The sequence below is a fragment of the Niveibacterium sp. genome (genome assembly GCF_041909475.1).
Lineage (GTDB): Bacteria > Pseudomonadota > Gammaproteobacteria > Burkholderiales > Rhodocyclaceae > Niveibacterium.
Genome location: NZ_JAYRDJ010000001.1, coordinates 57,672 through 113,202 on the forward strand (window position 1 = coordinate 57,672; position 55,531 = coordinate 113,202).

At 64.4% G+C, this 55,531-nt stretch carries 56 protein-coding genes (2 of these 56 only partly in view); 15 read left to right on the forward strand and 41 right to left on the reverse strand.

Annotated elements, in window-relative coordinates; genetic code table 11:
* Positions 1-538: the 3' portion of a galactose-1-epimerase gene (locus ACE3P0_RS00235; RefSeq protein ID WP_374398681.1), read on the forward strand. It extends 494 nt beyond the left edge of the window; 538 of the gene's 1,032 nt are visible here — the last part of the coding sequence; its start codon lies off the left edge, out of view; its stop codon occupies positions 536-538.
* A 307-nt stretch (positions 539-845) separates the two neighbouring features.
* On the opposite strand, the gene ACE3P0_RS00240 is transcribed toward ACE3P0_RS00235, so the two are convergent.
* Positions 846-1,322, reverse strand: a complete 477-nt coding sequence (locus ACE3P0_RS00240) for a transposase (RefSeq protein ID WP_374398683.1) — start codon at positions 1,320-1,322, stop codon at positions 846-848.
* Between the two features lie 90 nt (positions 1,323-1,412).
* Positions 1,413-1,775 (reverse strand): hypothetical protein, encoded by a 363-nt coding sequence (locus ACE3P0_RS00245; protein WP_374398684.1) that lies wholly within the window; start codon positions 1,773-1,775, stop codon positions 1,413-1,415.
* Positions 1,776-2,118: 343 nt separating this feature from the next.
* On the opposite strand from ACE3P0_RS00245, the gene ACE3P0_RS00250 reads away from it, so the two are divergent.
* Positions 2,119-2,997 (forward strand): hypothetical protein, encoded by an 879-nt coding sequence (locus ACE3P0_RS00250; RefSeq protein WP_374398686.1) that lies wholly within the window; start codon positions 2,119-2,121, stop codon positions 2,995-2,997.
* A 514-nt stretch (positions 2,998-3,511) separates the two neighbouring features.
* On the opposite strand, the gene ACE3P0_RS00255 is transcribed toward ACE3P0_RS00250, so the two are convergent.
* From ACE3P0_RS00255 to ACE3P0_RS00330, 16 genes are all read right to left on the reverse strand, one after another.
* Positions 3,512-3,793, reverse strand: a complete 282-nt coding sequence (locus ACE3P0_RS00255; protein WP_374398688.1) for a DUF2164 domain-containing protein — start codon at positions 3,791-3,793, stop codon at positions 3,512-3,514.
* 116 nt (positions 3,794-3,909) lie between these two features.
* Positions 3,910-4,563, reverse strand: coding sequence for a DUF2059 domain-containing protein (locus ACE3P0_RS00260; protein WP_374398689.1), 654 nt, complete (start codon positions 4,561-4,563; stop codon positions 3,910-3,912).
* Entirely contained in the window at positions 4,560-5,219 is a 660-nt protein-coding gene (locus tag ACE3P0_RS00265; RefSeq protein WP_374398691.1) for a dihydrofolate reductase family protein, read from the reverse strand. Before ACE3P0_RS00265 ends, ACE3P0_RS00260 begins: the two co-directional genes overlap by 4 nt.
* Positions 5,220-5,310: 91 nt before the next feature.
* Complete coding sequence (locus tag ACE3P0_RS00270) at positions 5,311-5,598, reverse strand: hypothetical protein (RefSeq protein ID WP_374398693.1); 288 nt, start codon at positions 5,596-5,598, stop codon at positions 5,311-5,313.
* Positions 5,599-5,826: 228 nt separating this feature from the next.
* Positions 5,827-6,429 carry a YdeI family protein gene (locus tag ACE3P0_RS00275; protein WP_374398695.1) on the reverse strand — a complete coding sequence of 201 codons (603 nt, stop codon included), beginning with the start codon at positions 6,427-6,429 and terminating at the stop codon, positions 5,827-5,829.
* A 404-nt stretch (positions 6,430-6,833) separates the two neighbouring features.
* A complete protein-coding gene (locus ACE3P0_RS00280) occupies positions 6,834-7,292 on the reverse strand; it encodes a hypothetical protein (protein ID WP_374398696.1) in 459 nt (152 codons plus the stop codon).
* A 184-nt stretch (positions 7,293-7,476) separates the two neighbouring features.
* Positions 7,477-8,985 (reverse strand): subtype B tannase, encoded by a 1,509-nt coding sequence (locus ACE3P0_RS00285; protein ID WP_374398698.1) that lies wholly within the window; start codon positions 8,983-8,985, stop codon positions 7,477-7,479.
* A gap of 147 nt (positions 8,986-9,132) precedes the next feature.
* On the reverse strand, positions 9,133-9,582 hold the full coding sequence (locus ACE3P0_RS00290; protein ID WP_374398700.1) for a DMT family transporter: 450 nt from the start codon (positions 9,580-9,582) through the stop codon (positions 9,133-9,135).
* A gap of 22 nt (positions 9,583-9,604) precedes the next feature.
* Positions 9,605-10,135, reverse strand: a complete 531-nt coding sequence (locus tag ACE3P0_RS00295) for an N-acetyltransferase family protein (protein ID WP_374398702.1) — start codon at positions 10,133-10,135, stop codon at positions 9,605-9,607.
* A complete protein-coding gene (locus ACE3P0_RS00300) occupies positions 10,132-10,719 on the reverse strand; it encodes a helix-turn-helix domain-containing protein (protein WP_374398704.1) in 588 nt (195 codons plus the stop codon). The genes ACE3P0_RS00295 and ACE3P0_RS00300 overlap by 4 nt, the downstream gene beginning before the upstream one ends.
* Before the next feature lie 64 nt (positions 10,720-10,783).
* A complete protein-coding gene (locus ACE3P0_RS00305; RefSeq protein WP_374398706.1) occupies positions 10,784-11,290 on the reverse strand; it encodes an ASCH domain-containing protein in 507 nt (168 codons plus the stop codon).
* A 58-nt stretch (positions 11,291-11,348) separates the two neighbouring features.
* The gene (locus tag ACE3P0_RS00310) at positions 11,349-12,479 is read right to left on the reverse strand and encodes an acyltransferase family protein (RefSeq protein WP_374398708.1); all 1,131 of its coding nucleotides are present in this window, start codon (positions 12,477-12,479) and stop codon (positions 11,349-11,351) included.
* A 7-nt stretch (positions 12,480-12,486) separates the two neighbouring features.
* Positions 12,487-12,969, reverse strand: a complete 483-nt coding sequence (locus ACE3P0_RS00315) for a GNAT family N-acetyltransferase (RefSeq protein ID WP_374398710.1) — start codon at positions 12,967-12,969, stop codon at positions 12,487-12,489.
* 73 nt (positions 12,970-13,042) lie between these two features.
* Complete coding sequence (locus ACE3P0_RS00320) at positions 13,043-13,999, reverse strand: hypothetical protein (RefSeq protein WP_374398712.1); 957 nt, start codon at positions 13,997-13,999, stop codon at positions 13,043-13,045.
* A gap of 88 nt (positions 14,000-14,087) precedes the next feature.
* Entirely contained in the window at positions 14,088-14,498 is a 411-nt protein-coding gene (locus ACE3P0_RS00325; protein ID WP_374398713.1) for a DUF1801 domain-containing protein, read from the reverse strand.
* A 66-nt stretch (positions 14,499-14,564) separates the two neighbouring features.
* A complete protein-coding gene (locus ACE3P0_RS00330; RefSeq protein WP_374398715.1) occupies positions 14,565-14,948 on the reverse strand; it encodes a VOC family protein in 384 nt (127 codons plus the stop codon).
* Between the two features lie 230 nt (positions 14,949-15,178).
* On the opposite strand from ACE3P0_RS00330, the gene ACE3P0_RS00335 reads away from it, so the two are divergent.
* The 3 genes from ACE3P0_RS00335 to ACE3P0_RS00345 are packed head-to-tail and all read left to right on the forward strand — an operon-like array spanning position 15,179 to position 16,589.
* Complete coding sequence (locus ACE3P0_RS00335; RefSeq protein WP_172203118.1) at positions 15,179-15,595, forward strand: organic hydroperoxide resistance protein; 417 nt, start codon at positions 15,179-15,181, stop codon at positions 15,593-15,595.
* A gap of 18 nt (positions 15,596-15,613) precedes the next feature.
* A complete protein-coding gene (locus tag ACE3P0_RS00340; protein ID WP_374398717.1) occupies positions 15,614-16,096 on the forward strand; it encodes a glutathione peroxidase in 483 nt (160 codons plus the stop codon).
* A 1-nt stretch (position 16,097) separates the two neighbouring features.
* The gene (locus ACE3P0_RS00345) at positions 16,098-16,589 is read left to right on the forward strand and encodes a MarR family winged helix-turn-helix transcriptional regulator (RefSeq protein WP_374398719.1); all 492 of its coding nucleotides are present in this window, start codon (positions 16,098-16,100) and stop codon (positions 16,587-16,589) included.
* Between the two features lie 39 nt (positions 16,590-16,628).
* On the opposite strand, the gene ACE3P0_RS00350 is transcribed toward ACE3P0_RS00345, so the two are convergent.
* From ACE3P0_RS00350 to ACE3P0_RS00405, 12 genes are all read right to left on the reverse strand, one after another.
* Positions 16,629-17,342: a hypothetical protein gene (locus ACE3P0_RS00350; RefSeq protein ID WP_374398721.1), complete on the reverse strand. Its 714-nt coding sequence runs from the start codon at positions 17,340-17,342 to the stop codon at positions 16,629-16,631.
* A 125-nt stretch (positions 17,343-17,467) separates the two neighbouring features.
* On the reverse strand, positions 17,468-17,842 hold the full coding sequence (locus tag ACE3P0_RS00355; protein ID WP_374398723.1) for a hypothetical protein: 375 nt from the start codon (positions 17,840-17,842) through the stop codon (positions 17,468-17,470).
* 109 nt (positions 17,843-17,951) lie between these two features.
* Positions 17,952-18,476, reverse strand: a complete 525-nt coding sequence (locus tag ACE3P0_RS00360; RefSeq protein ID WP_374398725.1) for a GNAT family N-acetyltransferase — start codon at positions 18,474-18,476, stop codon at positions 17,952-17,954.
* 130 nt (positions 18,477-18,606) lie between these two features.
* Entirely contained in the window at positions 18,607-19,155 is a 549-nt protein-coding gene (locus tag ACE3P0_RS00365) for a cold shock domain-containing protein (RefSeq protein ID WP_374398727.1), read from the reverse strand.
* A gap of 336 nt (positions 19,156-19,491) precedes the next feature.
* A complete protein-coding gene (locus ACE3P0_RS00370) occupies positions 19,492-20,106 on the reverse strand; it encodes a hypothetical protein (protein ID WP_374398729.1) in 615 nt (204 codons plus the stop codon).
* A gap of 416 nt (positions 20,107-20,522) precedes the next feature.
* Complete coding sequence (yjfF, locus tag ACE3P0_RS00375) at positions 20,523-21,509, reverse strand: galactofuranose ABC transporter, permease protein YjfF (RefSeq protein WP_206255937.1); 987 nt, start codon at positions 21,507-21,509, stop codon at positions 20,523-20,525.
* Positions 21,509-22,588, reverse strand: coding sequence for an ABC transporter permease (locus ACE3P0_RS00380; RefSeq protein WP_374398731.1), 1,080 nt, complete (start codon positions 22,586-22,588; stop codon positions 21,509-21,511). Before ACE3P0_RS00380 ends, yjfF begins: the two co-directional genes overlap by 1 nt.
* On the reverse strand, positions 22,585-24,117 hold the full coding sequence (locus ACE3P0_RS00385) for a sugar ABC transporter ATP-binding protein (RefSeq protein ID WP_374398733.1): 1,533 nt from the start codon (positions 24,115-24,117) through the stop codon (positions 22,585-22,587). The genes ACE3P0_RS00380 and ACE3P0_RS00385 overlap by 4 nt, the downstream gene beginning before the upstream one ends.
* A gap of 128 nt (positions 24,118-24,245) precedes the next feature.
* Positions 24,246-25,205 carry an ABC transporter substrate-binding protein gene (locus tag ACE3P0_RS00390; RefSeq protein ID WP_374398734.1) on the reverse strand — a complete coding sequence of 320 codons (960 nt, stop codon included), beginning with the start codon at positions 25,203-25,205 and terminating at the stop codon, positions 24,246-24,248.
* Between the two features lie 159 nt (positions 25,206-25,364).
* The gene (araA, locus tag ACE3P0_RS00395; protein WP_374398736.1) at positions 25,365-26,867 is read right to left on the reverse strand and encodes an L-arabinose isomerase; all 1,503 of its coding nucleotides are present in this window, start codon (positions 26,865-26,867) and stop codon (positions 25,365-25,367) included.
* 30 nt (positions 26,868-26,897) lie between these two features.
* Entirely contained in the window at positions 26,898-27,596 is a 699-nt protein-coding gene (locus ACE3P0_RS00400) for an L-ribulose-5-phosphate 4-epimerase (RefSeq protein WP_374398738.1), read from the reverse strand.
* Complete coding sequence (locus tag ACE3P0_RS00405) at positions 27,596-29,281, reverse strand: ribulokinase (protein WP_374398740.1); 1,686 nt, start codon at positions 29,279-29,281, stop codon at positions 27,596-27,598. Before ACE3P0_RS00405 ends, ACE3P0_RS00400 begins: the two co-directional genes overlap by 1 nt.
* Before the next feature lie 644 nt (positions 29,282-29,925).
* Between ACE3P0_RS00405 and chvE the strand changes: the two genes are divergently transcribed.
* The 6 genes from chvE to ACE3P0_RS00435 all read left to right on the forward strand — a co-directional run bounded on the left by chvE (position 29,926) and on the right by ACE3P0_RS00435 (position 36,263).
* Positions 29,926-30,990 carry a multiple monosaccharide ABC transporter substrate-binding protein gene (chvE, locus tag ACE3P0_RS00410; RefSeq protein ID WP_374398742.1) on the forward strand — a complete coding sequence of 355 codons (1,065 nt, stop codon included), beginning with the start codon at positions 29,926-29,928 and terminating at the stop codon, positions 30,988-30,990.
* An 87-nt stretch (positions 30,991-31,077) separates the two neighbouring features.
* Entirely contained in the window at positions 31,078-32,610 is a 1,533-nt protein-coding gene (gene mmsA, locus ACE3P0_RS00415) for a multiple monosaccharide ABC transporter ATP-binding protein (RefSeq protein WP_374398744.1), read from the forward strand.
* 9 nt (positions 32,611-32,619) lie between these two features.
* Positions 32,620-33,828 (forward strand): multiple monosaccharide ABC transporter permease, encoded by a 1,209-nt coding sequence (gene mmsB / locus ACE3P0_RS00420; protein ID WP_305847228.1) that lies wholly within the window; start codon positions 32,620-32,622, stop codon positions 33,826-33,828.
* A 9-nt stretch (positions 33,829-33,837) separates the two neighbouring features.
* A complete protein-coding gene (araC, locus tag ACE3P0_RS00425; protein WP_374398747.1) occupies positions 33,838-34,812 on the forward strand; it encodes an arabinose operon transcriptional regulator AraC in 975 nt (324 codons plus the stop codon).
* On the forward strand, positions 34,809-35,630 hold the full coding sequence (locus ACE3P0_RS00430; RefSeq protein ID WP_374398749.1) for a pyridoxal phosphatase: 822 nt from the start codon (positions 34,809-34,811) through the stop codon (positions 35,628-35,630). The genes araC and ACE3P0_RS00430 overlap by 4 nt, the downstream gene beginning before the upstream one ends.
* 138 nt (positions 35,631-35,768) lie before the next feature.
* The gene (locus tag ACE3P0_RS00435; protein WP_374398750.1) at positions 35,769-36,263 is read left to right on the forward strand and encodes a GAF domain-containing protein; all 495 of its coding nucleotides are present in this window, start codon (positions 35,769-35,771) and stop codon (positions 36,261-36,263) included.
* Positions 36,264-36,290: 27 nt separating this feature from the next.
* On the opposite strand, the gene ACE3P0_RS00440 is transcribed toward ACE3P0_RS00435, so the two are convergent.
* The 7 genes from ACE3P0_RS00440 to radC all read right to left on the reverse strand — a co-directional run bounded on the left by ACE3P0_RS00440 (position 36,291) and on the right by radC (position 44,201).
* Positions 36,291-36,953 carry a hypothetical protein gene (locus ACE3P0_RS00440; protein ID WP_374398752.1) on the reverse strand — a complete coding sequence of 221 codons (663 nt, stop codon included), beginning with the start codon at positions 36,951-36,953 and terminating at the stop codon, positions 36,291-36,293.
* A 74-nt stretch (positions 36,954-37,027) separates the two neighbouring features.
* Positions 37,028-37,642: an HD family hydrolase gene (locus ACE3P0_RS00445; protein ID WP_374398754.1), complete on the reverse strand. Its 615-nt coding sequence runs from the start codon at positions 37,640-37,642 to the stop codon at positions 37,028-37,030.
* Between the two features lie 62 nt (positions 37,643-37,704).
* The gene (ptsG, locus tag ACE3P0_RS00450) at positions 37,705-39,474 is read right to left on the reverse strand and encodes a PTS glucose transporter subunit IIBC (protein ID WP_374398756.1); all 1,770 of its coding nucleotides are present in this window, start codon (positions 39,472-39,474) and stop codon (positions 37,705-37,707) included.
* A 29-nt stretch (positions 39,475-39,503) separates the two neighbouring features.
* Positions 39,504-42,503 carry a phosphoenolpyruvate--protein phosphotransferase gene (gene ptsP, locus ACE3P0_RS00455; RefSeq protein ID WP_374398758.1) on the reverse strand — a complete coding sequence of 1,000 codons (3,000 nt, stop codon included), beginning with the start codon at positions 42,501-42,503 and terminating at the stop codon, positions 39,504-39,506.
* 454 nt (positions 42,504-42,957) lie between these two features.
* Positions 42,958-43,125 (reverse strand): 50S ribosomal protein L33, encoded by a 168-nt coding sequence (rpmG, locus tag ACE3P0_RS00460; protein ID WP_172198374.1) that lies wholly within the window; start codon positions 43,123-43,125, stop codon positions 42,958-42,960.
* 24 nt (positions 43,126-43,149) lie between these two features.
* On the reverse strand, positions 43,150-43,383 hold the full coding sequence (rpmB, locus tag ACE3P0_RS00465) for a 50S ribosomal protein L28 (protein WP_172198377.1): 234 nt from the start codon (positions 43,381-43,383) through the stop codon (positions 43,150-43,152).
* A 140-nt stretch (positions 43,384-43,523) separates the two neighbouring features.
* Positions 43,524-44,201 carry a DNA repair protein RadC gene (gene radC / locus ACE3P0_RS00470; protein WP_374398761.1) on the reverse strand — a complete coding sequence of 226 codons (678 nt, stop codon included), beginning with the start codon at positions 44,199-44,201 and terminating at the stop codon, positions 43,524-43,526.
* Positions 44,202-44,268: 67 nt separating this feature from the next.
* On the opposite strand from radC, the gene coaBC reads away from it, so the two are divergent.
* Genes coaBC through ACE3P0_RS00485 form a run of 3 tightly spaced genes read left to right on the forward strand, consistent with a single transcriptional unit; the run spans position 44,269 to position 46,717 of the window.
* A complete protein-coding gene (coaBC, locus tag ACE3P0_RS00475) occupies positions 44,269-45,456 on the forward strand; it encodes a bifunctional phosphopantothenoylcysteine decarboxylase/phosphopantothenate--cysteine ligase CoaBC (RefSeq protein WP_374398763.1) in 1,188 nt (395 codons plus the stop codon).
* A 36-nt stretch (positions 45,457-45,492) separates the two neighbouring features.
* Positions 45,493-45,942 (forward strand): dUTP diphosphatase, encoded by a 450-nt coding sequence (gene dut, locus ACE3P0_RS00480; protein ID WP_374398765.1) that lies wholly within the window; start codon positions 45,493-45,495, stop codon positions 45,940-45,942.
* Positions 45,943-45,952: 10 nt separating this feature from the next.
* Positions 45,953-46,717 (forward strand): substrate-binding periplasmic protein, encoded by a 765-nt coding sequence (locus ACE3P0_RS00485; protein ID WP_374398767.1) that lies wholly within the window; start codon positions 45,953-45,955, stop codon positions 46,715-46,717.
* A gap of 25 nt (positions 46,718-46,742) precedes the next feature.
* Here ACE3P0_RS00485 and ACE3P0_RS00490 read toward each other — a convergent pair whose 3' ends face one another.
* The 3 genes from ACE3P0_RS00490 to ACE3P0_RS00500 all read right to left on the reverse strand — a co-directional run bounded on the left by ACE3P0_RS00490 (position 46,743) and on the right by ACE3P0_RS00500 (position 53,630).
* Positions 46,743-47,696 (reverse strand): transglutaminase domain-containing protein, encoded by a 954-nt coding sequence (locus ACE3P0_RS00490; protein WP_374398769.1) that lies wholly within the window; start codon positions 47,694-47,696, stop codon positions 46,743-46,745.
* Positions 47,693-50,206 (reverse strand): circularly permuted type 2 ATP-grasp protein, encoded by a 2,514-nt coding sequence (locus tag ACE3P0_RS00495; protein WP_374398771.1) that lies wholly within the window; start codon positions 50,204-50,206, stop codon positions 47,693-47,695. Before ACE3P0_RS00495 ends, ACE3P0_RS00490 begins: the two co-directional genes overlap by 4 nt.
* Positions 50,207-50,288: 82 nt before the next feature.
* Positions 50,289-53,630, reverse strand: coding sequence for a DUF2126 domain-containing protein (locus ACE3P0_RS00500; protein WP_374398773.1), 3,342 nt, complete (start codon positions 53,628-53,630; stop codon positions 50,289-50,291).
* A gap of 269 nt (positions 53,631-53,899) precedes the next feature.
* On the opposite strand from ACE3P0_RS00500, the gene ACE3P0_RS00505 reads away from it, so the two are divergent.
* Positions 53,900-54,802 (forward strand): hypothetical protein, encoded by a 903-nt coding sequence (locus ACE3P0_RS00505; RefSeq protein ID WP_374398775.1) that lies wholly within the window; start codon positions 53,900-53,902, stop codon positions 54,800-54,802.
* 16 nt (positions 54,803-54,818) lie between these two features.
* On the opposite strand, the gene ACE3P0_RS00510 is transcribed toward ACE3P0_RS00505, so the two are convergent.
* Positions 54,819-55,531, reverse strand: the 3' portion of a protein-coding gene (locus ACE3P0_RS00510) for a hypothetical protein (protein WP_374398777.1). The gene runs 52 nt beyond the window's last position; the window shows 713 of its 765 coding nt (coding positions 53-765); the start codon falls outside the window, past its right edge; its stop codon occupies positions 54,819-54,821.

Genomic DNA, 55,531 nt, shown 5'->3' on the forward strand with positions numbered 1-55,531 from the left:
CAGCCACGCCTACTTCAACCTCGACGGCGTCACGCCGGACGGTGACATCCGCGCGCAGACGCTGAAGATCGCCGCCGAGCGCTATGTGCCGGTCGACGCCACACTCGCCCCGCTGGGCGAGCCGGCCGAGGTCGCGGGCACACCCTTCGACTTCCGCAAACCCTGCCGCATCGGCAGCGCCTGGCCCGACGCGGTGCGCGACAACGAACAACTGCGCAACGGTGCCGGCTACGACCACAGCTTCCTGCTCGACGAGGCCTGCCGCCACGCCACCGTGCCCGCCGCCGAACTCGCCGCCGCCGACTGGAAGCTCACGATGCGCGTCTACACCGACCAGCCCGCCATACAGTGCTACAGCGGTAACTTCCTCACCGGCATCCCCGCCCGCGGCGGCCGGCACTACACCGCCCACGCCGGCATCGCGCTGGAACCCGGCTACCCCCCCGACAGCCCCAACCAGCGCGCCTGGTCCGGCTGCATCCTGCGGCCGGGGCAAGTTGGGAAGGGGACGATTCGGTTTGTGTTTGAGGCGTCGTAGTCGAGCCAAACCCGATGTGAAAGCCCCGCGCCGAAATGCAAAAGCCGCCCTCGTAGGCGGCTTTGCTTTTCTTGCGCAGGCTTTGTCTTTTGCGTCATGACATCGGTCCGGACGGAGTTCCAGCCGTCTCACGAAACCGAGGCTAGCGTCCGACTTCTCAAGTTCAGCCCACACTACCGGGCGCCCCTAATCTCAACACCGTAGGGCGGAAAAGCGCAGCGCCTTCCGCCGCATGGAGCCGCACCCCTCAGCCCCCACGTTCCCCACCAGCAATATCGGGCACCTCGTCGACGGTCCAGTCAGGCGCCTAGACGCCTCGTGCAACACAGTGGAGAAACGAGGAGTAGGGCCAGTCCCGAACACTGGTCACCAGCCCATGCTTGACCGGATTGATGTGCACGTAGTCGAGGTGCGCGGCATAGTCGCGCTCGTCGCGAATCGTGTGCTCCCAGAACCGCCGCTGCCAGATGCCCCGTTCGCCCCTCGCGGCGCGCGCCGCGGAGATGCGTTCGCTCTTCGGTAGGGCTTTCGCGAAGGCGACCTTGATCGCCCGCCAGCGGCCGGAGTAATCGCTGTCGCCCGGCGGTAGCGTCCAGACCGCATGCATGTGGTCCGGCAGCACCACCCACGCATCGATGTGGAAGGGGCGACGGGCACGAACCGTTCTCACCGCGTCACGCAGAGCGTCGATCTGCGTGACGAGCGTGCTGGCCTTGCGTTCGAGCAGGTTTACCGTGAAGAAGAAGGTCCCGCCAGGAACCCGGTTGCGGCGATAGTCGGGCATGGTGGGATTGTGCCGAGGGCGGGCATGCGGCGGAAGGCGCTTCGCTCTTCCGCCCTACGCGCTACAGATTCAGCCCGACCTACCGGTTCGTTATCGCTTGTGGCGCGTATCAACGAAAATCATGGCGTCCTGGGCCAGTTGCGCGCAGAACGAGGTCATGCCGCTTCGTTCAAGTTCATTTGCCTTGCTTGCTTCGAACTTCTTAAGACCTTCGATCTTGTACGCGTAATAGTCGGAGACCCCCTTGCTGTTATCAACCAGCATAGCTGCCTTCTTCAGGTAGTCAGAAACCGTTGAATAAAAACTCGGTGATGAGTTCGTGTGCTCCTTGCCAGACAACGCGCCTTCTAGCACGCCGTCACATCTCGCATACACCATGAACAGGCCTTCATCGCCAGCGGCGCACGGACTCACAAGCACTAGACTACTTAGAACGACTAAAAGGATCTTCATACAGGATCGCACTTGAACTACTCCGGAAACGTTGAGTCCAGCACTTCTTGACCCGTCGAGTTGTTTAACAGTCGGCTCCAACATCAGTGCCTTCCTTTCCGAGACCGCATACGCCGCCAATCACTCGGGCAAGCTCGAAGACGTCGTACCGAGGTCGCTCTAGAAAGCCGTATCCCGCGCGGCAAAGCGTCTCGAACTGACTGACATTACCTCGCAACGCCTTGCACGAAGCATCCCAATCCGGTCAGAGGTTGTCAGTCGAGACGGCAAGACGATGAGGGCCTTTGTCGGGACGTCCATGCTCGCGATAGGATAGCTGTACTTCCGTCGTCAGGGTCTCCTCATGGAATTTTCTCTGCATGCCCTGAGACGCTGCGTTGCTTGCGCAGTGCTCTTGACTGCTATTGCGAACCCAATGGCCATAGCTGGGCAGCCGCCATTAGCCGCCGGCTCTTTCATCCTTCAAAGCATGGTGAACAATGAGGATCAACACCCGGGACTCGGTACCACTTGGAGTTACCGCGGGGATGGGAGATATCACGGCGCAGACCGGATCAAAGCGACGGTCTATCTGTACTCCCGCGAGAATGCTGGCGTGCCGACGGGCGTGGACTCTGATGCTGTAAAGGTTGAGTTTGCGACCGCCCTGTCAAACGTCCGCGAGTTGAACGATCGGGTGCAGCGCACGGTGGCGCCTGAGGTTGCCGAGATCCGAGGCTATTCTGTGAGATACGCGCAATTCCTCATCGGCGATACGGACGATGGCGGCGGGTCAATTTCACACCTTGTACTGATGGGCCTTGGGGGGCAGTTCGTCAAGATTCGCATCACCCATCCGCGCACGGAGGCGGAAGTCTACATGGGCCGTATCACGGACTTTCTTGGCGACGTTGTTTTGGCAATCGGCGAAAAGAATATGGGCGTCGGAATTGGCCGCGTCGAGCAATGCAAAGATCTGGCTGAGATTGCGTTTTGGGCGGCTCAGAGCCATCTGGATCGTGGAGCGAAGCGCGAACTTGAGTCTGTTTCAAAAGATACATTGAAGGCAAATGCGCGGAGGGATGCAATCGCTCAATCTGAAATTGATCGTGCCGCCATCGTGGGCGGGGCCTCACACGGGAATCGCGGTGAGGGCCTGACGAGCATTGGTGCCGCGAGGAAGGATGCGATACTTACGGCTATTCATTTGAATAGTCAGTGCATGCAGGGCGAATCATTTTGACTAGTGTATTGCTGCGCGGAACCCACGCTTGCCAAGTGGTCGCGCGGTGAAAGGGGGGTACGCCGTCGGCTAACCCGCCCTACGTCGGTGATTCTCTTTCGGGCGTCCTTAGTGCCGTAGGTTGGGTTGAGCGCAGCGAAGCCCAACGCCTTTGCAAGCGCCACCGCATGGCGACGGTGCGTCGGCCGGGGGCCCGCCCCCGGCGGGCGTCTTACTTTCTGGCAACAGCACCAGAAAGTAAGCAAAGAGTGCCGCCCGGCGTTCGCGGTCAGGCGCCTTGCGCCTGACTTCCCTCGCGTGCTCGCGAAGTCGGGCAGCTGTGGAACTCGGCCCTGCGGGCCTCAAACAGTCCTCGCCGTCGGCGCTGCGCGCCGATCCCCCGACCCCGCTGCGCCACTCGGCGCTCTCGACGGGAACCAAAGTCAAAACCATCGCAGCTCGTTAGCTTGGGCCGCATGAAGTGAAGCCCAACGCGCAGAGCGCCCGAGAAACCCACGCATGCGCTTCGCCCCGTTCATCCCTGGCCCTTCTTGCTGCGCGCCTTGTCGAACTTCCGCCAGTAAGTGAAGACGTCTTCCTGCACTTCGAATTCGAGGTCGTCGAGCCGCGCTTGCATTCGTGCGCGCGCGTCCGCGACGGCCTTGTTGTAGATGCTGGGGCCGATCTCTTCGAGGAAGAAGTTCAACAGCGCGCCCGCCGTCATGTTCCCGATCGGCGCGTCCATGTTTTCGGAGAAATATCGCTGGATGGACTCGATGGCCTGCTGGCGGTCGAGTTTGTCGAGTTCGATGGACATGGCGGGGCCTTGCTGAACGGTCGGGTTGAGGGCGCGGCGTCGATGCGGCACCACGCCGTTGCAGATAATGCCGCAAGGCGTGTGGGCTGCCTACCGCATTGCCCGCCGACGAGGCATCAACTCTTCGGCGGCGCCGACACGGCCTTCATCTTCTCGGCCCCTTCATCGCTGATTTGCTGAATCTTCGGCAGGAGCTTCGACATGCGCTCCTGCATGATCTGCATCGAGGTCTGCATCACCTGCGGCATCTTCTTGATCACAGCCTGGCCCGCCGGCGATTTGTAGAACGAAAGCATTCCATCCACCTCTTTCTGCGTGAACGTCTTCTGGTAGATCTCGAGGAACATCGGCTCGAGCGCTTCCCATTTCAGTTCCTCTTTCACCAGGCCCGTCAGCTTCTCCTGCGTCTCAAGCATCACCTTCTCTTGCTCCGCAGTGAGCGCCTGATCTGCCGACGCCTGCTTCATGGATGCCTTCATCATCGAATCCATTTGCAGCATCACGCTATCGATCAGCTTCTTCGAATCGGTGACCTCGATCAGGCGTTTGACCGACGCCTCGCTTGCCGGACGGTCAGCCGCCGTGGCGGGCAGCATGGTGGCGCTAAGAAATAGGGCGAGGGCGAGTTGTGCAATTCTCACGGGTGCATTCCTTGGTGGATCAGTGTTGGATTGATTGGGCGCGAGCGCGCCGGGGGACAAAAGCCTAGCAGCTTGGTGCGGCGCTCGTTGGCCGGTATTGCGTGGTGTGTGATTAAAAGCGGCGTTCAATTGCCTGCGGTGTCGCGCCGAAGCACAACATGCGTCGCCTTCTCGCTCGCCACATGCTGCACGCACTTGAACCCACCGGCGCGCAGATCAACGCCTTCCAGCAGGCGTTCGCCGCTGCCCAGCAGCACCGGCGCAATCGCCAGATGCATTTCATCGATCAGCCCCGCGCGCAGATATTGCTGAATGGTGTTGGCGCCGCCGCCGATCCGCACGTCCCTTTCGCCAGCAGCCTCGCGCGCACGATCCAGCGCTTCGACAATGCCGCCGGTGACGAAATGAAACGTCGTGTTGCCCGCCATCTCGATCGAAGGGCGGGCATGGTGCGTGAGGATGAAAACCGGCACGTGGTAGGGCGGTTCATCGCCCCACCAGCCTTTCCAGCTCAGGTCCGGCCACGGGCCGCGCATCGGGCTGAACATGTTCCGCCCCAGAATCCAGGCGCCGATATTGGTGAAGCCCCGCACGGCGAATTCATCGTCCACGCCGGTCGTGCCACCCTCCGCACCGAACAGCGCGCGCTGAAAGGTGCGCGTCGGCCAGGCCCACTGGTGCAAGTCCGCACCGCCCACCCCCATCGGGTTTTTGATGTCCTGATCCGGCCCGGCGCCGTAGCCATCCAGGGAAATCGTTAAGCTCTCAACTCGCACTCGCGTCATCTCAATTCCCCTCGATTTTCAACGTCGCCTGAATGTTCGACCTACCGCGCAGCGATGCACAACCGCATCGAACACCACGCCCGCTGCGCGCTCAGCCCGCTTGCTTGAGCCCCCAGACCACCACCAAGGCCGCCCCCATCGCCACCTGCGCCCACACCGCCACCCGCGTCAGCCTCATCAACCCCGCACCCAGCGATTCGCGTGACCTGACAAGCACGCCGACAAGCAACACCGGAAAGTACGCCAGCACCCAGGCAAACCACGCCACCCCGATGCCCATGCATCCGAAGCTTTCGCACCGCAGTCGCCATATCAACACGACGCACACGGCCAGCGCTAGCACGGCGACGACATAAATTGCGGCGAGTGCTTTGCTCACGGATTGGGGCCTTGAGTGTTTGAAAACCTGACTCGAATCTTGACCTGCGGGCGACCGGCCACAGCGCGGAGCCTGCGGTGTCCGCGCGCCCGCCGAGCGTACGGCGAGCATGGCGGATTTGCCAGATCCCGCCGGCGACGGGGCCTGCCACGGCCGCTGGCCGGGTAGCGACGTTCGAGATGAGCGGCGGCGCCCCGCGTGCCGGGTGAAGTGACCTTGAGGGAAGGGCTAGGCATTGCTGCCTGACTTCGGATGAATCGTTTCGCCTTTGCTCAGCATGTCCACAAATTGAGCGATCCGCTTGGCGCGGGTTTCCGGTTTCTTGCAGTTGTGGACGCGGAAGAGGATGGCGTATCGATTCCGGCTGTCGAGCCCTGCGAAGAACGCCATTGCTTCACTGTTCCCGTCCAGCGCTTGCTGCAAATCGCCGGGGACCTCTGCCGTGCTGGCAGAGGCATAGGCCGCGTCCCAGCGCCCATCCTCCTTCGCACGCTCAATCGCCTGCAGGCCGGCGGCTCGCATCCTGCCAGATGCGATCAGCGCCTCCACCTTGGCCTTGTTGACCTGGGACCAGATGCTTTTCGGTGTTCGGGGCGTGAATCGCTGGAGCCAGTAGTGCTCATCCTGGGACTTCTTCTGCCCGTCGATCCAGCCGAAACACAGCGCGCTCTCAAGGGCCTCGGCATAAGTGAGCGTTGGCTGCGCGGCCCCTTTCTTCGCAATGCGCAGCCATACCGCCGGCGAAGTGGCGCCATGTTGCTCGAGCCAGGCTTCCCAGTCCGCTTGCGCCTTCATCGTCAGTATCGATTCGCTCATATCGCGCTTCGCCATGGGTATTCCGAGTTAAGCGTCAGCAACCCAAGTCCGCCGGATATCCATCGGCGTGAGCGCCGCACGAACCGTGTCGAGATCAAAGGCGTTCATTCGTGCGCCGAGTCGGATTTGACCGAGGCGCGTTACGACCGCGCTGCGCTCGCTAAAGTGCTGGCCGTGCCGGCTTGCCGCGCGGCATCGCTGGACCCGCGACACCACGTTTGGCGCCCTGGCGGCGCCACATGATCTTGCCGCAAGCGCCGTCGCCTGCCTATGGGTTCGTTGTCACCGCGACTCGTATCCGCCCCGCGGTGACACCCTCTGCGGGGCTCCAGTGCGACTTTTCCTCGCGACCTGGCCGCGTGGCGTCTGGGAGAGGGGCGCGCGGCCGAGTGCTGCGCTGCGGCACCAGCGGACGCGCATCAGGTGCTAACCGGCTTGCCCGTCCAGGAGCTGAGCTTTGCCGCAGCAATTGACGCGCCGACCTCGTCGTTGGATTCACCGAGCGTGATCGATGAGAAACCGCCCAGCGACAGCGAGACGGAGTACCGGCCGCTCGTTCTGCCTTCTTGCGCGTACACATCGGCGAGGCTGATGTTGCGCACCTGATCGAAGCGGCACAGCACGCCTTTGATGTTTGAAACGCACTTTGTTTTGCGGTTGAGCGTGAGCGCCTGAAAGCTGCCGCGGATGGTCAGCTCGTCCTCAGACTCGGACAGCACCTGGAAGTCGCTGCCGTCTTCGCTGTTGTCGCTTGGATCGGGAAACAGCGGGGCGTCGTTGTCTATCCAGCGTGGCGCGCGAAAGAACACGAAGGCGAGTGCCAGGGCGAACGCTGCGATGCCGAGCGAGAACGTCGACGCAATCAGTGCGGCAATCACGGCGGCGCCCGCCAGAAAATATGAAACGCGGTCCATCGATCAAAAGACTCCGTGCCGGACGTTGGTGTGCGCGCGAGTGGGTTGCAGCGGGAGGGAGTCTAGCGCGCAGCCCGGCTGGGTCAGTTCGCCGCACGCGTCTTGGGCAAACGCTTGCCGAGACGGCGTGGGCGAAGAGCTGCGGTGTTCAGCGCTCGGCGGCCGGCGTTCTGGTGATCTGGGTGATCCAGGCAAACAGTTCATCGAGGTCGTAGTCGCCGCTGTGCGGCACACCCCAGGGCAGCGCGAAGTCGACCGGGCGGCCTTGCTGCTGCAGGGTCAGCGCGAGGATGGTGGGGATCGCGAACGAGGTGTCGCGGTCGGCGGCGCCGTGGCGGATGCGCCAGAACGCGGCGTTGGTGGCGCCGGCTGCGCCGAGGTAGCTCAGCGGGTTCATCATGCGCACCGTCTGGGCATCGGCGCGCGTTGCGCCGGCGATGCGACTGTTCGCGAGCGAGAACTCGGTGAAGTGGCGCGCTTTGACTTGTTCCGTGCCGAAGAGGTCGTTTTCGCCGCTGCCGAGGTCCAGCGCATCGAACGCGGGCGGCGTTTTCTGGCGCGCCATGCCGCGCACATAGGCGGCGAAGTCGATGTCACGCACCGTGGCATCTTCCAGCTTCACCCCGGCCGTCGCGCCGACCGGCTGCCCGGCCGCCTGGGCCTGCTGGGCGGAGGCGATCAGCAGGCGCTTCACATAGTCCTTGAACGGGCCGTTGCCCTGGGCGTCCAGCGTCAGGGCGCGGCCGTCGGGGCTGCGCAGCGCGAGGCTGTTGAGGTAGGCCGGGAACTGCGTCTTCAACGCGTTGGAGAGCGCGATCTGGTCGGCGGTGAGCGTGCCGGCAACTTCCTTGCGCTCGACCTTGAAGTCGAGCATGGAGATCGAGATGCCCTTGTAGTCGTGAACGCCGTCGAACTGCCATTCGTAGGCGGCGTCGGCGTGCTCGAGATTGGTGATCGGGCAGTAGGCCGACACGGCGAAGATGTCGTCGCGCGCCGGGGCTGCGCCGAGCGCGCGAAGCGCGGGCTCGAAGTCGGCGCTGTTGCCGCTTGCGCCCAGCAGCGCGGAGAGTGCGCCGCCCGCGCTGGTGCCGTTGGAGATGATGCGTTCGGCGTTGCCCGGCATGCGGGCGTCGTTGAAACGCAGATAGCGCACCGCGGCTTTCAGATCGACGATGGCAGCGGGCGCCTTGCCGGTGTAGCGGCCCTCAGCGTTCTGGTTGGTGCGACCCCGTGCGCCGGGCGCGGCGACGATGTAGCCACGCAGCAGTGCTTCGGCGATGGTGTTCGGGCGATTCGGCGGGCCGGGCATTTTGGCGCCGTCGAGCGATCCGGGGCGCGCGGGCATGTAGCCGCCGACCTGATTGGGCAGAAAGATCGGTGCGGTCTCCGCGGTGAAGGCGCCGATCCGTTCGCCGCGGAAGTACGCATCGGGCACGTAGATGTTCATCGCCTGAAGGCTCGCGTCGACCGGCTTGGCGACGTAGACGATGTTCTCGTAGGCGCGCACGGTGATGCGCTGGCCGCGCAGTTCCACTTCCCGCTTCACATAGTGATTGGCGTCGAAATTCAGATCCGCGGCGGAAGGGGCCGCGTGGGCGGCATTGAGACTGATCGCGCCAGCGGTGGCGGCAGTGGTCAGCAGGCTCCGTAGGCTCATGGGGTACTCCAACGCGTGGCCGGCAAGGGAACGGCCAATGCTCTCAGAATGCCGGCTGGCTGGCCACGGCGCGTCACATCTTGCAATGAGTGTGTGGCGCCGATCGCCTGACGAGGCGAGTGCGGGGTGCGCCGACTGACCCGGAGCTCAGACCCGATCGCGCACGATCAGGTAAGCCCCGGCAACGAGCAGCGCCGCGCCGAGCAGCGAGGGCATGCCAAGCCTCGACAAGGGGTTGTCGGCCTTCAGGGCGTCGGCGGCGAGGCCGGCGATGAGCTGGCTGGCGACGAGCAGCGAGATGGTCGCGGCGGCGCCGACCCGCTGGTAGCCCATGATGCCGGCGAACACGAAGAAGGCGCCGAGCAGGCCCGGCACCAGCCACCACCACCGTGCAGCGCTGAGCGCTTCGGTGATGCCGGCGACGCCGTTGCGCGCGAGCAGGGCGCTGACCAGCAGCACCAGCCCGACCGCGGAGTTAACGACCAGCGTGATGACGATCGTCGACACGGACTGCGTGATGCGCACCATCAGCAGGTTCTGGATCACCAGCGCGGCGCCGGCGGCGGCGAGCATGGCGAGGGTGAGGGTGGTGTTCATCGTGGTCGGCCCGCGTGGGCGCTCAGCCATCCACCGGCCGGGCCGGGGTGTCGAGCAGCAACTGGTAGAAGGCGAGGTCTAGCCAGCGGCCGAACTTGAAACCGACTTCGGGCAGGGTGCCGACATGCTTGAAGCCGAGCCGCTGGTGCAGCGCGATGCTCCCTGTGTTGGCGGCGTCGATGCCGCCGATCATCGCGTGCACGCCGTTGCGCCGTGCGGCGGCGATCAACGCCTGCATCACCTCCGGCCCGAGGCCCTTGCCGCGGTGATCTTTATGCACATACACCGAATGCTCGACGCTGTACTTGTAGGCCGGCCACGCGCGGAAGGTGCCGTAGCTGCCGAAGGCGAGCAGCCGGCCCTCTGTGTCCTCGATGCCCAGCACCGGAAAGCCGCCTTTTCGCTTGGTTTCGAACCAGGTGACCATGCTTTCGGGCGGGCGGGGCGTGTAGTCGTACAGCGCGGTCGAGTTGACGATGGCCTCGTTGAAGATCGCGAGGATCGCGTCGGCGTGGCGCTCGAAGCTGCAGTCGACCAGGGTATGGGTGCTCATGGTGCGGATCTCGTCTGTAAGGGGCTGGTGCTCAGCGCCAGCAGGTAGCGGGCCTCATGCTGGCCCGGGTTGTGGAATACGACGCGGTCGCCCAGCGTCATCGCCAGGCAGTCGCCGGCTTCGAGCTGCCAGTGCTGATCGCCGGCGGTGATCGCCATCTCGCCTTCGAGCAGCCAGAGTTGCTGGTGGATCGCGATGCTGCGCGTCGGGTTGTCGAAGCTCACCCTCTGGCCGGCTGGGAAGCGCAGCTCCACCAGCTCGATCGGCGAGCGCCAGCTGGCGGGCGAGAGTTGACGGCGCACATAGCCGGAACCGGGGTCGGTCCACACCGCTTGATCCGCCACCCGCGCGACCGGTTGCGGTGCGGGTGCGGGCGACTCGGGTGCGAGCAGCGTCGGCAGCGACACGCCCAGCGCGTCGGCGAGCTTGTTCAGCACCGCGGCGGTGGGGCTGGTTTCCTGCCGCTCGATCAGCGAAATCATCGAACGGCTGACGCCACTCAGGTCGGCGAGCTGGTCCAGCGTGAAGGCGCGCGCCTTGCGCAGGGCGCGGATGCGGGCGGAGAGAGCAGCGTCAAAATCCATCGTTCCAGTATATTGGAACTGCGCTCCACATAAAAAGCCCGGTGTTGGAACCGACGCCGGGCGCTCAGGCGGCTGAGCCGTCGGAGGGGGCGTGTTCGCCGAGCGTGGGCTGGAACACCACGTCGAAGCGTTCGCAGGCGACCAGCATGTCGGGCGAGAACGGGCGGCCGGCGCGTGCGCATTCACGTTCGAAGTAGGCGCGGTGGGCGTCTTGCCAGTAGCGCAGCGAGCCGTCGCCTTCGCCCTCGGCCGCGGCGAAATCGGCAGTGACTTCATCGAAGCGCACGATATCAATCGTGCGCGTTTCGATGATGCACAAGGGGGTGCCGGCCGCGTTCGTAACGATGCTCAGATCCCCGGCGCGGGGGATACGGCTACCCGCCGCCTCGTAGGCCCACACGGCGCCGGTGGTTGCGCGCTTGGTGCCGCGCAGCACCAGTTCGGCCAGCTCGTCGATCAGCGCGGCGCTGTCGCCGAAGGTGCATTCCTCGTAGAACTGCGCATCGCTGACACCGCTGCGGTTGTGTTTGAACGCCTCCCAGAAGGGGCGCAGGCGGTCGGGGATCGTCATGGTGTATTCCTGTCGTTACGGGCACTCGGCGTTCAGGCAGACCTGGGTGTGCCGTGGCTCAGGGCGTGGCCGGCGCCGCTGCGGCGCGAGTCAGCATCGGCAGCCGATCGCGCAACCGCAGGCCGGGGCGTTCCACCGCGTAGTGCAGTGCGGCACCCGCCGTGAGGGCCGCCGCGCCATACACCACGAAGGCAATCAGCCCGCGACCTTCAAGCTGCTCGCCCCATTGTGTCTGTACGACATGGTAGATCGCCTTGTGGACGAGGTAGAGGCTGTACGAGATCGCGGCGAGCCAGCCTGCGCCCGGCACGCGCCAGCGGCCGATGAGGCTGTCGCGCCCCGCTCCTGCGAACACCAGCAGCCCGAGTCCCGCTGATAGCACCGGCCAGCCGATGCTGTTGCCGAGTAGGCCGATGCGGTCGTGGAAGAGCCAGAACGACAGCGCGACGAGGCCGATGCCGCCCAGCGTCGCAGCGTTGGCATGGCGCCGTGCGTGCGCCCAGTGCTGCGGCCGGAAGCACTTCCACACCGCCAGCGCGACGCCGCAGAGCAGCCCGTCGAGCCGGTTCCAGGTAGGGTAGTAGAGGTCTTCGACGAACCAGTTGCGCTGGAAGTTCGGGTCGGTTGCGGTGTTGTGCAGCCAGATGCCGCCACGCAGCGCGATACCACCCAGCACCAGCGCCGCACACAACGCAGCGAATTTCCATGCTGCGGGGCGGCGCATCAGCAGCACCGCGAGTACCGGAAACAGCCAGTAGAAGTGCTCCTCTACGCACAGCGACCAGGCGTGCGAGAAGGCGGCGTTCGCGGCGTAGTCGATGCTCAGGTTGGTGACGAAGGCGAGGAACTTCCACGCCGGCTCCATGCCCGGCGCTTCGCGAAAGCCCGGCCACGCGAGGTAGAGCGCGAGCACCGCGCAGTAGGCGGGCAGGATGCGGAAGGCGCGTCGCAGGTAGAAGTCCGCCAACGAGAGCCGCTCACCGTGCGCAAGCGGCTGCAGCACCTGGGTGCCGATCAGGAAGCCGCTCAGCACGAAGAACAGATCCACGCCCATCCAGCCGTAGCGCGATAGCCATTCCCAATCCGGCCCGAGGCCACCGAGCAGGAACGAGTGGAACAGCATCACCCAGACGATGGCGATGCTGCGCAGCAGGTCGAGGCCGGGCAGGCGGTCGGCGCTTTGGTGCATGGCCGCGTCAGAGGGTCTTGAACGACATGTAGCGCACCGAGAACGGCAGGTGCGCGAAGTGCTTCTGCTCGCCGGCGACGAATCCCTGCCTGGCGTACCAGCGCTGCAACTCGGCGTGCTCGCCGATCACGCCGATGCTGACCGTGGTGATGGCATCGGTGCGTGCGAGTGAGAGCACATGCCGAACCAGTTGCTCGCCGAGGCCTTGCCGGCGATGCGCGGGCAGCACCGACAGGCGGTTGAGGTAAGCCACGGCCGGATTCGGCACCTCGTAGGCCACGCAGGCCATGGGCTTGCCGTTGCGCTCGGCGATGAAGTAGCGCTCACCGCGCGCGAAGTCGGCACGGACCCAGGCCGCAATGCAGAACGAGGGGTGTTTCGGGCAGTTGTCGGCGTTCAGGCCGAAGCGGGTGGCGACGTCCTTGTTCGCTTCGCTGATCAGCATCGCGAGGGTGGCGTCGTCTTCGGGCTGGGCTTCCCTGATCTGCATGGTGGCTTTCAAATGTTTCAACGGGGCGTGAGCTCGGCTCGCGCATGGGTGCGGGCGAACTGCGGGCCGCTTGTCAGACCACCCAGCCGTCGTTCCAGCGATAGACGTTTTGCCCGGTGCCGAGCGTGTAGCTGTCCGATTGCTTGTCGGTGATGCTCTGCGGGAAGTCGCACGCGAGGCAGAAGGCGGGCCTCATGTAGCGGTAGGCGCTATGCGTGTTGCAGGCCTCCCAGACGGCGTATTGCGCCAGCCCTTCGACGCGGATGCCGAGCACATCGCGCGCCGCGGTGATGCAGAAATCCCAGTAGCAGTCGGCAGCGCCGGGCTGCGCGCTGGTCCACCAGTCGCACACCGTTTCAAGCGCGGCGTTCGTGTCCTGGTCGTTCTTGAAGATCGCGTTGGCCAGTGTGCGCACCCAGGCATCGACATGGCTGCGCATCAGGTCCGTCAACACCGAGTTGCCGAAGTCGTCCTTCATCGCGTCCTTGATGGCGTTCGCCATGTCGCGCAGCGGGTCGTAGTCGAAGGTCTGGCTGATGGCGGTGTAGGTCGGGCGATCGAGTGCATCGGCGATCAACGGGTCGACGCGCGCGTAGGTCGCGCCGAGCGTGCGGTCGCAGGCGTTGCTGCGCGGGTCGGTTGCCGCGTCGGGCGCGGCATTCGCCAACACTTGGCCGAGGGTGCTGATCACTGCGCTGAGCAAGGGGCGGTACTGCGCGTCGCAGGCGATCGTGTCGGCTGCGGGCAGCGGCAACACGCTGGCGGCGCCACCGGGCAGATCTTCCAGAATGAAGCGCGCCAGAGTACCTGCGACCGCCATGACACCCGGGCTGGATGCGATCACCACCACCGGTTCGCGCAAACCGGCGAGCGCATACAACTGTTTGACGAGGGTTTGGATCTCCGCAGCCTCGATCGGCCGAGTGCGTGCTGCGCGATCTGCCCACAGGCGGTGGTGTTGCGCGAGTTGCTCGCGCTCGGCTTCGGTCAGTCCGCCGGTGGCGCTGGTTTGGGTTCGGATCTTTTCCATGGTGTCGGGGCGGCGTACTTGGTTACGGGGAAGTGAGGCACCGATTCTATGCGTGGCGGCGCTGCCTGCTTGTTACACCGGGCCGAAACTATTGCGCCCGTTTGCGTGGCTTGGCGGATTGGTTCAGCGCAACGGCCGCAGCGATCAGCGCCTTGAAGGCTTTGGCGTCGATTTGCTCGCCTTCGGCGATGTCGATCGCGCGCCGCACGTTGCCATCGAGGCTGGCGTTGAATAGGCCGGCCGGGTCGGGCAGTGCGGCGCCCTTGGCGAAGGTGAGCTTCATTTTTGCCTTGTAGGTTTCGCCGGTGCATAGGATGCCGTCGTGCTCCCATACCGGTGTGCCCATCCACTTCATGGCTTCGACAACCTCCGGGTCCGCCACCTTGATCAGTGCGCGAAGCGCGGCGAGCGTTTCACCGCGCCAGTCGCCGAGTTCGGCGATCTTCCGGTCGATTTGCTCGGCGGCCGATGGGCCGTCGCCAGTGTCGGTGTGTGTCATGGGCGGTCCTCCTGGATCGATCTGATCAGCATAGTCGCGTGCCACGCTCAGGCAATGCTGAACACATCATTCTGCATGGCAGACCGCCTCGATGTTGTAACCGTCGGGATCGAATACAAAGGCGGCGTAGTAGCCGGGGTGGTAGTGCGGGCGGGGCCCGGGTGCGCCGTTGTCGCGGCCGCCAGCCTCAAGCGCGGCTTTGTAAAAGGCGATCACCTGCGCAGCGTCGCGGGCACGGAAGGCAACGTGGCTGCGCGGCACGAAGGGCTCGCCGGCGGCGATCCAGAAATCGCCACCGGGGTCATCGCCCTGGGCCGGGTCGCCATCACCGAAACCGACTGCGCCCGGCAGTTCAAGCCGAACGGAATAGCCGAGGGTGGCGAGCACCTTTGCATAGAAACGTTTGCTGCGGTCGAGATCGGTGACGTTGATGCCGGTGTGGTCGATCATGGCGGGCGCTCGCTTGACAGGGGTGGTGGGCGAAACCGCTGCGGCGTTTGCGCGCCGCGCTGGCGGTGATGCGGATGCTAACCCCGCGAGAGGGCGACGGCCCCTTGCGTGTTGCGGGTGCCCGTTCTGTCCATGAACGCGAACGAAACGTCCACTTGACGTCGGGGCCGGTTTTCTAGAATATATATCGCACGCGATCTAATCGCATTAGATAACAAACAGAGAATCCCATGAAAGCCCTTTACGAAGCCCATGCCTCAGCAACCGGCGGCCGCAATGGTCGTGTGACCACCGACGACGGCGTGATTGACCTGCAACTTGCGATGCCCAAGAGCCTCGGCGGCGCCGGTGGTGCTGCTGCCAACCCCGAGCAACTGTTCGCCTGCGGTTACGCCGCCTGTTTCGACAGTGCGCTGAACTTCGTCGCCATGGGCCAGAAGATCAAGCTGACCGGCACGCGCGTCGACGCCACCGTGGGCATCGGCCAGAACGGCGCGGGCGGCTTTGCGCTGGCAGTGAAGCTCGAAGTGACGATTCCGGATGTATCGCGCGACGTGGCCCAGGCACTGCTGGAAAAGGCGCACGAGGTGTGCCCGTACTCGAACGCGACGCGCGGCAACATCAACGTCGAACTCGTGCTGCGTTAAGGTTTGCGGGAGCCCGACATGAGCGAATTCCACACGCTGAACGCCCGTTCGCTTCGGGGGGAGGAAATCCCCCTGTCGCGGTACGAAGGCAAGGTGGTGCTGGTGGTGAACACCGCCAGCCAGTGCGGCCTGACCCCGCAGTACGAGGGGCTCGAAGCCCTGCACCGCAAGTATGCGAAAGACGGCCTGGTGGTGCTGGGCTTCCCGTGCAACCAGTTCGGTAACCAGGAGCCGGGTGATGCCAGTACCATCGAAGGCAGTTGCCTGATCAACTACGGCGTGAGCTTCCCGATCTTCGAGAAGATTGACGTGAAGGGCCCGAACGCGCACCCGGTGTTCAAGTGGCTGACCGCGAAGCTGCCGGGTTTGTTGGGCAGCAAGGTGAAGTGGAACTTCACGAAGTTCCTCGTCGGGCGCGACGGCCAGCCGCTGCACCGCTTTGCACCCACCACGCAACCGGCGAAAATCGAGGGCGAGATCCGCAAAGCCCTTGGAGTTTGAAATGACTGATGTGTCGCAGCCGCAGGCCCCGAATACCGACGACTACCTGCGGCTCGACCGTCAACTCTGCTTTCCGCTCTACGCCGCATCGCGGCTCGTGACGCGGCTCTACCAGCCCTTGCTCGAACCGCTCGGGCTGACTTACCCGCAGTACATCGTGCTGATGATCCTGTGGGAAGACGCTCCCTGCACCGTATCGCACATCGTCGAGCGCGCGATGCTCAACACCAACACGCTGACGCCCTTACTCAAGCGGCTCGAACAACTCGGCTATGTGCGCCGCACCCGCAGCACAGCGGACGAGCGCGTCGTGCAGATCAGCCTTACCGACGCTGGCGCCGAACTCAAGGGCCGGTGCGGTTGCGTGCCGACTGCGATGTTCGAGTCGCTGAATCTGCCGATCGAAAAGGGCGTTGCACTCAAGGGGTTGCTCGACGAGCTGATCGGTCGGCTCAGCAGCGTGCCGGGCAGCGGCGACGCGAGCGCCGATTGAAAGACGGCGCGTCGACGCACTAGCAGGTTGTTGCGGCGTTCAGCACCCGCAGGCAGCTTCTCGCCCTGCGAGTTGGGCGGCTTTGCGCAGCAGTTTTCCATCCTCTGCGCCGGATGACAGATACAGCCGCTCGTCGAAGCCGCAGTTGTCGTCGGGGATGCTGAGCAGCAGATCCAGCATCCCGTCGCCGTCCAGATCGCCCACCCAGTGGATGATCGGCGTGGTGTCGCCGCCGTAGTGGCTTTCTGCCTCGATACTGAAGAGGAACTGCTTGGTTGCGCCATCGCTCACGTGGTAGCGCTTGTAACCCTCGGGCGTCTTGACCCACGAAATCGTGAGCGGCCGCGTACCCCATGGCATCACCCATTTGCCCAGTTTGCTCAGCCGCGGCCCCGGCGACGACTCGGCGCCATCCCGGCTGGCCCAGTACCAGGACACCACTTTCCCCGCGTTCAGCGCCATGTCTGGAAACATGGCCAGCGGCGTGCCGTCTGTCGCGAGCACATCCAGCGTTTCGTCTTCCTCAAGCACGTTGCGCGCGGTCGCGCTCGTGATGCGAAGCGTTGCGGGTTTGAGCGTGCAGCCGGACTTGTCGCAGTAGAGCCCTTGCCACTTTGCCGCGTGCGGGAAGGTGCCTTGCCCGTACTGACGACTCGTGTCGATGACAAGGCGCGGCAGGCTATTGTCTGGCGCCTGCGGCAGTGCCGGGGCGGACGCCAGAATCAGCGCGATACCAAGAAGCGGCAAGCTCATGCGGTGCATTGTTGGTCCTGCTTGATTGGGTTCCGGGCCGGGTTTGGCCGCGTTTGCGGCTGCAGGGCCGCGCGCCATGGGTGACACGGCGTGGCGTCAGCCCGGTTGGCCATGCGTAGATGTCGTCATCGCTCGTACGCGACGCGCTTGAACATCTCAAGCGCCGCATTCTTGTCCATCACGCCGCGCGGCACAACGAATGTCGTCGCGGACACGGCGGCGGTTTTCGTTGGCGACACCCCCAGCGTCACCGCAACGCCATCCTCAGAAATACTCAGTTCTGAGATGTTGCGCACATTCACGAGCAGCGTCTGGCGCATCAGCGGCGTTGACGACACCAACACTTCGACGAATCCGGGCCAGTTGCTCGGTTTGATGTCGTCCTTGGTGGTGGCCCGGATCGTTCGTATCGTCGCGCTGCCGGTGGCGGCTTCCGATACCTGCGCGTCGGCCCAGGCCGGCGACGACAGAAGCAGTACAACGCAAAGAAGGGTTTTCATCGCGCTATGGACTTCCCAAAAGGAGCTTGCATTCGCACCACCATGCCTCGCGTTGTGCGCATCGCTGCGTGGTGGGCGAGAGCCGGGTGGTGGACAACGATAAATGGGCTTAGGTGTTTGAAGGCCCTGTGGCCTTGAACGCCTCGTGGAACTCAACCTCGCCGCGCGGCGTTTCGCCGTTGAACGACAGCACAAAGAAGACGTCCGGCGGCACGCCGGCGACCGAGAGCCCGGACGGGTTGCTGAAATCGAAGCGCGGGTAGTAAGCCGGGTGGCCCACCAGGCAGCACCCACTGGCACCGATTGCCCGCAACCGTACCAGCCCCTCCGTAATCAGCGCGGTGCCGATACCCCGCCGCTGCAAACCCGGTGCCACCGATACCGGGCCGAGTCCGTACCAACCCACGCTGCCGTCAGAAATGCGCACCGGTGAGAAGGCGATGTGGCCGACGATGCGCCCGTCGAGATCCGCAACTAGCGACACGGTCAGCGCGCCTGAAGCGCGCAGCGCATCCACGATGTAGTGCTCGGTGTGGCTGCTGATTTCCAGCGGGGCGAACGCGGCGGCGGTGATGGCGGCGATCTCGGCAGCATCGGCGCTTTGTTCGTCGCGAATCAGGATGTTGAGGGGCATGGCGCGTCTGTTCAGATATGTCAGGTGGAGCGATGTCGGCGACGTCGGATGCCGCTGCGCAAGGGGCGCAATGTTGCGCGGATCGGGTCGACTTGAAGGCTGTACCGATATCGCGCCATGAGCTTCGCCACTATTCCGAGAAGGGCGTCGTGCACCATTGTTGCTCGCAGGGCACACCATCGTGATCACCGTCCATCTCCACACCAGGGCAGTGACTGAGGAAATACTTCGCTTCAGCGCATGAGGTCATCTGCGAGCAATGCGTGCGGCTGTCGCATGAGAAGCGCGACGACGGCGCTACCGCCGACGGTTCGGCGACGGTTTGCAGCGGCGCTGCCTGACTTCTCGCCCGGTACTGGTAGTAGCCCCCGATCACAACGGCGATGACCAAGATCGCACCGATCAAACCACTTCGGGACGATCGAGCTGCGGGGGGCCGCGCTGGCCGCGCAGCACTTCGTTGCGCAGCGCGCTCCAGATACACAATGTTCAGGGCCTTCTTCTTGCCTGCCGGGTCCGCCGCAACCTCAAACGAAACACGCTCCCCGATCATCGGGCGCGCTCCGCCTTTCTGGAAAGCGGAGATGTGCGCGAATAACTCACCATCGCCGATATCCGGGGTCACAAAACCAAAGCCCCGGTCATCGTTCCATTTCGTAAGGGTACCGACGAATCTCATGGTTATGAGTGGCCTTTTGGCTTGGTGCAGTGAGTTGAGTGCAGCGAATCCTGTCGCATAGCGCGCTTCACTGGCACTGCATTAATGATCTGCGGTTTGCCGCCGGGTGCTCATTTTGAATTTGGGGTAAATAGGTCATGGCGAATCGACTTGCGAGCACTGGACTGCATTGCATCGAAATTGGGGAACCGCGGTTGTCGACGCGTGGTGTCGCGGAACTGGGTGCGCCGATTGCTCGAAAGCCTATGCTTCCCTTCTGCTGGCCTCGTCGCGTGTTGCATTTCTTCCCCGTCATATCATGCAAGTTTGCTTCAATGTTACTGAGTCGTATGGAAATCAGGACCTGGCCCGTCGTGCCGTGAAGCAACCAGCCCGCGCGCATAAAGACGCGCTCTGCCAGTAGATGGCATTCCACTCCAGGGGGTTTATTGACATGTCGCGGTTGTAGAACACCGCGGCTCCATTTGATAAACGCCATCCGTGCAGGCGTACGCCAGAATGAGGAAATATCTGCGATGCGGAGGGCTCTCCGAGCGACGTATCGAGGTAGTCTCGAGCGGCTTGATGCCGCCACCAAGGTACGTTGATCGAGACTTGTTGGAGTCGGCCGGAGGCGAAGAAGAAAGAGATGAAAAGCGCGGGCACTCCGTTAAAGGACTTGGTGTCGAGCACGCAGACTACATCGCCCAAACCAGGCTCGGAAATGCCCTCACAGTTCGGCGGGATGTCGGGAAACCTCTCGCGAAGGGTTGCTTCGCTCCACTCTTCTGTGAGATCAGACAGCTCGAATGCAACGCTCCGTCTCGGTTCGGTGAAATATAGCTGGTGTTCGCGTATTGCCGCGCGCTGCGTTATCAGTACGCAGAACAGCAATACACCAACGAATACCGCGAGTAGCAGGCGGGGCTTTTGCCGTTCCTGCGAAGGCTGAATTCTCGTCGACCGTTGCATTTATGCTCCCGAGACAGGAATTGGAAAGTGTGGTGAAGGCATCTTGGCGGTGGTCCCAAACCTCAACGTTTGACATGCTCAATCGTCAGGTAGTGTTGCCGCGGGAGATCCTGCGCGGAGAGCGCTGGATCGGAATTTTCAGCCCGAAGAAGGCCAGGCGAGTATCGGCAAATGAGTAGCGTAGCCAAGCTTTGCCCTTCAGATTGTCGCTCTCGCCTCCTAGACAGTCGCATTATCCTGCAATGCCTTGCCGTCGGCCTGCGTCGTTGCTCACACCTACATGACACCAAGCAAAAAAAAACCCGGACGAATCCGGGGTCGCCGTAGCGCCTGGCGGGGTGGGGCCGGGCGGGAGGAAAGGGGACGCGGGCGGTGGTTCGCGGGGGTGCCAACGTCCCGAGGGTTACGGGGTGCTTTCAGGCGGTGGCGAGTTGCCGTTTGCCGCCGTGCTCGAGGCCGCGTTGCAGCAGGCAGAAGGCGCATAGCAGCACGCCGACGGCGATGCGGGTCCACCAGGAACTGAGCGTGCCGTCAAAGGTGATCAGCGACTGGATCACGCCGAGAATCAGCACGCCGACCAGCGAGCCGGCGACATAGCCGACGCCACCGGTGAGCAGGGTGCCGCCGATCACCACGGCGGCGATCGCATCGAGCTCCATGCCCTGCGCATGCAGGCCGTAGCCGGAGAGCATGTAGAAGGTGACGACCACGCCGGCGAGCGCGGAGCAGGTGCCGCTGAAGGTGTAGACGAGGATCTTGGTGCGGCCGACCGGCAAGCCCATCAGCACCGCGGAGCGCTCGTTGCCGCCGATCGCGTACACCGTGCGGCCGAAGCGGGTGTAGTGGGCGAGGAACACGCCGAGCGCGACCACCGCGAGCGCAATGACCACGTTGATCGAGATGAAGTTCTCGCCCCACAGCATGATCTTGTGGTGCGCGATGGCCATGTAGGCGGGGTCGGTGATCTCGATCGAATCGATGCTGATGACGTAGCACAGCCCGCGTGCGAGGAACATGCCGCCGAGCGTGACGATGAAGGGCTGCAACTGGAAGAAGTGGATCAGGCAGCCCATCAGCGCGCCGAAGCCCGCGCCGATCGCGAGGCACAGCGGCACCACGACATACACCGGCCAGTGGTGATGCTCGACGAGGCTCGCCGACACCATGGTGACCAGCGCGATGATCGAACCCACCGACAGATCGATGCCGCCGGTGAGGATCACCAGGCTCATGCCGATCGCGACCACGACGAGGAAGGCATTGTCGATCAGCAGGTTCAGGAACACCTGGCTGGAGAGGAAGCCGGTGTAAGCCACCGCGCCGTAGCCAAAGGTCAGCACGAAGAGCAGGCTAGTGACCGCCAGCGGCAGCAGGGCGGGGTTGAAGAGACGGTTGCGGCTCATCAGCGGGGCTCCCGACGCAGGTGTTGCAGCAAGGTGGCGCGGAAGCTGTCGGACTGCATCAGGCAGACCGTGAGCACCACCACCGATTTGACGACCATGTTGATTTCCGGCGGCACGCCGAGCGAGTAGATCGCGTAGGTCAGGCTCTGGATGATCAGCGCGCCGATCAGGCTGCCTGCAAGCGAGAAGCGCCCGCCCGCGAGCGAGGTGCCGCCGAGCGTGACGGCGAGGATCGCATCCAGTTCCATCAGCAGGCCGGCGTTGTTGCCGTCCGCGCTCTTCACGTTCGACGCGACGATCAGCCCGGCGATGGCGGCGCACAGGCCGCAGAACGCGTACACCATGATCAGGATGCGGCGGGCGTTGAGGCCGGCAAAGCGTGCCGCCACCGGGTTGATGCCCACCGCTTCGATGAACAGGCCTAGCGCGGTGCGATGCACCAGCAGCAACATCAGCAGCGCCACCGCGGCCACGATGTAGAGCGCGACCGGCAGGCCGAACAGGAAGCCGTTGCCGATGATGAAGAAGGGCTCGTAGTACACCGTGATGATCTGGCCTTCGGTGATCAATTGCGCGACACCGCGGCCGGCCACCATCAGGATCAGCGTGGCGACGATAGGCTGCATGCCGGCGCCGGCGACCAGCGCGCCGTTCCACAGCCCGCACAGCAAGCCGGCGCCGAGTGCGATCAGCAGCGCCAGCACCATCGGGGTCTGCGACACGTACACCGGCGTTCCGTTCTGGATGATCAGCGTGCCCCCGATCAGGCTTGCGGCCACTGCGCCGCAGATCGCAACCACCGCGCCGACCGAAATGTCGATACCGCGGGTGGCGATCACCGGCGTCATGCCGATCGCGACCAGCATCAGCGGCGCTGCGCGGTTGAGGATGTCGATCAGCGCGCCGTACAGATGGCCGTTCTTCACCGTGATGCTGAAGAAGTTAGGGTTGAAGGCGCCGTTGATGATCAGCAGCAGCGCCAGCGTGGCGCAGGGCCAGAACAGCCGGCGGCGGGTCAGCCCCTGCAGCGGGGCCGGCAGTGCGAAGCGGGCGGGTTGAGGCATGGTCTCGGCTTTCATTGTTCGGCTCCGGCGATCAGGCGGAACACATCGCGCTCTTGCGCGCCGGCCCCGTCGATTTCACCGACCTTGCGGCGGTCGCGCAGCACCGCGATGCGGTCGCTCACACGCAGCACTTCGGCCATTTCGGACGAGATGAACAGGATCGCGAGGCCTTTGCGGCACTGCGCTTTCACCATGTCCATGATCTCCAGCTTGGCGGCCACGTCAATGCCGCGTGTCGGCTCGTCGAGGATCAGCATCTTCGGTTCGGTGGCGAGCCAGCGCGCGAGCAGCGCCTTCTGCTGGTTGCCGCCGGAAAGCTGGCCGATCGGCTTCTCGGCGTCTGGCGTGCGCACACCGAGCTGCGCGATCAGGCGGTCGGCGATCTCGCGCTGCTTGCGCTTGGGGATGTAACGGAAGATGCCGCGCCGCGCCTGCAGCGCGAGCACGATGTTCTCGCGGATCGACAGTTCGGCGACGATGCCCTCGGTCTTGCGGTCTTCCGGGCAGAAACCGATGCCGGCGCGGATCGCGTCGGCCGGGCTGCGGAACTGGCGCTTGGCGCCGCCGCAATCCACGCTGCCGGCGTCTGCACGGTCGATGCCGAACAGCAGGCGCGCGGTTTCGGTGCGGCCGGAGCCAAGCAGGCCACCGAGCCCCAGCACGCGGCCAGCGCGGAATTCGAGATCGAGCGGTTGCACTGCGCCACGCTTGCCGAGCCCTTGCGCGCTGAACAGCGGGGCGCCGGTGTCCTGCGCGGCGTTCTCAGCTTTGTTGTCTTCAGCCGGGCGCGCGAAGGCGCTTTCTTCAATCGCGCGGCCGACCATCTTTTCGATCAGCGCCATGCGCGGCAGTTCGGCTGCGAGGTATTCGCCAACGAATTCGCCGTTGCGCAGCACGGTGATGCGGTCGGAGATCGCGTAGGTTTGATCGAGGAAGTGCGTGACGAAGAGGATCGCGATGCCGCGCGCCTTGAGTCCGCGCAGCGTATCGAACAGCCGCGCGACTTCGTCTTCGTCGAGGCTGGATGTCGGTTCGTCGAGCACCAGGATGCGCGCGTCGGTCGACAGCGCACGGGCAATCGCGACCATCTGCTGGATCGCGACCGGGTAGTGGCCAAGCGGCAGCGACACGTCGACGTCGACGTTCAGCGCCTTCAGGGCGGCCACAGCGTCCTGCTGCATGTGCTTCCAGTCCACCATGCCGTGGCGCATCGGGAAGCGGCCGATGTAGATGTTCTCCGCCACCGACAGGTTGGGGCAGAGGTTGATTTCCTGATACACGGTGCTGATGCCCAACTGCTGCGCGTGCCCTACGCACTCGGGATGCACGACCTCGTTGCCGAGGCGGATCTCGCCGGCGTCCGGCGCTTCTACGCCGGTCAGCACCTTGATGAGCGTGGATTTGCCTGCACCGTTCTGCCCCATGAGGGCATGCACTTCGCCGGGGAAAAGGCGCAGCGCGGCTTTCGAGAGCGCGTGAACGCCCGGAAAGCGTTTGTCGATGCCCTGCATTTCGAGCACCGGCTGTGAAGCGTTGACGACCATGACCGTCCCTTGCTGGAAAGGATTCCGTCGCGGGGCCCCGGCGGGCCACTACCGCGAGGATGCCCCGCGGCGGAACCGGTTGCGCGTCAGCCTTCGCACCAGGCGAGCCCGGTGCGATCAGGCGGGGCTCAGTACTTGCGGTTCGGGAATTCCTTGGCCGCGACTTCCATAGGGAACACGCCTTCCTTGGTCACGATGCGCTTGGGCAATTGCTTGCCGGCAACCACGGCCTTTGCGGCTTCCATCAGCTGCGGGCCGAGTTGCGGGTTACATTCAACCGTGACGTTGAGCTTGCCGGCAATCATCGCTTCGAACGCGCCCTTCACTGCGTCGATCGAGATGATGATGATGTCCTTACCCGGCTTGAGGCCAGCTTCTTCGATGGCCTGGATCGCGCCGATCGCCATGTCGTCGTTATGTGCGTAGAGCACGTTGATCTTCTTGCCCTCGGCCTTGAGGAAGGCTTCCATCACTTCCTTGCCCTTGGCGCGGGTGAAGTCGCCGGTTTGCGAGCGGATGATCTTGAAGCGCGGTTGGGCCTTGATCACTTCTTCGAAGCCGTTCTTGCGGTCGATCGCCGGGGCGGAGCCAACGGTGCCTTGCAGCTCGACGATGTTCACATCGCCCTGGCCCTTGTAGTTGTCGAGCAGCCATTTACCTGCGCGGCGACCTTCTTCAACAAAGTCCGAGCCAATGAAGGTGACGTACAGCGAATCGTCCTTCACGCTGACGGCGCGGTCGGTGAGGATCACCGGGATCTTCGCGGCCTTGGCTTCCTGCAGCACGGTTTCCCAGCCGCTTTCCACCACCGGCGAGAAGGCGATCACGTCGACCTTCTGCGCGATGTAGGAGCGGATCGCCTTGATCTGGTTCTCCTGTTTCTGCTGTGCATCGGAGAACTTGAGGGTGATGCCGGCATCCTTCGCCGACTGCTTGATCGACTGCGTGTTGGCGGTGCGCCACTCGCTTTCGGCCCCCACCTGTGCAAAACCAAGCGTGATCTTCTTGTCCGCTGCCTGTACGCCGGCAGTTGCTGCGAGCAGCAAGCCACCCGCCAGCGTGAGGACACAACGTCTGCTGATGCTCATCTTCTTGTCTCCTTTGGTGTTTGGGGCCTTTTTGGCGGGGCTCCGACCGCATGTGCCTGTGTTTCCTGCTCCGGTGTTGCGGCGCTCTTTGGCGCCTTGTGTATTTTTGAAATGCGCAGCCGCTGGACGCGGCGTTCAACCAGTCAATCTACGGGTGACTTAGTGCTTTAAAGCATAGGCCTGCTCGTTCCACCGGATTTCGTTGCGGAATGCGTCGATACGCGTTTCGCGCCCGATCTGCAGGAACTCGATGTCGAGCATGTCGGCGAAGATGCGCAGCGTGTCGGCATCCAGCGCCTGCGTGAATACCGCGTGGTGCGCGCCGCCAGCGTGGATCCAGGCTTCAGCCGACACAGCGAGGCTCGGCAGCGCCTTCCACACCGCACGCGCGGTGGGCAGCTTGGGCAGATCGTGCGGCGGGTCGATCACGTCGAGCTCGCTGACGATCAGGCGGAAGCGGTTGCCCATGTCGATCAGGCTTGCATTCACCGCGGGGCCGGCCTTGGCATTGAAGATGAGCCGCGCGGGGTCATCCTTCTTGCCGATCGACAGCGGCAGCACGTCGAGCTTGGGCTTCACGTCGCCGGCGATGGTCGGGCAGACCTCCAGCATGTGCGAGCCGACGACGAGGTCGCCCGACATCGCAAAGTCGTAGGTGTAGTCCTCCATGAACGAGGCGCCGCCGGGCAGGCCTTCGCTCATGAACTTGAGCGTGTGAAGCAGCGCCGAGGTCTTCCAGTCGCCTTCGGCGCCGAAGCCGTAACCCTGCTGCATCAGGCGCTGTACCGCGAGGCCCGGCAGTTGCACGAGGCCGTGCAGGTTTTCGAAGGTGGTGGTGAAGGCGCCGAACTTGCCGCGTTCGAGGAAATTCTTGATGCCCAGTTCGATGCGCGCCGCTTCGAGCAGGTTGACGCGCTTCTCGCCGCCTGCACGTACGCTGTCGGCCAACGTGTAGCTCGCTTCGTATTCGTCGACCAGCGCCTTCAGCGCGCTGTCTTCCACGGCCTCGATGTCTTTCACGAGGTCGCCCATGCCATAGCCATCCACCGCGTAGCCGAACTTTATCTGCGCCTCAACCTTGTCGCCTTCGGTCACTGCCACGTCGCGCATGTTGTCGCCAAAGCGCGCCACCTTGAGTTGGCGCATGTCGTGCACCGCGGCGGCGACGCGGATCCAGCGGCCCAGCCTGGCCTGTGCGGCCGGGTCTTGCCAGTGGCCGACCACCACTTCATAGCTCTTGCGCATGCGTGCGCCGATGAAACCGAACTCGCGGCCGCCGTGCGCGGTCTGGTTCAGGTTCATGAAGTTCATGTCCATCGTTGCCCAGGGCACCGATGCGTTGTACTGCGTGTGGAACTGCATCCACGGCTTGTTGAGCGCCTGCAGGCCGGCGATCCACATCTTGGCCGGCGAGAAGGTGTGCATCCAGGTGATCAGGCCGACACAGTTCGGCGCGTTGTTCGCTTCACGGCAGACTGCGAGGATTTCTTCCGCGCTCTTCACGGTGGGCTTGAGCACCAGCTTCAGCGGCAGGCCGGCTTCGGCGTTGAGGCCGGCGACGAGTTTGGTGGCGTTGTCCGAAACCTGTTGCAGCGTCTTCGGGCCGTACAGGAACTGGCTGCCGACGACGAACCAGACTTCGAGTTGCTTGTAGCGTTCCACGGTATGTCCTTCCTTGGATGGATGCGTGCGTCAGCCGCGGCCCTGGCCGTAGTAGGCCTTGGCGCCGTGCTTGCGCAGGTAGTGTTTGTCGAGCAGGTAGTCGGCGATCGGCCCCTGCCGTGGATTCAGTGAGAGCGTCAGCAGCGCCATGCGCGCGACCTCTTCGAGTACGACGGCGTTATGCACCGCGTCGTCCGCCGACTTGCCCCAGGCGAAGGGCGCGTGTTCGGAAACGAGAATGCCGGGCATCGCCAGCGGGCTGCGTTCGCCCAGTGTTTCGATGATCACGTTGCCGGTGTTCAGCTCGTATTCGCCTTCCACCTCGGCGTTGCTGAGCGGCCGGGTGCAGGGAATTTCGCCGTGGAAGTAATCGGCGTGCGTGGTGCCGAATGCAGGAATCGGTTTGTGCGCTTGCGCCCACGCAGTGGCATGTGTGGAGTGCGTATGCACGATGCCGCCGATTTCCGGGTAACGGCGGTACAAGGCCAGATGCGTCGGCGTGTCCGACGACGGGCGCAGCTCGCCTTCGACCTTCTCACCGGCCAGCGTCAGCACCACGATGTCGCGGGCGGTCATGTGCTCATAGGCAACGCCGGAGGGCTTGATCGCAACGAGGCCGCGCTCACGATCGACGCCGCTGACATTGCCCCAGGTGAAGGTGACAAGGCCGTGGCGCGGCAGCGCAAGGTTGGCTTCGAGTACCGCTTCGCGGAGGGCGAGCGTCGACATCAGTGGGTCTCCGCCGCGAACAAGGGCTCACCGGCCTTCGCCCATTCGAGGTAGCGCTGGTACAGCGCTTCGAACTTGCCGGCGCGAGCCGCATCGGGCGTGAAGGTGCGTTCGATGCGGCTGGCCATCTTTTCCTGCGCCGCTTCCACCGTACTGTAGGTGCCGGCGGCGACGGCAGCGAAGATCGCGGCGCCGAGCGCACAGCATTGATCAGACGCGACCACGTCGATCGGCCGCTGCATCACATCGGCGCAGACCTGCATCACCGTCGGCGCCTTGCGCGCGATGCCGCCCATCGCCAGCACGCTGTTCACGGCGACCTGCTGGTCGATGAAGCATTCCATGATCGCGCGGGCGCCGAAGGCCGTTGAGGCGACGAGGCCGCCGAACAGCGCCGGCGCGTCGGTGCCGAGGTTGATGTCGGTGATCACGCCTTTCAGGCGTTGATTCGCGAAAGGCGTGCGGCGGCCGTTGAACCAGTCCAGCACCACCGGCAGGTGATCCAGATCCTGCGAGGCGGCCCAGGCTTCGGCGAGCGCCGGGATCAGTTGTGCCTGCGCCTCGGCCAGCGGGCCTGCGAGCGAAGGGTTCTGTTTGGCGGCGAATTCGAGCGGCCAGCCGAGCAGGCGTGCGTACCAGGCGTAGATGTCGCCAAAGGCGGACTGCCCGGCTTCGAGCCCGATCTTGCCCGGCAGCACGCTGCCATCGACTTGGCCGCAGATGCCGGCGATCGCGCGCTCGCCGATCGTGGCGGCGTCGGCCATCAGGATGTCGCAGGTAGAGGTGCCGATCACCTTGACCAGCGTATGCGGGCCGGCACCGCCGCCGACCGCGCCCATGTGGCAATCAAAGGCGCCGCCGGAGATGATCACCGTATCGGGCAGGTTGAGCTTTTCGGCCCATTCCGCGGTGATGCGGCCGACCGGGCGCTCCGCCGTCCAGGTGTCGGCAAACATCGGGTACTGCAGGGTTTCGAAGAGCTTCGGATCGAGCGTTTCGATGAAGCCACGTTCGGGCAGGCCGCCCCATTCCGGGTGCCAGAGGCTTTTGTGGCCGGCCGCGCAGCGGCCACGGCGGAGATCCTGCGGACGGGTGGTGCCGGAGAGCAGGGCGGGCACCCAGTCGGCGAGTTCGACCCAGCTCACCGCCGCGCGGCGCACGCGCTCGTCCGCCGCGGTGACATGAAGGATCTTGGCCCAGAACCATTCAGAGGAATACACGCCGCCGATGTAGCGGGTGTAGTCGCGGAACTCGCCGCTGCGCGCCAGCGTATTGATGGCCTCTGCCTCGGCGATCGCGGTGTGGTCCTTCCACAGCACGAACATCGCATTCGGGTTGTCGGCGAAGTCCGGATGCAGCGCCAGCACATGGCCGGCGGCGTCCACCGGGGCGGGCGTCGAGCCGGTGGAATCCACGCCGATACCGACCACCGCGGCACGTTGCTCGGCGCTGAGCCGGGCGACGACTTCACGCACTGCTTCTTGCATCGACTCCATGTAATCAAGCGGGTGATGGCGGAACTGGTTGCGCACCGGGTCGCAGAACTCGCCGCGCTTCCAGCGTGGATACCAGGCGACATGGGTCGCGAGCTCAGCGCCGTCACCACAGCGCACCGCCAGCGCACGCACCGAGTCACTGCCGAAATCGAGGCCAATCGCTATTGCGCTTGTAGGGCTTGCTTGCACGAATCGAATCTCCAGACAGCGGCATCGCGTTGATGCCATCGATGGAGCGAACCTTAGGAGTTCGATTCACGGGGGTGTCAGGAGGGGGCGGCTGGCTTCATGCACTTTTCAGCTATGACCCCCGATGTTGCGGCGCAGTAAATGGATCGACTGACTGAGTTCTGCCGTAGTTATGGAGAAAACGGCTGAGTCGGCTTGTTTGGGCTTGTAGAGCCTTTTATGGGCCGATCATCGGGACTTATGATCCGATCCACATTCCGGAGCGGCGCTTTCTGCTTGCTCTGGAAAGTGCAGAAATCCAGTGCTGATAAGGTTTTGATGGTGTTCTGTGTTGCGCTGCCCGGGCTTCCGGGCGATTGCGAGCACCCTCGAAAACGGTCGTGCTGCGGGTAAGTCGATGGCCGTAGGCGGCTTTTTTGAGCGCAAAGGCTGTCGTCGAAAGTGCCTGTTTATGGATTTTTGTGTGGGATGCGGGGTGCGCCGATATGGACGAAAGGCGGACTCCGGATGTGGAGAGAGTCACTGCCGGGGGCGGCGGTGATGCAGGAGGCGGCATGCCGACCCGGCGGCCGGACAAGGGAGGTGGGCGCGAATGCGAGAGCGGGCGCGTCACTTTGGACAGAAACAAGACAGGAGACGAAAAGATGCAACGCAGAACCGCTTTGGCGACCGCGCTGGCCTTGGCCGCAGCCGCCTACATGCCCGTACTGAGCGCGGCCGACAAAGGCTTGGTGGGGATCTCGATGCCGACCAAGTCCTCGGCACGCTGGATCGCCGACGGCAACAACATGGTCAAGGTCTTCCAGAGCCGCGGCTACAAGACCGACCTGCAGTACGCAGACGACGACATCCCGAACCAGCTCGCGCAGATCGAGAACATGGTCACCAAGGGCGTCAAGGTGCTGGTGATCGCGTCGATCGACGGCACCACGCTGACCGATGTGCTGCAGAAGGCGCACGACAAGGGCGTCAAGGTCATCGCCTATGACCGCCTGATCAAGAACTCGAAGAACGTCGACTACTACACCACCTTCGACAACTTCCAGGTCGGCGTGATCCAGGCGCAGTCGCTCGAGAACGCGCTGGGTCTGAAGCAGGGCAAGGGCCCGTTCAACATCGAGCTGTTCGGTGGCTCGCCGGACGACAACAACGCCTTCTTCTTCTACAACGGCGCGATGTCGGTGTTCGATCCGTACATCAAGAGCGGCAAGCTCGTGGTGCGCTCGAAGCAACTGGGCATGGACAAGGTCTCGACCCTGCGCTGGGACGGCGCCGTTGCGCAGGCCCGCATGGACAACCTGCTGTCGGCCTTCTACGCCAAGGACAAGGTCAACGCGGTGCTGTCGCCGTATGACGGCCTGTCGATCGGCATCCTCTCGTCGCTGAAGGGTGTCGGTTACGGCACCGCCGGCCAGCCGTGGCCGTATGTCAGCGGCCAGGATGCCGAGGTGCCGTCGGTCAAGTCGATCCTGCGCGGCGAGCAGTACTCCACCGTGTTCAAGGACACGCGTGAGCTCGCGAAGGTCACGGCTGACCTGGTCGACGCGGTGCTGCAGGGCAAGCAGCCGGTGATCAACGACACCAAGACCTACAACAACGGCGTGAAGGTCGTGCCGTCCTACCTGCTCAAGCCGGTTGCCGTCGACAAGACCAACTACAAGCAGGTGCTGGTGGATAGCGGCTACTACACCGCGGACCAGCTGAAGTAAGCCGGATGCGGTGCCGCGCGGTGCGGTACCGCTGCGTTTGAAACCGGGTGGGCGGTGCGCCGCACGCCCGGTAATCGGAGGAGCAGAGTGGAATCCATCCTCGAGATGCGCGGCATCACCAAGCGCTTTCCGGGCGTGGTTGCGCTGAAGGACGTGAACCTCGCGGTGCGAGCCGGCGAGATCCACGCGATCGTCGGCGAGAACGGCGCGGGCAAGTCGACGCTGATGAAGGTGCTCAGCGGCGTGTACCCCTACGGCAGCTACGAAGGAACGATACGCTTCGAAGGGCGGGAACAGCGCTTCGAATCGATCGGCGACAGCGAAGAACAGGGCATCATCATCATCCACCAGGAACTGGCGCTGGTGCCGATGCTGTCGATCGCCGAGAACATCTTTCTTGGCAACGAACAATCACGTCGCGGCATCATCGACGAGGCACAGACACATCGCCGCACGGTCGAGCTGCTCGCGAAAGTAGGGCTCTCGGAGTCGCCGGATACGCCGGTCGGAGACCTGGGCGTCGGCAAGCAGCAGCTGGTTGAGATCGCGAAGGCGCTCTCCAAGCGTGTGAAGCTCCTGATCCTCGACGAACCGACGGCGAGCCTGAACGAGAACGACAGCCAGGCGCTGCTCGACCTGCTGCTGGAGTTCCAGTCGCAAGGCATCACCAGCATCCTGATCTCGCACAAGCTCAACGAAGTCTCGCGCGTCGCCGACACGATCACCGTGCTGCGCGACGGCTCGACGGTTACCTCACTCGACTGCAGCGGCGGGCCTGCCAGCGAGGATGTGATCATCCGTAACATGGTCGGCCGCGAGATGGCCGATCGCTACCCGCCGCGCACGCCGAATATCGGCGATGTCGTGTTCGAGGTGCGTGACTGGACCGTGATGCATCCGCTGCACCGCGAACGCGAGGTCACCAAGGGTGTCAGCCTGAACGTGCGCCGCGGCGAGATCGTCGGTATCGCCGGCCTGATGGGCGCGGGGCGTACCGAATTTGCGATGAGCCTGTTCGGTCGTTCCTACGGTCGGCATGTGAAGGGCAACGCCTTCCTGAAGGGCGCGCAGATCGACGTCAGCAGCGTCGAGCGCGCGGTGCATAACGGGCTGGCCTACGTCACCGAGGACCGCAAGGGCTACGGCCTGGTGCTCGAGAACGAGATCCAGCACAACATCTCGCTGGCACACCTCAAGGGCGTCGCCGCGCGCGGGGTCATCGACGTTGGCCGCGAGTTCTCGGTCGCCACCGAGTACCGCCGCAAGATGCGCATCCGCAGCGCGGACGTGTTTCAGCACGTTGGCAACCTGTCGGGCGGCAACCAGCAGAAGGTCGTGCTCTCGAAGTGGCTGTTTTCGGAGCCCGAAGTGCTGATCCTCGACGAGCCGACACGCGGCATCGACGTTGGCGCGAAGTTCGAGATCTACAGCCTGATGGCGCAACTGGCGGCCGAGGGCAAATGCATCGTCCTGATCTCGTCCGAAATGCCCGAACTGCTGGGCATGAGCGACCGGATCTATGTGATGAATGAAGGTGCTTTCGTGGCCGAAATGCCGGCCGCCGAAGCGAGCCAGGAAAAAATCATGCGGGCCATCGTCACGGCCGGCAAAGAAGGCTGAAGTCGGGAAATGAAAGACATGGATACGATGATGGAAAGTGCGGCACCGGCCGCCAGCCGTGGCAAATCCCTGCTCGGCTTCGTGAAGACCAACCTGCGTGACTACGGCATGCTGTTCTCGCTGGCGGTCATCATGGTGTTCTTCCAGTACATGACCGAAGGCACGCTGCTGCAGCCCCTGAACATCACGAACCTGGTGCTGCAGAACAGCTACATCGTGATCATGGCGCTGGGCATGTTGCTGGTGATCGTTGCCGGGCACATCGACCTCTCGGTCGGTTCCGTTGCGGGCTTCATCGGCGCGCTCGCGGCGGTGCTGATGGTCAATTACCACTGGCACTATCTGCCGGCGGCGCTCGTATGCCTGGGCGTCGGCGCGGTGGTCGGCGGCCTGCAGGGCTACCTCGTGGCCTTCCACAAGATCCCGTCCTTCATCGTTACGCTGGGCGGCATGCTGGTGTTCAAGGGGCTGGCGCTGGCCTTGCTCGCCGGGCAGTCGGTCGGTCCCTTCCCGCCCGAGTTCCAACTGCTGTCTTCGGGCTTCATCCCTGATCCATTTGCTGGTGAAGCACTGCGGCTGACCTCGATGGCACTCGGTGTTGTCGGTGCGGTAGCGCTGCTTTATACCGGGCTGCGGGCGCGGGCGAACAAGACGCGCTACGGTGCGCAGGTTGAGCCGCTAGGCCTGTTCCTCGCGAAGACCGGTATCTTTGCAGCGGCGATCCTGTTCTTCACCTACCTGCTCTCCAGCTACAAGGGTCTGCCGAACGTGCTGGTGATCATGCTGGCGCTGACGCTGATGTTCGACTTCGTTACCAAGCGCACAACGATCGGTCGCCGCATCTACGCGCTGGGCGGCAACGAGAAGGCCGCACGGCTGTCGGGCATCAAGACCGAACGGCTGTCCTTCCTCGCCTTCGTCAACATGGGCGCGCTTGCGGCGCTCGCCGGCCTGGTCTTCGCTGCGCGGTTGAATACCGCAACGCCGAAGGCGGGCCTGGGTTTCGAGCTCGACGTGATCGCCGCCTGCTTCATTGGTGGGGCGTCAGCTTCCGGCGGGGTGGGCAAGGTCATGGGCGCAGTGATCGGCGCATTCATCATGGGCGTGATGAACAATGGCATGTCCATCCTGGGTATCGGTATCGACTACCAGCAGGTGATCAAAGGCCTGGTGCTGGTCGCCGCCGTGTTCGTCGATGTCTACAACAAGAACAAGTGAGCGCTTCCGATGCATGAGCCGATGCCGGCATCCGCGATGAACTACGGCGACAATGGGGGCAAGCAGCTCAACCCCTTGTTGCCGGGCTACTCCTTCAACCTGTATCTGGTAGCAGGGGTGACCCCGATCATCGAGAACGGGCCGCTGGATTTCTTCATCGACCGCCCGAACGGCATGAAGGGCTTCATCATCAACATGACGGTGAAGGGCGAGGGCAAGGTGGTCGACGGCGATGAATCCTTCATCTGTCGCACTGGCGACCTGCTGCTGTTCTCGCCTGAAACCCCGCACTACTACGGCCGCGCGCCGGGTAGCCCGGACTGGTATCACCGCTGGGTGTACTTCCGTCCGCGTGGCTACTGGGCCAACTGGCTCAAGTGGCCGCACCCGACGCGACGCGTGGGCAAGCTGAGCCTCGGTTCGCCGGAACTGATCGCCGAGTTCGATGCGCTGTTCCAGGAAATCGACCGCACCCATCGCGGCGAGCGGCGCACGTCGGAAGAGCTCGCGATCAACCTGCTCGAACGCCTGCTGATCCGCGCCTACGAAGAGCGGCCGGAGAACCTGCCCAAGCCGATCGACAGCCGCGTACAGGCGGCCTGCCAGTTCATCGCCAAGAATCTCGCCGATGACCTAGGCCTGGACGACATCGCGCGGCATGTGTGCCTTTCGCCGTCGCGCCTGGCCCACCTGTTCCGCGAGCAGATGGGCATGAACATCGTGCGCTGGCGCGAAGATCAGCGTGTGCTGTTGGCAAAGCACCTGCTGCAGAGCACGCGCACGCCCGTATCGCGCGTTTCGGAAATCGTTGGCTACGAAGACCAGCTCTACTTCTCGCGCGTGTTCCGAAAACGGGTCGGCATCAGCCCGAGCGGCTATCGCAAATCCTGCGATACCGAACCGCATCCGCTGGTCGACCCACAGCTGATGACGCCGTTGGCAACTTTTGCCTTTGAGGCACTGCAGAAGGGGAGCAGGGGATGAACTTCCGCCTCGTGGCGCTGGATCTGGATGGCACGCTGCTCGACAGCCGCTTGCAGATCCGCCCCGAGTCGGCCGCGTCGATCGCGGCATTGCGCGAGCGCGGCATCGGCGTGATGCTCGTGACCGGGCGCCACCACGCTGCCGCGGCACCCTATCACCGCGCGTTGGGGCTCGATCTGCCGGCGATCTGTTGCAACGGCACCTACCTCTACGACTACGCCCGAAGCGAAGCGCTGATGCCTAACCCGCTATCGCGCACCCAGGCACTGTTCCTGCTGCGCAAGATCCGCGAAAGCGGCATCCACGCGCTGATGTACATCCGTAACACGATCACCTACGAACGCGTCGAACCCCATCTTGCGCGCCTGCTCAAGTGGATCGAAACACAGCACCCGGAAGACCGCGCCGCCTTCCGACGGGTGGCCCGCTTCGAGGATGTGGCGGTCACCGCCGATATCGTGTGGAAGTTCGCGCTCACGCATCCGGTTACCGAACCGCTGCTGGAACTGGTTGCTGAAGTGCAGCGCGAGATGGGGCTCGCCTGCGAATGGTCCGGCAGCAACCGTGTCGATATCGCCCAAGGCGGCAACAGCAAGGGTGCCTTGCTCGCCCGCTGGCTTGCCGAGAACGCAATCGCCCCTGAAGACGTCATCGCCTTCGGCGACAGCCCCAACGACATCAGCATGTTGCAGCTCGCCGGCGTCGGCGTCGCGATGGCCGGCTGCCTGCCCGAAGTCCGCGAAGCCGCCGACTGGCTCGCCGGCCCGAACGACAGCGACACCATCGCACGCACGCTCGAACGTTTCGTTCCTGCGTAGCGTCCGGCCGCCAGTCGATCCACGCAGGGGGCTCGCGCCACCGATCGGTCGGTGCGACTCAAGTCTCACGCAGAATTCCCGTCAATTGCATCGTGAACGGCGTTGCGCTTGGCTGCGCCGGCAGAGACAGGGAGCCGCATGCTACGACCCGCGACACCGCCTGACGAGGCGCAGCGCCTTCAAGCGCTGCGTGATTTGCTGGTGCTCGATACCGAGCCCGAGGAGCAGTTCGATTCGGTCACGGCATTCTGTGCGACTGCATTTCGTGTGCCGATTGCCTTGGTCAGTCTGATCGATGCCGACCGCCAGTGGTTTAAATCTCGGGCGGGGCTCGATGCTTGCGAAACCGGGCGCGACATCTCGTTCTGCGGCCATGCGATCCTGCAGGATGAGCCCCTGATCGTGCCCGATGCGCTGGCAGATGTGCGTTTTTCCGACAATCCGCTGGTCACCGGTGATCCGAAGATCCGTTTTTACGCTGGCATGCCCTTGCGCTTGAGCAGCGGTTTCCGCATTGGGACGCTCTGTCTGATCGATCGCAAGCCTCGCCGCCTGGAGCCGGAAGAGCTTGAGTTGTTCCGCGATCTCGCGCGCCTGGTTGTTCGCGAGCTCGAAGCGCGTCCGCTCGGCTGATACGACGGCAAGCTCACTTGCGCTCGCTCAGCTGGGTTTCCAGGATTGCGCGACCGCGCCGAGCGCGGCCGAAGCAACGGTTGCAGCCACGGATATGGCAGGCAGCGCAAGAATGCTCGTGGCGGCGGCAAAGGCAGCTGCCGTGTTGATCGCAACCGTCGCAGCGCCAAGCGTGTTCACCGTGTAAGTATGGGCCTGGTTGCGCAGGCGGCTGCGCTCCAGTTCTTCAGCCTCAGCAATCGCGATGTCCTTTAACGCGCAGACCTCGCTGCGCAGATCGCGGAAATCCCACACCACGCGGCGCGCCTGCATCGTGCTGAGCTGCGCCACGGCCTGGGGGCGCATGTTTGCAAGCGCTTTGGTCATGCGCTGACGTGCGCGCTCCGATACGCCAAGGGCTTCCAGCAGCCCGTCTTCAATGCGATCGAGAAAGAACTGGAAGGCTCGCCCCTCGGCGAGCACCCGCGCCGCTTCGTCGCGGATCTCCGAGCCTGGTTCGCGCAGCAGCTGCGTGAGTGCGGTGTCGAGTACCGAGTCGTCGATTGACGACAGCATCTGGCAGGCGGTGACCAGCGCCAGGCGCAGGAGCCGGTCCTTCTCGTCCTGTTTGACTGCGGCGGCCTCTTCGCGCAGGAAGAGATCAAGATCGTCGAGGCGGCTGGCAAAGCCCGAGGGGAGCGTGAAGATCATGGCGAGGCCTCCGGAACTGGGGGCTCCGCCGCGCGGCCTGCAGGAGCTGGCGGTGCGCGAAGCGCGGCGGGAGCTTACCCGGAGGTATAGGTCACAGCGGGGGCGAGGTAACCCTTGTTCACCGCTTCGTCGATGACCCCGCGCGCGTAGGCCCACAGACGCTCGGAGCCGTCGGCGATGACGTGGTTGCGCGCCAGCACCTTGTCGGCCGTCACGCCGTTCGCCTGCCACGCGCGGCCCTGCGTATGCAGGTTGTGCAGCATTGGCATCAGGCGGTCGAGTGCGTTGGCGAAGCGTGCGTCGATGGTTTCGGCGGCCTCGAACTCGTCCCACAGTGCGCGCAGGGCTGCGCCGGTGTCGGCCGGCAGCAGGCCGAACAGCCGGTCGGCGGCGGCATGTTCGCGCGCTTCCTTGTCGGCATGGGCGGCGGTGTCGTAGGCGAAGGTGTCGCCGGCGTCGATTTCAACCACGTCATGCAGCATCAGCATCATTGCGGCGCGCGTCGCATCGACGGGCGCATTCGCGTGCTCGGCCAGCACTAGCGCCATCATCGCGACATGCCAGCTGTGCTCAGCGGAGTTCTCGCGACGCTCTCCGTCGAGCAGCCAGCTCTGACGCAGCACACCCTTGAGCTTGTCGATCTCCAGGACGAAGCGGATCTGTGCGTCGAGGCGTTTATGCGGGCTCATGCGTTGCTCCAATGAAAAAGGGCGCCCGAAGGCGCCCTCAATACTACAAAGGAAACTTTGAATCAGCGCAGCGCGGCAGCCAGCGCGTCGGCTTCGAGGCCGACGATCAGGTGCATCGCACCACCTTCGACCGGCATCGTGGCTTGCACGCCCGCGTTCTTCAGCGCGGCGGTATCCACCTTGGCGGCATCGGCGAGTTCAACACGCAGACGGGTTGCGGCGAGCGCTTCGAGCGCCTTGACGTTGGCGGCGCCACCGAGGGCTGCGCGGATCTTCTCGGCGCGGGCCTTCTGCTGGGCGTTGGCGCCAACCGGTGCAGCAGCTGCCGGTGCAACCACAGTTGCCGGTGCAGCAACGTCAGCCTCGGCACCGGTGGACTTCAGGTAGTCCTCCATGTCGCCCTTCATGTTCTCCGACAGCGGGCCAAAGATGGCCTGGATGCCGTTACCGACCACCACCACGCCCGATGCGCCGAGCGCCTTCAGGCGGGCCTGGTCGACACGCGACGGGTCGGCTACGGCGATGCGCAGGCGGGTGATGCAAGCGTCCAGGCTCTTGATGTTGCCACGGCCACCGAAGGCGATCACGAGGTCGCGGGCCTTGCCGCCCTTGCCTTCGCCCATGGCTTGCGTAGCGCCTTCTTCTGCGGCGTCTTCACGACCCGGCGTCTTCAGGTTGAACTTGACGATCACGAAGCGGAACACCGAGTAGTAGATCGCGGCGTAGATCGGGCCCAGGATGAAGACGTACCACGCGCCTTGGGACTTGTTGCCGATCAGGTTGAACATCAGGAAGTCGATGCCACCCTGCGAGAACGTGAAGCCCATGTGCATGCCGAGCGTGTTCGCGACGAACTGGCACGAAGCCGCGAGCAGAGCGTGGATGAAGTACAGCACCGGTGCAACGAACAGGAAGGCGAACTCGATCGGCTCGGTGATACCGGTCAGGAACGAGGTCAGCGCGGCCGACACCATCATGCCGCCGACGGCCAGCTTGTTTTCCGGCTTGGCGGTATGCCAGATCGCGATTGCAGCGGCCGGCAGACCAAACATCTTGAAGAAGAACGCGCCAGCCAGCACGCCTGCAGTTGGGTCACCCGCGAAGAAGCGGTTGATGTCGCCGCTCACCATCTTGCCGGTGCTCGGGTCGAGGAAGCTGCCCATTTCGAAGAAGAACGGCACGTTCCAGATGTGGTGCAGGCCGAACGGGATCAGCAGACGCTCGACGAAGCCATATACCGTTGCGGCGGTACGCGGATCGCTGACCGCAGCCCAGTGCGAGAAGGTCTTGATTGCGCCACCGATCGGGGGCCATACGAAGGAAAGCACGGCGCCCAAGGCAATCGCGGCGATCGCGGTGACGATCGGCACGAAGCGCTTGCCCGCGAAGAAGCCGAGGTAGGCCGGCAGTGCGATGCGGAAGTAGCGGTTGAACATGTAAGCCGCCAGGCCGCCGGCGAGGATGCCGCCGAACACGCCGGTCTGGATCGAGGGCAGGCCCATGATCGTGTCCGGCTTGATGCCCATGATGCCCGCCATGACGCCCAGGGTGACCGTCATGACCAGGTAGCCGATGGTCGCGGCGATGGCTGCAACGCCATCGTTCTCGGTAAAGCCCAGTGCAACGCCGATGGCGAAGATTAGCGGCAGGTTGCCGAAGATCACGTCGCCTGCGTTCTTCATCAACGACAGGATCGCGAGGAAGACGGTGTTGGTGGTGTGGAAATCGGTCGCGCCGAGACCCAGCAGCAGGCCTGCCACAGGCAGGACGGCCACCGGCAGCATCAGCGCTTTGCCGATCTTCTGCAGGCCAGCGAAGGCATTTGTGAACATGGTTTTGTGGCTCCTCAAGGGGACTTGGTTTAATCAGCAAACTTGGCAAGCCGGGCACGCACTTCGGCGGCGGTACCCAGCGACAACACTTCCTGCGCGAGCGCCTGGCATTCCGCCATCGTCACGCGCGCCACCGTGGCCTTGACCGCTGCGATGGCGGGGACCGACGCGGAGAGTTCTTCGACGCCGAGGCCGATCAGCACGGGAACGGCCATCGGGTCCGACGCCATGCCACCGCATACGCCGACCCACTTGCCGTGCTTCTTCGCGCCTTCGCAGGTCAGCGCGATCATGCGCAGCACAGAGGGGTGCAGGCCGTCGGCCTTCTTCGCGAGCTTCGGGTGGCCGCGGTCCATCGCCAGCGTGTATTGGGTCAGGTCGTTGGTGCCGATCGAGAAGAAGTCCGCTTCGCGGGCGAACTGCTCGGCCATCACGGCGGCAGACGGCACTTCGATCATCACGCCTACCTTGACGTTGGTGTGGCCGGTGGCCGCCTGCTCCTCGGCGAGAATCGCCTTGGCCTCACGCAGCTCTTCGAGCGTCGCGATCATCGGGAACATGATGTGCAGCTGGGCGAGCGGGGCCGTGCGCAGGATCGCGCGCAGCTGGGTGCGGAACATGTCCGGCCGCTCCAGGCTCACACGCACACCGCGCAGCCCGAGGAAGGGGTTCTCTTCTTTCGGCAGCGGCAGGTAGGGCAGGGGCTTGTCGCCGCCCACGTCCAGCGTTCGCACCACCAGCGGGCGCTCGGTGCCGAGGGCTTCAGCCACCGCCATGTAGGCGGCCGCCTGTTCTTCCTCGTCCGGCGCGGTGTCGCGGTCATCGAAGAGGAACTCCGAGCGCAGCAGGCCAACGCCTTCTGCGCCATTCGCCACGCCTTCCTGGGCGTCCTTCGCGTTGCGTACGTTGGCGACGACTTCGATGCGCACGCCGTCGGCGGTATGCGCGGCCTTGTGCGCGGCGGCTTGCTCGGCTTCGCGCTTGGCCGCCTGGCGGGCCATGCGGGCCTGGGCGTCGGCAAGCTGCGCCTCGGTCGGGTTCTTGCGCAGCGTGCCACGCGAACCGTCCAGCACGACCTGCGTGCCATCAGCCAGCGCCAGCACCGCTTCATCGATACCGCACACCGCCGGGATGCCGAGCGAGCGCGCGAGGATCGCGACGTGGCTGGTTGCGCCACCGGTGGTGGTGCAGAAGCCCAGCACCTTGCTGCGATCGAGCTGTGCGGTGTCGGACGGCGTCAGTTCCTCGGCAATCAGGATCGAGCCAGCCGGCACATCGATCTTGGCCTGCGTCACGCCGGCAAGCGTGGCCAGCACGCGGCGGCCGACATCGCGGATGTCGTTGGCGCGTTCGCGCAGCAGCGCGTTGTCGAGCTTTTCAAGTTGCGCGGCGTAGCGAGTGAAGGCTTCACGCCAGGCGAAACCGGCGCTCTTGCCGGCGGATACGCCTTCGATCGCCAGGTCGACCAGTTCCGGGTCCTCCAGCAGCTCGATATGGGCGTCCATGATCTGCGCCTTGGACGGATCGTTGAGGTTGGCCTTGAGCGCTTCGATGGCGGTGCGGCCTTCGTGCAGGGCGGCGTCCAGACGGGCACGCTCGCGTTGCGGCGATTCGCCCTTCTCGGCTACGTCGATGACCTGCTGACGGTATTGCACGATGCGGCCAACGGCGAGGCCGGGCGAGGCGGATACGCCGCCCAGCTCGTCGGCGTCGGTCGGCGTTGCGCGTGCCGGCGCGGCAGCCTTCGGTGCGGCAGCGGCCGGTGCATCCCCCGCCTTCTCACCACAGCCTTCAGCGAGCAGCTTGGCGACGGCAGCAGCGGCGTCACGTGCGTCGGGGCCGGTGGCCTTGACGACGATCTGGTCACCTTGCTGGGTCGACAACCCCATGATCGCGACGACCGACTTGGCATTCGCTTCGTCGCTGCCGCGTGCGATGCGCACGTCGGACTTGAACTTCTTCGCCTCTGCTGCGAGTACCGCAGCCGGGCGCGCGTGCAGGCCGGACGGATTCGGCAGGCTGACCGGGCCGGCGGTTTCGGTGCTGCCGCCGACGGCCGCGGCGACGCCAGCGGCGCCGACCATTTCGACGCTCAGCACCACGTCGCGGCCGGCTTCCACCGCACCGCTCTTCGCGTGCATCGCGGCAACCTTGTCGCCGTTAGCGATGATGATCTGCGTCAGCAGGCTCGCGGCCTTGCGTGCCACCAGATCCGGGTTGAAGCGGATCAAGGTTTGGCCGACCGTTACGGTGTCACCCTGTTTGACCTTGGGCGTAAAGCCTTCACCCTTGAGCATGACGGTGTCGATGCCAATGTGCACCAGCACTTCCAGGCCTTCCGGCGTGGTAATCGTGAGCGCATGGTGGGCGCTGTGCAGATTGGTGACCGTGCCGGCGACCGGTGACAGCAATTCCGGGCTCGTCGGATCGAGCGAGATGCCGTCGCCGACCATCTTCTGTGCGAAGACCGGATCAGGCACCTTGTCGAGCGGGAACAGGATGCCGGACAGCGGCGCGACGATGTCGATTGCGCCGGTGCCGACAGTAGGAGTTGCACCCGCGAGATCGAGCGTCAGCACTTCGGTCTTGCCGGCTTCCGCCTTGCCGGTTGCGGGCTTCATGCGCGCAACCAGATCACCGTTGGCGATCACCATCTGGGTCAGCAGGCTGCGCGCCTTGCGGCCGACGAGATCGGCGTCGAAACGGATCAGCAGCTGGCCGGCGGTAACCTGATCACCCTCGCGAACCTGCGGCGAAAAGCCTTCGCCTTTCAGCATCACGGTGTCGAGGCCGATGTGCAGCAGCACCTCGATGCCTTCCACCGAGCGGATCGTCAGTGCATGGCCGGCGCTGTGTAGTTGGGTGATCGTGCCGGCGACCGGCGCGAGCAGTTCGTTGGAGGTGGGGTCGATCGAAATCCCGTCGCCCACCATCTTCTGGGCAAAAACGGGATCCGGCACGCTTTCGATCGGAACAATCAAGCCCGACAACGGGGCGACTAGCTGCAACCTGGGTGCGTTTGCACGCATTGATGTCTCCTGGCGGAATTATCTGGACTGGTCCGGCGCGACTCCCCATCGCATCGAACTAGGGGTAAACCCCAACATAGGGTTTACCCTAGTGCGCAAATTCGATCAAGGACTTGAGTTACATCATAGGAAGCGCTTATGGGGTTCTGCCCACAAAGCTTGTCGGGGTTGACGAAATCGGTATGCAGGGCGCGAAGTCGCGCTCCCAGCTTGCTTCTTGCGGCGATTGCGGGATGGCGATGGATTTTTGTGCTGCGCCGTCGAGGTGGGTGTTGGCGCAGGTGGGGAGTTTGCGGTCCGTACGGGCGGACGCAGGCCTTGCGGGTGAGCTGAGGCGTGCTGGTGCCGACTTGTGTGGGGCGGGAAGGATGCTGCGAACGCGTGCGCGAACGCAGAAAAAGAAAAACCCGCCAGTTGGCGGGTTTCTCATCGAGGCAAACCAGGTCAGCTCAAATTACTTGAGCTTGGTTTCCTTGTAGAGCACATGCTTCCGGGCCTTCGGGTCATATTTCATGAACTCGAGCTTACCGGGAGTGGTGCGCTTGTTTTTGTTCGTGGTGTAGAAATGGCCGGTGCCCGCAGTGGACTCCAGCTTGATCTTTTCGCGACCGCCTTTGGCCATGATGTTCTCCTAGTGAGGGCGGGATCAGACTTCGCCGCGAGCGCGAAGCTCGGCGAGGACGACCTCGATGCCCTTCTTGTCGATCGTGCGCAGACCCGCGTTGGACACACGCAGACGGACGAAGCGGTTCTCGCTCTCAACCCAGAAACGGCGCGACTGCAGGTTGGGCAGGAAGCGACGCTTGGTCTTGTTGTTTGCGTGCGAGACGTTGTTGCCCACCATGGGGCCTTTACCGGTAACTTGACAGACGCGGGACATGAAACGCTCCGATGAACCTGTTTGCTCGAAACCCACGATTCTATCCAGAAATGGGGTGGCGAATCAAGTAGTTTCGGCGGATTGATTGGGTGGCGCGGTACTGAAAGATCCAAACAGCATGTGTTGGCTCACAGGTTGGCTCACAGCAGGCCGCGTTCGGCGAAGGAAAGCGGCCGTGCGTTGCCAGCCACGATGAAGTGATCCAGCACGCGAACATCGACGAGCGCCAGTGCCTGTTTGAGGCTGTTCGTCAGCAGTTCGTCGGCGCGGCTGGCTTCGGCACAGCCGGAGGGGTGGTTGTGCGCGAAGATCACGGCCGCGGCGTTGTGGGAGAGCGTGAGCTTGACGACCTCGCGTGGGTACACGCTGGTCTGGTCGAGCGTGCCGCGAAACAGCTCTTCGGAATGGATCAGGCGATTCTGCGCGTCAAGCAGCATCACCATGAAGACCTCGTAGGGCAGGGCGGCGAGCTTCAGTCGTAGCCAGTCGCGCACTGCGCCGGGCGAGCTGAGCAGGTCGCGTTCGCGCATTTCTTCGCCCAATGCGCGGCGTGCCATCTCGATCACGGCCTGCAGCTGCGCGAACTTCGCGCTGCCCATGCCGGGCACCGCAGCGAAGTCGTCGACCGGCGCCGCGAACAGGCGCGTCAGACTGCCGAAGCGGCTGATCAGCTCACGCGCAAGGTCGACCGCACTTTTTCCCTTGATGCCCACGCGCAGGAAGATCGCCAGCAGCTCGGCGTCGGACAGCACCGCCGCGCCATGTGCGAGCAGGCGTTCGCGCGGGCGTTCGTCTTCGGGCCAGTCGGTGATCGCCATGTCGTGTCCTTGCAGTGGGGCGGTAGAATCGGGCCTCCATCCTGCCGCGTAATCTGGATTACATGTCATGAGCATTTTCACGGGCAAGCGCATCGTGTTGGGCGTCTCCGGCGGCATCGCGGCCTACAAGGCGGCTGATCTCGTGCGCCAGCTGGGCAAGCAGGGCGCCGAAGTGCATTGCGTGCTGACCGAAGCGGCGGCGAACTTTGTTACGCCAGTCACCTTCCAGGCGCTGAGCGGCAACCCGGCCTGGGTCGATGCATGGGATACACGCCAGAGCCGAAACATGGCGCATATCGATTTGACCCGCGGCGCCGATCTGCTGCTGGTCGCGCCAGCCACCGCCGACGTGATGGCGAAGTTCGCGCACGGCATGGCGGACGACCTGCTCAGCACCCTGGTGCTGGCGCGTGAATGCCCGCTGGCGGTGTGCCCGGCGATGAACCGGCAGATGTGGGAGAACCCCGCCACGCAACGCAACCTCGCGCAACTGCGTGCTGACGGCGTCGCCGTATTCGGCCCAGCGGCCGGTGAGCAGGCCTGCGGCGAAGTCGGTATGGGGCGGATGCTTGAACCGCTGGATATCGTTGCCGAAGTCGCGGCCTTCTTCACGCCCAAGCGGCTGGCCGGCAAGCGCGTGCTGATCACCGCCGGGCCGACGTTCGAACCGATCGACCCGGTGCGCGGCATCACCAATATCAGCTCGGGCAAAATGGGCTTTGCGTTGGCGCGAGCTTGTGCGGACGCCGGCGCCGACGTCACGCTGGTGGCGGGCCCGGTCGCCCAAGCGACACCGCGTGGCGTTGTGCGTATCGACGTGCAGACGGCTTTGCAGATGCGTGATGCGGTGATGCGCAACGTGCTGGCGGCCAATGTTTTCATCGGCGTTGCCGCGGTGGCCGACTACCGGCCGGCGACGGCTGCCGATCACAAGATGAAGAAGACGGGTGGCGAAGGGCTGACGATCGAACTGGTGCAGAACCCGGACATCCTCGCCGAAGTCGCATCGCTGCCGAATCCGCCGTTCTGCGTGGGTTTCGCGGCAGAAAGCCAGAATCTCGACGAGTACGCCGCCACCAAGCGTGCGAAGAAGAAGGTGCCCTTGCTGGTTGGCAACCTGGTGCAGGACGGCATGGGAGGCGACGACAACCGCGTCGTGCTGTTCGACGACGCCGGTCGCCACGAAGTGCCGCACGGCGCCAAGGACGCGGTTGCCGAAGCCATCGTGAAACACATGGCCGGCATGCTCGCCTGAACCGAAATTCCCTGAATCCGATACTGGAGCCCGACCATGCATCACATCGACGTCAAGCTGCTCGACCCGCGCCTGAAGGAAAGCCCGCCGCATTACGCCACGCATGGCTCGGCCGGCCTTGATTTGCGGGCGTGCCTTGATGCGCCGGTGACGCTGGAGCCCGGTGCCACCTTCCTGGTGCCGACCGGCATGGCGATCCACCTGGCCGACCCCGGTTTGGCGGCCATGATCCTGCCCCGCTCGGGCTTGGGCCACAAGCACGGCATCGTGCTCGGCAACCTCGTCGGCTTGATCGATTCCGACTACCAAGGCCAGATCTTCGTGTCGGTCTGGAATCGTGGCAACAAGACCTTCGTGATTGAGCCAATGGAGCGTATCGCGCAGCTGGTGGTGGTGCCGGTGCTGCAGGTGGGCTTCAACGTGGTCGACGACTTCGACGCTTCGCATCGCGGCGAGGGCGGTTTCGGCAGCACCGGCCGGGGCTAAGGGTGTGCCGATGTTGCGCAGCGGCTTGCGCCTGATTTGCGCGCTGCTTGCGGCCGGCGGTTTTTCTGCGGTTGCTCGCGGGACCGATGAGCCGGTAACGGTGGTCTTTCGCAACAAGCCTCCGTACAGCTATGTCGAAAATGGCGTGCAGAAAGGTTTTCTGCTCGATCGGGCGCGGCAGCTGTTTGCGGCGGCGGGTTTGCGCGCCACGTTCGACGAGATGCCACCGGCGCGCATGTGGGCCGAGTTGCGCGCAAACACCTCGCCGTTTTGTTCCTTCGGTTGGTACCGGCTGCCCGAGCGTGAGGCGTTTGCACGGTTTTCGCTCCCGATCCATACCGACCGGCCGCAGGTGGTGCTGACGCGTGCGGAGATCGTGCCGCGGCTGCGGCGGTACGCGAGCTTCTCGGCGCTGTTGCAATCCGGGGATCAGCGTTTTGGTGTGGTTGATGCGGTCTCGTACGGCCCTGAACTAGACCGCCTGATTGCTGGTGCGCGTTTGCCTGTGTCGCGCGTACTCGATGCGCCGGTGCGAGCGATCTGGATGCTGGCGGCGGGCCGCTTCGACTTCATGATCGTCGACCAGGATGATCTGGATTTCTACCTTTCGAACACCCCGGATCTGAAGAAGCAGAAGCTCGTTCGGGTGGATTACCCCGATATGCCGCCCGGCATGACGCGACATATTCTCTGCAGCCGCCAGGTGCCGGAGCAGTGGATGCAACGCCTTGATGATGCGATCCGCAAGCAGGCTGAGGCGCCTCGCCGGCGCTAGCGGTCAGGCCTCAGCGCGTCAGGAATTACGCGCAACGCGTTGTGCCGAACAGCGCGGGGTAGTCGGCCTCGGGCACCACGCTGACTTCGATGCTCGGCGTGTGCTCGCCGCCGCCGACGATCACGCCGCGCAGCGGCGTGACGTCGCCGAAGTCGCGCCCCCAGCCGAGCGTGATGTGGCCAATGCCTGCCTGCACGCCGTTCGTTGGGTCAAATTCCACCCATCCCGAGTTCGGGCACCACACTGCGATCCACGCATGACTCGCATCCGCGCCGACCAGGCGAGGGGAGCCGGGTGGTGGCGTGGTCAGCAGGTAGCCACTCATGTAACGCGCCGAGAGCCCGAGGGAGCGCAAGGCCGATAGCATCAGGTGCGCGAAATCCTGGCAAACGCCGCGGCGCTTGCGCAGGACTTCCATGACGGGCGTCGCAACATGGGTGGCTTCGGGATCGAAGGCAAAGTCAGCGTGGATGCGGTTGTTGAGCGCCCGCACGCTGTCGAGCAGCGACTTGCCGGGCGCAAATGAACGGGCGGCCCATTCGGCGAGTTCGCGCTTGACGCGCACATGGCGCGATTCGAACAGGAAGCGCGCTGCATCGCGTTCGCCCGCATCCGGGCGATGGCCGGCGCGGAAAACCAGGCGATCGCGCACCGACTCCCAGCTTGGGGATTCAGCCGTTTGCGGACGTTCGCCAAGCTCGACCCAGCTTCTTGCATGTACATCCAGGCCGTGATGCTGGAGCGCGATGGCGAGCGTTTCGATCGGGTTGCCGAAGGCATCGATTCCGGCCAGCCGTTCCGACGGCTCGGGGGTGGCTTCCAGTTCGTGCGATATCACGCGTTGCCAGGGCAGGGCGCGCGGCGTCACGTGCAGCACATGGCGCCCCAGCGCGACCGGCCGCCCGTAGTCGTAACGCGTGAGGTGCGAGACGAAGTAGCGTGCCACGGCGCCGCTCCCGCTTTCGGTTGCAGCGCTCACGCCGCCTCCGCGCTGCGCAAGGCCTGTTCCGCGTGGCTGAAGAATCGTAGTGAAAGCTCGTCGGACAAACCCCAGGCCGTAAGCTGCGCGCGGGCCGCGAATGCGGCGAGCGCGTCGAGTTGCGGATTGCCCGGTGCGGCTTCGCCCAGCAGTGCGAGGTTGTGGTAGCGCGTCGGGTCGAAGCGTCTCAGGGTTTCCAGCAGCGGAGCCGGGTCGTTGTCGAAGCGTGCGCCGAAGTCTCGCCCGAGGCGGCTGAGGTAGCGCGCGAGCACATCCAGCTGGAAGCCCAGCGCATGCGGGTTGTCGCGGTCGAAGACGATCAGGTCCAGCACCGGCAGCATTTCCGGCTGGCGCTGGTATCGGCTGCGGTAGGTGACGATGCTGTTTGTTGCCTCCAGCAGCCACTCGAGCCCGTCGGCATGCTGCCGCGCATCACTCTGCAGGTAATGGCTGATCAGGCCACCTAGGCCCGCGAGGCGCTCGATACGGCGACCGAGCAGCAGAAATCGCCAGCCGGCGTCGCGCACCATGTCGTCCATCGCGAAGCCGGCGAATGACACACAGAGCAGCATCGCATGGTCGAGCGCTTCCGCTGCGCCAGCAATGCCGGGGGCCGCATGCTCCAGCACCTGCGGCAGGCGATTGAGTGCATGCCAGTTGTCGGCCGACAGGCGTTCGCGGACCTGGCTGCCGGCGCGCTGCAGGCGCCGGGCGTTGGCGTGCAGGCTGCCGACCGCCTGTGCGTCCAGAATGGCATCGAGCCAGTCCGCGTCGGAAGGCTGGTCGGGTGCTTCGCCCTCGTCGTCGGGTTTGCCGAGCAGGCCTTGCGCGCGCGCCACCGCGGCGAGCGACTGCAGACCGCTCAGCGCGTCGGCGTCACCGTCCGACAAGCGGTTGATCGCCGCGCGCAGCAGGCGCACCTGTGCTTCGCAGCGCTCCGCGTAGCGGCCGAGCCAGAAGAGGTTTTCGGCGATGCGCGACGGAATCACCGCCTCGGCGCGCAGCAACTCGGGGGGAGTTATTGGCGCGCTGGCGAGTGGCTCGCGAGCGACGGGCGCCTTGCTCAGCACCCAGATGTCCTTGCTCGCGCCGCCACGCTGCATGGTCACGACGTCGTCATCGGCTTCGGGCGCGACACGCGCCAGACCGCCGGGCATCACACGGTAGCCGTCGGGCGTTGCCAGCGCGAACACGCGCAAACCCACCGAGCGCGGCGCCACGCGGCCGTCGGCCTGCAGCGACGGCGCTTGCGACAGCCGTACCCATTCTTGTGCGAGGAAGGCGTGCGGCGTTGCGCGCAGGCGCTCGGTAAGCGCCGCGCGGCCAGCTGAATCAAGCCGATGGCCGAAAACAGGCTCGGGGCTCATGCCGGGGAAGGCGGGCTTGATTACAAGCTCGTCGAGGTGTTCCAGCACATGCGCGAGGGCCGGCGCTTCGCCGCACCACCAGGTGGCAACCGAGGGCAGGCGCATGGTCTCGCCGAGCAAGCGTTCGCAGATGCCGGGCAGAAAGCCGTGGATGCCGGTGGTTTCCAGCACGCCACTGCCGAGCGCGTTGGCGACCAACACATTGCCGGCGCGCACCGCCGCAAGCAGGCCGGGGATGCCGAGCGCCGAATCGGCGCGCAGTTCTGCCGGGTCGCAGTAGTCGTCATCCAGGCGGCGAAGGATCGCGTGCACCGGTTGCAGGCCCTGCAGCGTCTTCATGTAGACGCGGTCTTGCCGCACCGTCAGATCCTGCCCCTCGACCAGTGCGAAGCCGAGATGGCGGGCGAGCAGCGAATGCTCGAAGTAGGTCTCGTTCCAGGGGCCGGGTGTAAGCAGCACGATGCGGGGTGTTTCGCCCGCGGCGACGGGTGCGATCTGGCTGATTGCATCGCGCAAACTGCGCAGGAAGTCTGCCAGGTGGGCGACATGTGCGCTGCGGAAGAGATCGAGTTGTCCGCGCGCAACGAGGCGGCGGTTCTGCATCGCGTAGCCCACGCCGGATGGGCCTTGCGTGCGGTCGTGCACAACCCACCAGCGGCCGTCTTCCGAGCGTGCCAGATCGGCTGCGTAAAGATGCAGCCAACGCCCGCCGACCGGCGAGATGCCCTGGCAGGGCCAGAGATAGCCCGGGTGGCCGAAGGCCAGCGCGGGCGGCAGCAGCCCCTCGCGGATCAAATCCTGCGGGCCGTAGAGGTCTGCGAGGATGCGGTCGAGCAACTGGGCGCGCTGCGCGATGCCGAGCGAGATCGTCTGCCAGTCGTCCGCGCTGAGCACCAAGGGGATCGGATCGAGCGACCAAGGGCGATCGGCGCCCTGCGGATCGGCGTAGACGTTGTAGGTCACCCCATCGAGTTCGACCATGCGGCGCAACGCGTCGGCCTGGCGCGACAGCGCTTTGCCGCCGCCCGCATCGAGGGCGGCAACCAACGCTTGCCACGCGTCGCGCGGTCGGCCGTCCGCCTCGAACGCTTCGTCGAAATGGCGGGGCGGGCAGCGGTAATGGGCAAACGGTGCTGCGGGCATCAATCAACCGGAGTGCAAGGCGGTGAGGGCAGGGTACCCGAAGCGGAATCCGGGTGCTCGATTGGTGATGCCCTCACCCGTTTCAGCGTCGCCGCAGGTCCAGCGTGAACGGGAACTCGCCCTGTGCCGGGGCGGGCGCCAGGCGCATTTCACCCGGCGTGTAGCCGATGCGGAAGAAGCGCGCCAGGCGCCGGCTTTCAGCCTCGTAAGCGTTGACCGGGAAGGTCTCGTAATTGCGCCCGCCCGGGTGGGCGACGTGATACTGACAGCCGCCAAGACTACGCTGCATCCAGGTGTCGACAAGGTCGAAGGTTAGTGGACCATGTACGCCGATCGTCGGGTGTAGGCAGGATGCCGGCTGCCATGCGCGATAGCGCACGCCGGCAACGTATTCGCCGACCTTGCCGGTGGGGTGCAGCGGAACCGGCGTGCCGTTCACCGTGAGGCAGAAGCGATCGGGCGCCATGCCGGCAAGCTTGACCTGCAGACGTTCGACCGAGGAATCGACATAGCGCACCGTGCCGCCGACGGCGCCTTCTTCGCCCATGACATGCCAGGGCTCCAGCGCGGTGCGCAGCTCCAGTTCCATGCCTTTGACGGCGAGATCGCCGATCTTGGGAAAGCGGAATTCCATGTGCGGCGCGAACCATTCCGGCTGGATTGGGTAGCCGGCAAGCTGCATGTCTTCCACCACATCGCGAATGTCCTGCTCGACGAAGTGCGGCAGCAGGAAGCGGTCGTGCAGTTCGGTACCCCAGCGTACGAGGCGCGGTGGCGCATAGGGTTGCTGCCAGAAGCGCGCAATCATCGAGCGCAGCAGCAGTTGCTGTGTGAGGCTCATGCGCGAGTGCGGCGGCATTTCGAAGGCGCGCAGCTCCAACAGACCGAGTCGCCCTGTTGGCCCGTCGGGCGAGTACAGCTTGTCGATGCAGAACTCGGCTCGGTGCGTGTTGCCGGTGACGTCGATCAGCAGGTTGCGCAGGATGCGGTCGGCAAGCCACGGCGGGCAGCTACCTCCGCGTGCGAGGCGCTCGATTTCGCCGAAGGCGATCTCCATCTCGTAGACCGAATCGTTGCGCGCTTCATCGATACGCGGCGCCTGCGAGGTCGGGCCGATGAAGAGACCGGAGAACAGGTAGGAGAGTGCCGGGTGATTGTGCCAGTAACTGATCAGACTGCGCAGCAGATCGGGCCGGCGCAGGAAGGGCGAGTCAAGCGCTGTTTCGCCGCCCAGCACGAAGTGGTTGCCGCCGCCGGTGCCGGTGTGGCGGCCGTCGATCATGAACTTTTCGGTGGTCAGGCGGTACTCACGCGCCGTGTCGTACAGATGGGTGGTGCGGTCGACCAGCTCATCCCAGGAGTTGGCGGGATGGATGTTGACTTCGATGACACCCGGGTCGGGCGTTACGCGGAAATGGGCGAGCTGTGGGTCGCGCGGAGGCTCATAGCCTTCGAGCAGAACGGGCGTATGCAAGGCTTCGGCCGTGGCTTCGACGACCGCCACGAGTTCGAGGTAGTCCGCGAGCTCGCTGGTGGGTGGCATGAAGATGTAGAGCACGCCGTTGCGGGCTTCTGCACACATGGCCGTGCGTGTGATCCAGCCCGCGCTTTCCTTGGGTTGAGGGCGTCGTGCGTTGCCCGCGGGTGGGTCATTCGCAGCGGCGAGGCCGAGCAGGGCGTCCGCCACCGGTTGCAGCGGCACCGGGGGGCGCGTCTGCTGCCGAAGTGCTGCGTGCGGGGGAAGCGGGGCGGGCCGTTGCGCCGGGTCCGCCGCGTGAATCCAGGGATAGTCGGTTGCGCTGGCCCAGGGCTGTGAGTCGAGCGGCAGGCGATAGCCGAGCGGCGAATCACCGGGGATCAGGTAGCAGCGTTCCGAGCGCAGGAACCATGGCCCGCTTTGCCAACGGTTGCCCCCCGTTGCGCGGGCGACGGGCAAGGCGTAGCCCGCCACCTTCTTGAGGCCCTGGGTAAACACGCGCATCAGGCGATCGCGCTCAAGCGGATCGTCCAGCCGAGAATCGAGCGGATCGACGTTGCCCGGCAGGCGGCGCTCGCGCCACATGTAGTAGAAGCTGTCCTCAAACGCGGGGAAGACAAACTCCGGATCCAGCGCAAGGCGCTCTGCGATGCCGCGAAGGAAGCGGCCGGCGAGGATGTCATCGGCGTTGCCCGGTTTGGACTCGTCCGCGATCAACGCAGGGTCGCGCCAGATCGGCTCACCGTCCTTGCGCCAGAAACAGTTGAGTGACCAACGCGGCAATTGTTCGCCGGGGTACCACTTGCCCTGGCCGAAATGCACCAGCCCCTGTGCCGCATAGCGCTCGCGCATACGGTGGTAAAGGTTGGCTGCGAGGCGTTTCTTGTCCGGCCCCATCGCGGCGGTGTTCCATTCGGCACCATCCGGGTCGTCGATCGATACGAAGGTTGGCTCGCCGCCCATCGTAAGGCGGACGTCCATCGCCTTGAGCTTGGCGTCGACATCGTGTCCCAGCGCTTCGATGGCCGCCCACTGGTCATCCGTGTAGGGCTTGGTCACCCGGGGGGCTTCCCAGATGCGCGTGACTTTCATCTCGTGCCCGAAAGTCACTTCGCACTTGTCGAGTGCGCCGGTGATCGGTGCGGCAGAAGACGGCTCCGGCGTGCAGGCGAGCGGGATGTGGCCTTCGCCCGCGAAGAGCCCTGAGGTCGGGTCAAGTCCGATCCAGCCGGCGCCGGGCAGGTATACCTCGCACCAGGCGTGCAGGTCGGTGAAATCCACTTCGGTGCCGGAAGGGCCGTCGAGTGACTTCTGATCAGCGGCTAGCTGGATCAGGTAACCCGAGACAAAGCGTGCGGCAAGCCCGAGGTGGCGCAACAGCTGAACCAGCAGCCAGGCCGAGTCCCGGCAAGAGCCGCTGGCCTTCGTTAGTGTTTCTTCCGGTGTCTGCACGCCTGGCTCAAGGCGGATCAGGTAGCTGATGTCCTGCTGCAGCTGTTGATTGACGGCGACGAGGAAATCAACGCTGGGCGTTGGTTCGCGCGAGATCTTCGCGAGGTACTGCGCAAAGCGCGCGCCGCAGTCTCGCTTGGCGAGATACGGCGCGAGTTCGATCTGCTGTGCCGTGTCGTATTCGAACGGAATCTTCTCTGCCCGCGGTTCGAGAAAGAAGTCGAACGGATTGATGACCGACATTTCGGCCACCAGATCCACCTCCACCCGCAGTTGGATGGTCTTCTCCGGAAAAACCAGGCGTGCGAGGTAGTTCGACTGCGGGTCCTGCTGCCAGTTGATGAAGTGCTTCTCGGGCTGCACCTTCAACGAGTACGACAGGATCCGCGTGCGGCTGTGTGGCGCAGGGCGCAGGCGAATGACCTGGGGGCCAAGGTTGATCGGGCGGTCGTAGTCGTATGTGGTGACGTGGTGCAGGGCTACGTGGATCGACATCGCTCGATTTCCTTCTCGTGCGGGGATTCGCACAAGCTGACTAGCAAGGAGCGAACCAGCGCGCAGCGGTGTCCAGATACCTCTTATGGCGGCACTGGAACGGGGCGTGCCGCGCAGCGACGGGGCGCGATGCACTGTTCAGAGGCATGTCTGCACCGACAGGTGGCGACTGCGATCGCACGATCTAGACTGAAACAGTGGCACCAAGGGTGCTCTCGGGCCGGACGGTCGTTCGGTCGGGCGTTCAGGTCAATCGGGGAGGCAACATCATGGGATCGCAGGTTACCCAGGCTGCGTTCGGGCGTAGTGCAGGTCGGCAACTTCCGTTTTCCGAGGGGTTGGACCGGATCGAGGATGTACCGCCCGTGTTTCGCGCCCAGTTGGCGGCGCGTTTCGGCGCAATGCCCCCCCGCGCGATCATCCACACACCGCGGTTTGATACGTTTGGCCTTTGCGTTGACGAGAACCTGTTGGCGATCGGGGATGATTTCTGGTGTGCCGCGTTTGCGACGGATGGCGTCGTTCGGCTATGTGAAGCGCGCTTTTCAGAAACCCGTCTGGCGACATTTTCCCAACTGCTGCTTCATGGCGAACTGCGCCTCGACTCGGGCGATCCGGCCTCCAGCTGTGTGATTGCCTTCAACATGGTCGTATCTGATCTATTTCGCGCCGTCGTTCGCATGGTGCTCGACGGTTTCCCCGAACCCTTCGTGCCCGCGGCGCGTGCCGACGTCATGGCGGAGTCGGTCGACGCGCTGTCCTTCAAGCTGCGCAGTGCGCTTCAGGAGTCTGCGCCCTCAAATGGGCCGCTGCTCGGGCTGGCGAGTTGGCAGGCTGCCGAATCGGGCCGGCGTGCGCGCGACCCGGCGCCGGCCGGTTTGCTGGCGGCTACTGCGCGATGCCTGTTTGCGATACTTGACGCGCTCCCGCCGCGGGAGGGGCAGCCGCATGGCAGCTTTGATCGCTGGGGCAAGGTGGTCACTTATGTGAACCGCGGCTTCCCCGTCGCGTGGACCCTCAGTAGCGTCGAATACGGATCCGAGCTTTGCCTGTTGATTGGCCATGGGCGCGCGGCGAGCGTGCGGATTGGCCTGCCGTCAGCCGCGGTGCTTGCCGTGGAACGTTTGCTCGAACGCCTGCATGAGCCGCCTGCGCCAACCTCAATGCGCTGACGGTGGCCCAAGGGGGTCAGCGGCGCAGCAGCCCGATCTCGCTCGCAGTCTGCTCGCCGATCAGGCATTGCGAGAGGCTTCGCGGCTGCTCCGGCGGCCCGCTGACACTTGGTAGTCGTCCCGCCATCAGCTCGCAGAAGTGCTGAGGCAACCGCGGTGAAGCGTGAGGCTGTGCATAGCCCTGCGGATAAACGGGCTCCAGTGATGCCGGGTCGTATTTGTCCGTTGCGCCCAGTGTGTGTAGCAGCTCGTGCGCGATCACCACAGCGTTTGCCTGTTGCATCGCGCGGTCCGCAAACACATGGGCGATGGCAATGTGCCCGCGTTGTAGTCCGTGAGAGGCCGGCACTTTGCCGGTTTTTCCGTCGTGGTAGATCACGAATAGGCGTACGTTCGGGCGTATTGCTGGTGTTGGCAAGCGCCACGCCCACCACCTCAGCTTCAGGCTCCATAGCACCGAATCCAGTACGCCGGCACGTTGGGGCGGAGAGGGCGGTGCAGTGTTCAAGGGCGGTTGGAGGTTGAGGCGAACCGGTTGCAGGGTCGCCACACCATAGCGCTTCACCTCGTCTGCCAGGAATTGTTCGATCTCGGCAAAGCTGTCCCGTTCGAGCGTCGCGATACGCTGTGCCGCGGCCGGGCTGCCGTCCCCGCTTACTGGATAGACCGCGACTTGCAGTGTGTCGCGCCAGCTGGTTGCAGCGCGCTGTGCGCGCCAGGTTTCCAAGG

Bases quoted from the DNA above. Each gene is read 5' to 3' on its own strand.
- ACE3P0_RS00380 (WP_374398731.1), bottom strand. From the start codon at position 22,588: ATGAAAGCCGAGACCATGCCTCAACCCGCCCGCTTCGCACTGCCGGCC.
- dut (WP_374398765.1), top strand. From the start codon at position 45,493: ATGCATCACATCGACGTCAAGCTGCTCGACCCGCGCCTGAAGGAAAGC.
- ACE3P0_RS00255 (WP_374398688.1), bottom strand. From the start codon at position 3,793: ATGTCCATCGAACTCGACAAACTCGACCGCCAGCAGGCCATCGAGTCC.
- ptsG (WP_374398756.1), bottom strand. From the start codon at position 39,474: ATGTTCACAAATGCCTTCGCTGGCCTGCAGAAGATCGGCAAAGCGCTG.
- ACE3P0_RS00350 (WP_374398721.1), bottom strand. From the start codon at position 17,342: ATGAGCTTGCCGCTTCTTGGTATCGCGCTGATTCTGGCGTCCGCCCCG.
- ACE3P0_RS00400 (WP_374398738.1), bottom strand. From the start codon at position 27,596: ATGTCGACGCTCGCCCTCCGCGAAGCGGTACTCGAAGCCAACCTTGCG.
- ACE3P0_RS00385 (WP_374398733.1), bottom strand. From the start codon at position 24,117: ATGGTCGTCAACGCTTCACAGCCGGTGCTCGAAATGCAGGGCATCGAC.
- yjfF (WP_206255937.1), bottom strand. From the start codon at position 21,509: ATGAGCCGCAACCGTCTCTTCAACCCCGCCCTGCTGCCGCTGGCGGTC.
- ACE3P0_RS00300 (WP_374398704.1), bottom strand. From the start codon at position 10,719: ATGGATTTTGACGCTGCTCTCTCCGCCCGCATCCGCGCCCTGCGCAAG.
- ACE3P0_RS00310 (WP_374398708.1), bottom strand. From the start codon at position 12,479: ATGCACCAAAGCGCCGACCGCCTGCCCGGCCTCGACCTGCTGCGCAGC.
- ACE3P0_RS00390 (WP_374398734.1), bottom strand. From the start codon at position 25,205: ATGAGCATCAGCAGACGTTGTGTCCTCACGCTGGCGGGTGGCTTGCTG.
- ACE3P0_RS00440 (WP_374398752.1), bottom strand. From the start codon at position 36,953: ATGATCTTCACGCTCCCCTCGGGCTTTGCCAGCCGCCTCGACGATCTT.
- ptsP (WP_374398758.1), bottom strand. From the start codon at position 42,503: ATGCGTGCAAACGCACCCAGGTTGCAGCTAGTCGCCCCGTTGTCGGGC.
- ACE3P0_RS00265 (WP_374398691.1), bottom strand. From the start codon at position 5,219: ATGACGCGAGTGCGAGTTGAGAGCTTAACGATTTCCCTGGATGGCTAC.
- coaBC (WP_374398763.1), top strand. From the start codon at position 44,269: ATGAGCATTTTCACGGGCAAGCGCATCGTGTTGGGCGTCTCCGGCGGC.
- ACE3P0_RS00325 (WP_374398713.1), bottom strand. From the start codon at position 14,498: ATGACACACACCGACACTGGCGACGGCCCATCGGCCGCCGAGCAAATC.
- ACE3P0_RS00445 (WP_374398754.1), bottom strand. From the start codon at position 37,642: ATGAGCCCGCATAAACGCCTCGACGCACAGATCCGCTTCGTCCTGGAG.
- ACE3P0_RS00435 (WP_374398750.1), top strand. From the start codon at position 35,769: ATGCTACGACCCGCGACACCGCCTGACGAGGCGCAGCGCCTTCAAGCG.
- radC (WP_374398761.1), bottom strand. From the start codon at position 44,201: ATGGCGATCACCGACTGGCCCGAAGACGAACGCCCGCGCGAACGCCTG.
- ACE3P0_RS00430 (WP_374398749.1), top strand. From the start codon at position 34,809: ATGAACTTCCGCCTCGTGGCGCTGGATCTGGATGGCACGCTGCTCGAC.
- ACE3P0_RS00245 (WP_374398684.1), bottom strand. From the start codon at position 1,775: ATGAAGATCCTTTTAGTCGTTCTAAGTAGTCTAGTGCTTGTGAGTCCG.
- ACE3P0_RS00505 (WP_374398775.1), top strand. From the start codon at position 53,900: ATGGGATCGCAGGTTACCCAGGCTGCGTTCGGGCGTAGTGCAGGTCGG.
- ACE3P0_RS00340 (WP_374398717.1), top strand. From the start codon at position 15,614: ATGAGCGAATTCCACACGCTGAACGCCCGTTCGCTTCGGGGGGAGGAA.
- ACE3P0_RS00335 (WP_172203118.1), top strand. From the start codon at position 15,179: ATGAAAGCCCTTTACGAAGCCCATGCCTCAGCAACCGGCGGCCGCAAT.
- rpmG (WP_172198374.1), bottom strand. From the start codon at position 43,125: ATGGCCAAAGGCGGTCGCGAAAAGATCAAGCTGGAGTCCACTGCGGGC.
- ACE3P0_RS00240 (WP_374398683.1), bottom strand. From the start codon at position 1,322: ATGCCCGACTATCGCCGCAACCGGGTTCCTGGCGGGACCTTCTTCTTC.
- ACE3P0_RS00330 (WP_374398715.1), bottom strand. From the start codon at position 14,948: ATGATCGACCACACCGGCATCAACGTCACCGATCTCGACCGCAGCAAA.
- chvE (WP_374398742.1), top strand. From the start codon at position 29,926: ATGCAACGCAGAACCGCTTTGGCGACCGCGCTGGCCTTGGCCGCAGCC.
- ACE3P0_RS00290 (WP_374398700.1), bottom strand. From the start codon at position 9,582: ATGAACACCACCCTCACCCTCGCCATGCTCGCCGCCGCCGGCGCCGCG.
- rpmB (WP_172198377.1), bottom strand. From the start codon at position 43,383: ATGTCCCGCGTCTGTCAAGTTACCGGTAAAGGCCCCATGGTGGGCAAC.
- mmsB (WP_305847228.1), top strand. From the start codon at position 32,620: ATGAAAGACATGGATACGATGATGGAAAGTGCGGCACCGGCCGCCAGC.
- ACE3P0_RS00370 (WP_374398729.1), bottom strand. From the start codon at position 20,106: ATGCAACGGTCGACGAGAATTCAGCCTTCGCAGGAACGGCAAAAGCCC.
- ACE3P0_RS00345 (WP_374398719.1), top strand. From the start codon at position 16,098: ATGACTGATGTGTCGCAGCCGCAGGCCCCGAATACCGACGACTACCTG.
- ACE3P0_RS00360 (WP_374398725.1), bottom strand. From the start codon at position 18,476: ATGCCCCTCAACATCCTGATTCGCGACGAACAAAGCGCCGATGCTGCC.
- ACE3P0_RS00315 (WP_374398710.1), bottom strand. From the start codon at position 12,969: ATGCAGATCAGGGAAGCCCAGCCCGAAGACGACGCCACCCTCGCGATG.
- ACE3P0_RS00305 (WP_374398706.1), bottom strand. From the start codon at position 11,290: ATGACGATCCCCGACCGCCTGCGCCCCTTCTGGGAGGCGTTCAAACAC.
- ACE3P0_RS00365 (WP_374398727.1), bottom strand. From the start codon at position 19,155: ATGAGATTCGTCGGTACCCTTACGAAATGGAACGATGACCGGGGCTTT.
- ACE3P0_RS00500 (WP_374398773.1), bottom strand. From the start codon at position 53,630: ATGTCGATCCACGTAGCCCTGCACCACGTCACCACATACGACTACGAC.
- ACE3P0_RS00275 (WP_374398695.1), bottom strand. From the start codon at position 6,429: ATGGCGAAGCGCGATATGAGCGAATCGATACTGACGATGAAGGCGCAA.
- ACE3P0_RS00285 (WP_374398698.1), bottom strand. From the start codon at position 8,985: ATGAGCCTACGGAGCCTGCTGACCACTGCCGCCACCGCTGGCGCGATC.
- ACE3P0_RS00355 (WP_374398723.1), bottom strand. From the start codon at position 17,842: ATGAAAACCCTTCTTTGCGTTGTACTGCTTCTGTCGTCGCCGGCCTGG.
- ACE3P0_RS00495 (WP_374398771.1), bottom strand. From the start codon at position 50,206: ATGCCCGCAGCACCGTTTGCCCATTACCGCTGCCCGCCCCGCCATTTC.
- ACE3P0_RS00320 (WP_374398712.1), bottom strand. From the start codon at position 13,999: ATGGAAAAGATCCGAACCCAAACCAGCGCCACCGGCGGACTGACCGAA.
- ACE3P0_RS00250 (WP_374398686.1), top strand. From the start codon at position 2,119: ATGGAATTTTCTCTGCATGCCCTGAGACGCTGCGTTGCTTGCGCAGTG.
- araC (WP_374398747.1), top strand. From the start codon at position 33,838: ATGCATGAGCCGATGCCGGCATCCGCGATGAACTACGGCGACAATGGG.
- ACE3P0_RS00295 (WP_374398702.1), bottom strand. From the start codon at position 10,135: ATGAGCACCCATACCCTGGTCGACTGCAGCTTCGAGCGCCACGCCGAC.
- ACE3P0_RS00485 (WP_374398767.1), top strand. From the start codon at position 45,953: ATGTTGCGCAGCGGCTTGCGCCTGATTTGCGCGCTGCTTGCGGCCGGC.